This window comes from Dactylosporangium sp. NPDC000555 (assembly GCF_040300025.1).
In the GTDB taxonomy this organism is placed as follows: domain Bacteria; phylum Actinomycetota; class Actinomycetes; order Mycobacteriales; family Micromonosporaceae; genus Dactylosporangium.
Map to the genome: position 1 here is coordinate 57,210 of NZ_JBEPDB010000022.1, position 44,334 is coordinate 101,543.

A 44,334-nucleotide genomic window follows, 5' to 3' on the forward strand; every position below is an offset into this window, starting at 1 on the left:
AACAGGCCCGCCGACTCGTCGGCGAGGAGCTCTGGCAGCTACTGCACTACACGCCGTCCCGCGTGCCCAGCCCGCGGGACATAGCATCGATCGTCGCGAAGGTGGAGGCGCTATGAAGACGCTCGCACCGGCCGAGGTGGGCCGGATCGCCAAGGTGGTCCTGGACCAGGTCGGCACGGTGGTCGTCGGCAAGCGCGACTCGCTCGAGCTGGTCCTGGCCGGGATCCTGGCCGGCGGCCACGTGCTGCTGGAAGACCTGCCGGGCCTGGGCAAGACGCTGACCGCGCGCTCGTTCGCCCAGGCGCTCGGCATCAGCTTCCGCCGCCTGCAGTTCACCCCCGACCTGCTGCCCGCCGACGTGACCGGGTCGTTCCTCTACGACCAGCGCAACCACGAGTTCACGTTCCGGGCCGGCCCGGTCTTCACCAACCTGCTGCTCGCCGACGAGATCAACCGCACGCCGCCGAAGACGCAGTCGGCGCTGCTGGAGGCGATGCAGGAGCGCCAGGTGTCGGTCGAGGGCGCCACCTACCGGCTCGACTCGCCGTTCCACGTGCTCGCCACCGCCAACCCGATCGAGTACGAGGGCACGTATCCGCTGCCCGAGGCCCAGCTGGACCGCTTCCTGCTGCGCGTGTCGTTCGGCTACCCGGAGGCCGACGAGGAGTGGGACGTGCTGCGCCGGCGGATGGCTCGCCGGCAGGAGGAGGCCAACCTCGAGGCCGTCGTCGACTCCGAGACGCTGGTGGCCATGCAGAACGCGCTCGAGGACGTCATGGTCGAGGACTCGATCGGGCGGTACATCGTCTCGCTCACCGCCGCCACCCGTGTCCACCCGCACGTGCTGGTCGGCGCCTCGCCCCGCGGGTCGCTCGCGCTGTTGCTGCTCTCCCGGGCCTCCGCCGTGCTCAGCGGCCGCGACTACGTGGTGCCGGAGGACGTCAAGGCGGTCGCCGTCCCAGCCCTGGCGCACCGCATCTCGCTGCGCCCGGAGATGTGGCTCAAGCGCATCGACCCGCGCTCGGTCGTCGGTGAGGTGCTCGCCGAGACGCCCGCGCCGGCGAGCGGCGCGCTGCCGACCTACGGCGGAAGGCGTGGCTGAGCCCTATGGCTGAGCGCGGCGCACCCCGGTCCCACGCCCGGGCGTTCGAGCCGACCCGGGCGCTGGGCCGGGCCGTGCTGGTCGCCGGCGTGCTCGTCTTCGCCGCCGTGCTCACGGGCCGCTTCGACCTCGTCGTGCTCGCCGCGCCGTTCGCCATCGGGACCGCGGTCTCACTGGTGCGCCGGCCGCAGCGGGTGCCGACGATGGAGGTGACCGCGGCCGAGCCGTTCCTGGTCGAGGGCAACGACCTCGGCGTGACGATCAATCTGGGCAACCCCAACCCGTCCGGCTTCGACCTGGTCGTGGTCCGGGCGGTGGTACCACGATGGGTCCGCCTGGTGCACAGCGACCGCCCCTACGCGGTCAACGTCGAGGGCGGCACCATCGCCGGCGTCGAGCTCGAGGGCCGCGTGCTGCGCTGGGGCCGCCACCCGCTGGGCCCGATGACCGCGCACGCCGTCGCCGCCGACGGGCTGCTCGTCAGCCGCGCAGTGACGACACCGCCGCTGCCGCTCAAGGCCTACCCGGCGACCGAGCACTTCGACGCCGCCGAGGTGATGCCCCGCGCGGCCGGTCACGTCGGCGGTCACCGCTCCCGGCGCACCGGCGAGGGCGGCGAGCTCGCGGGCGTGCGCCGCTTCGGCCCCGGCGACCGGCTGCGCCGCATCGACTGGCGGGTGTCGCTGCGCACCCGCGAGATCCATGTGGTGAGCACGCTGTCCGATCGTGACGCCGAGGTCGTGGTGCTGCTCGACGCGCTGCACGAGGCCGGGCGCTCCGACGGCATCGACGGGAAGGCCTCGGTGCTCGACATCACTGTGCGCGCCGCGGCCGGCATCGCCGAGCACTACCTGCACCGGGGCGACCGGGTGGCGCTGCTGCAGTACGGCGGCACCGTGCGCCACCTGCGCGCCGCGAGCGGCCGGCGGCACTACATGACGGCGCTGGAGTTCCTGCTCGACGTCGCCGCGGGCGGGCACGACGACGAGCCGCCGCCGTCGTCGTTCGGGCCGCACATGGTCCAGGCCAACGCGCTGGTGATGGTGCTCACGCCGCTGCTGGACGTGCGGTCGGCGGCGATGCTGGCCAACCTGGCCCGCGCCGGAAGGTTCGTCGTCGCCGTCGACACCCTCGCCGATCCGGTACTGCGGATGCGCGCGACGGGCAAGTGGGGCGAGGTGGCGCAGCGCATGTGGCGGCTGGAGCGCGAGGCGATCATCGGCCAGCTGCGCGAGCACGGCGTCCCGGTCGTGGCCTGGGGCGGCGCGGGGAGCCTCGACGAGGTGCTGCGGGGCGTGGCCCGCGTGGCGATCGGGCGGACGGTGACGACGTAATGGGCGAGCTCCAGGAGTACCTCACCGGCCGGGTCGGCCGCGCACGGGACATGGCCGGGCGCGCCGCGGCCGGGCCGCTGCTGGTCCGCCTCGGCGTCGCCGTGTTCGCCACGCTGAGCATGGTGCTCGGGTTCCCGGGCGCGGTGACGCGGAACCTCGTCTCGATCGCGGTGGCCGGGGTCGTCGCGCTGCTGCCGGCCGTGTTCCCGCGCACCCGCATGGTCGGCCTGGCGATCTTCGCGTGCGCCTTCGGCTGGTTCATCTCGACCAGTGCGACGTCCTCGACGGACGGTCCGGCCTCGTTGATCGGCACCATCGCCTACGGCGAGCGGATCTCCGTGGTCCGGCTCGTCGCGCTGTCGGCCGCGCTGTATCTCATGCACTCCCTCGCCGCCCTGGCCGCGGTCCTGCCGTACGACGCCGTGCTCTCCCCGGGCGTGCTGGCCGGGTGGCTTGTGCGCGCCGGGGGCATCGTCGCGGTCAGCGCGATCGTGAGCGTGGCGCTCATGGTCGTGGTCAAGCTGACGATCGGTCCTGTGTTCCTCGTCGCATCGCTCGTGGGCATGCTCGCGGTCGCCTGGCTGGTGTACCTGATCGCCCGCCGGGCCTGATGCGTTACGCGTGGGTGACGGTCGGGTGACGGGTCAGATCGACCGGTGTCGGTTCGCTGTGGTGGCCGTTACAGCCCTGGTAATGCCGGTTACATGTCCGTGGCCCGGGCTGCTGCGGGGCCGTCGCGTCGCTAGCGTTGAGTCGTGGCTGCCAAGCGAATCCTGATCGTCGGTGCGGGGCACGTCGGGCTCTACGCCGCTCTGCGCCTGTCCAAGAAGCTCAACCTGCACGAGGCTGAGGTCACCGTGGTCGACCCTCAGCCGCACATGACCTACCAGCCGTTCCTGCCCGAGTCGGCGGCCGGCAACATCTCGCCCCGGCACAGCGTCGTCCCGCTGCGCCGCGAGCTCAAGCGCTGCCACGTGCTGTCCGGCACGGTGACCAGCATCGAGCACGCGCGGAAGGTGGCGATCGTCCAGCCGATCGTCGGGCCGGCGCGCGAGGTGCCGTACGACCACATCGTCGTGGCGCCCGGCTCGGTCTCGCGCACGCTGCCGATCCCGGGCCTGCGCGAGCAGGCCGTCGGCTTCAAGACCATCGGCGAGGCGGTGTTCCTGCGCAACAGCGTGCTCGACCGGCTCGACGTCGCGGCGACCACGACCGACCCGGCCACGCGCCGGCGGGCCCTGGCGTTCGTGTTCGTCGGCGGCGGCTACGCGGGTGTCGAGGCCCTGGCCGAGATGGAGGACATGGTCCGCGGCGCGCTGCGCTACTACCCGGAGATCCCGCAGGAGGAGGTCCGGTTCGTCCTCGTCGAGGCGGCCAACCGGATCCTGCCCGAGGTCGGCGCGGAGATGGGTGCCTACACCGCGGTCGAGCTGACCCGCCGCGGCATCGACATCCGGCTCGGCACGCGGCTCGATTCGTGCGTCGACGGGCTCGTCAAGCTCTCCGACGGCGAGGCCTTCGAGGCCGACACCATCGTGTGGACCGCCGGCGTCAAGCCGCACCCGATGCTCGAGGACACCGACCTGCCGCGCAACCCGCGTGGCGCGATCATCTGCAAGCCGACGCTGCAGGTCGTGGACGCCGAGGGCAACGTGGTCGAGGGCGCGTGGAGCGCGGGGGACTGCGCCGCGGTACCGGACCTGACCTCCGACGACCCCGGCACGCTGTGCTCGCCGAGCGCGCAGCACGCCGTACGGCAGGCGTCCCGGCTCGCCGACAACATCGCGGCGGTCGTGCGCGGGCGGCAGCCGGTCGACTACCGGCACAAGCACGTCGGTTCGGTGGCCGGGCTCGGGCTCTACAAGGGCGCCGCCCGGGTGTATGGCATCAAGGTGCGCGGGGTGCCGGCGTGGTTCATGCACCGCACGTACCACCTCAGCCGCATCCCCACGCTGAACCGCAAGATCCGGGTGCTCGTTGACTGGACGCTGCAGCTGGTGCTGCGCCGCGAGGTCGTCGCGCTCGGCTCGCTGCACGAGCCGCGCGAGGCGTTCACCGAGGTCGCGGTGCCGATCCCGCTGCCGGTCGGCCGCCAGGGCGGCTCGGACCGCAAGGCCGCCTAGGGCTCTCAGGCGCGGGCGCGCCAGACCCACACGTCGGCGACGTGCTCGCCCGGGCCGAGCAGGGCGTCGAGGGTGCTCCGCAGCGCCTCGGCGCCCGGCCGGCCGTCGGCGAGCACGAAGCAGGACGCGTGCCAGTAGGCGATGTCCCGGTGCAGCGCGACGCGGTCGTCGTCGGTGAGCGGCGGCGCGCTGTCGTTGGCCGCCGCCCGGTGAAGTAGCTGCGCCGTCGGCCGCGGGTAGATCCCGACCGCGGCGCGACCGTCGGGGCCGTACGGGCCGATGAACCAGCCCTGCGGCGTGGCGAACGCGACGCTGGTGGCCGCCGCCCAGCGCATCGCCTGCGGGTCGTGCGCGTCCGGCAGCGGCACGGGCACGATCGTCCCGTCGCGCGGCGCGAACCCCTGCCAGTAGCCCTCCGTGAAGAACCGCGGCACCGGTTCCCGCGGCGCGGTCGGCAGCGGCCCCGGCACCAGCGGGACGAGCGCGGCCACGACCGCGACCGGCACCAGCAGCCGCAGCGTCTCGGTCTGGGTCAGCGCGGTGTGCACGGCCTGCGCCAGCACGAACGCGAGCAGCGGTATCGCGGCCAGCGCGAACCGGGCCGGCAGCGCCCACTCGAACACCGGCAGTCGCGCCAGTAGCGCGTAGGGCCCCCACTGCTCGGTCCGCTGGTGCCCGACCACGATGCGGGGCCCGAGCGACAGCGCGAACAGCACGATCGACACCACCGTGCACGCCACTACGGCCGGGCGCCGCCACATCCACAGCGTCGCGCCGAGCACCACAATGAGCACCGGGGCGCCGAAGAAGGTGGTGTACTCGGCGGGCCCGCTCGCCAGCCGCGCCGCGCCTTCACCACCGGCCAGCGACAGCGGCGAGACGGACGCGAAGCTGTGCAGGTCCGCCGAGTAGAAGGCCGGGGCGAACACGCCGCCATGCGCGCTCTGGGGGCCGCGGAACTGCACCCACAGCGGGTAGGCCAGCAGCAGCCCGGCGACCCCGCCGGCGACGCCCAGGCCGATGCCGAGCGCCGGCAGCACCGCGCGCGGGCTGAACCCGGTCCGGCTCGATGCGGCTTCGCGGTCTCGACCCGGACCGGGCGCCGGCCGCGCGGTCGCGGCGAACGCCAGGCAGGACAGTCCCAGCGTCAGCGCGGTGAGGAACAGCACTTCCTCGCCGAGGAAGAACTGCGCGGTGGCCAGGGTGCCCAGCAGCAGCCCCAGGCGTGCCGCGCGGCGCCGCGCACCGCTGCCGGTCGTCCTGGCCAGCGACACGACGCACCACGCCATCGGGGGCACCAGCCAGGCCGCCGTCATGTGCGGGTGGGCGTTGGACTGGCTGACCATGCCCGGCGCGAAGCCGCAGAACGCGCCGCCGACGAGCGCCGCCAGCCGGTGCATGCGCAAGGCGCGGGCGAACAGGAAATACCACCCGGCGCCGTTGGCGGCCAGGTTGAACCCGGTCACCACGGCGAAGGTCACCGGCGCGCCCAGCGCGAGGGTCAGCGGCGCGAACAGCAGTCCGATCCCGACCAGCGAGGCGTTGGCCAGGACGTTGATGCCCTCGGGCGCGTTCAGCGCACCGGTCACGAGGGCGAAGTCGCCGCGATACGCTCGGGTGGCGTAGGCGAGGAACCACTCGTCGAGGGCCTGGTCGCCGGGGTTGAGCGACAGCATCCGCCCCGCCGGGTCCGGCCACAGCCCACGGGTCACCAGGGCCCCGGCCAGCGCCAGCGACAGGCACGCGGCCGCGTCCTTAGCCCATGGGCGCCGCGAGCGCATCGGCGGACCGGCCGGTGTTGCCTGCTCGACCGGCGCAGTCACCTCCTCGTCGGTCCGCCGGGCGCTGGTCACCCGGATGACAGTAACGGCCGTCCCCTTGTCGGTGTTGATGGTTCGTCGGACGGGCTACCGTGAGACGCGTTTCCACGCCCGGGTGGTGGAACGGCAGACACGGCCGCCTTAAAAGCGGCTGCCGCGAGGCGTGCGGGTTCGAACCCCGCCCCGGGCACGATTTTCGGCATTCTCGCGCCGACCGGCACGTTGCGCTGTACGGTCGGCGTTTCCAACACGCCCGCACGCGGTACCCTGGTCGTACACGTGAATGCGACGCCCATGGAGGCCGATCGTGCAGAGTTCCAACCCGGTGCTCACCCGCCTTGGCGAGGCGGCTCGGGCTTCCCGGTACGAGACCGGGTATGGCCCCGGCTACCCCGGCGAGCAGACCCCGTCGCGCGCCATGACCATGGACGACGTCGTCGTCCGCACAGTGGCGCTGCTTGCCATCACCGGCGTCGTCGGCGCCGCCGCCTGGGTGCTGCTGCCGGCCAGCAGCGGCGTGACCTTCTTCGCAGCCGCCATGGCCGGCATCGCCGGGCTCGTCCTCGGCCTGGTCATCTCATTCCGCCGGGTCACCAGCCCGGCCGTGATCATTCCCTACGCGGCTCTGCAGGGCATCGCGCTCGGCGTGATCAGCCGCGCCTTCGAGAGCTGGTATTCCGGCATCGTCATCCAGGCGGTGATCGGGACCTTCGGCATCTTCGCCATCATGGCGGTGCTCTACAAGCTCCGGGTGCTGCGGGCCACGCCCCGGTTCACGAAGTTCGTCATCGGCGCCCTGATCGGCGTCGTGGTGCTGAGCTTCGCCAACTGGCTGTTCTACCTGTTCGGGCTCAACCTGGGCCTGCGGGAGTACAGCGTCGACGGCAAGGTGAGCTGGCTGCCGATCGTGTTCAGCCTCGTGGTGATCGGCGTCGGCGCGCTGACGTTCATCCTCGACTTCGACGCCATCGAGCAGGGCACGCATTACGGGCTGCCGGAGAAATACGCGTGGTACTGCGCGTTCGGCATCCTGGTGGGCCTGATCTTCCTGTACTACGAGATCCTGCGCCTGCTGAGCTACCTACGACGCTGATGCCCGACGAAGATCAGCTCGGCGCCGCCGTGCGCAAGCTGGTCGGCCAGGTCTCGCACTGGACGCCGCCCCGATGGGCGGCGTCCAGCGTGCCGGGGGCGAGCCGGGCGGCACTCATGCACGACCTCGTCCAGTGGATGGCCGACCGGTGTGCCGAGGCGGAGGGGCGTCCGGTGCTATCGGTGCCCCGCCTCGACAACGACCTGGCCCTGCCCGACCAGCTTCAGGTGGTAGCGGCGGATCTGCGCCGCTACGCGCCGCCGGCGGTGCAAGCCGACGCCGCGGAGCGCGTCAACGCTCTCCGCGGCGCCTTCGCGTAGCCTCCCGCGCCTTCGCGCGCTGTCGCCCGGTCAGGTCAGATGCGTCAGCAGGTCCTGGCGGGTGAGGACGCCGGCCGGCTTGCCGTCGATCAGCACCACGGCGGCGTCGGCCTTCTCCAGGAGGGCCACCGCCTCGCTCACCGGCTGCCCGCCGCCGATCATCGGCAGCGGCGCCGACATGTGGCGCTCGACGATGTCGTGCAGGTGGGCCTGGCCGGAGAACAGCGCGTCGAGCAGGTCGCGCTCCGCGATCGAGCCCGCGACCTCGCCGGTGACGACGGGCGGCTCGGCCTTGAGCACCGGCAGCTGGGACACGCCGTATTCGCGCATGTAGTCGATCGCGTCGCGGACCGTCTCGTTCGGGTGGATGTGCACCATGCCCGGGATCTGACCGTCCTTGCCGATCAGCACGTCGGCGACGGTCGGCGTCTCGGCGGCGGTGCGCAGGAAGCCGTAGCGGGCCATCCAGGTGTCGTTGAAGATCTTGGAGAGGTATCCCCGGCCGCCGTCCGGCAGCAGGACCACCACGACGGCGTCGGGGCCGGCCTCGCGGGCCACCTGCAGCGCTGCGGCCACGGCCATGCCGCACGAGCCGCCGACGAGGAGCCCCTCCTCGCGCGCCAGGCGGCGGGTGAGCTCGAACGACTCCTTGTCGGAGACCTCGACGATCTCGTCGCAGATGTCCCGGTCGTACGTGGTCGGCCAGAAGTCCTCGCCCACGCCCTCGACGAGGTAGGGCCGGCCGGTGCCGCCCGAATACACCGATCCCTCCGGGTCCGCGCCGATGATGCGCACGCGGCCCTCGGAGGCCTCCTTGAGGTACTTCCCGACGCCGGAGATCGTGCCGCCGGTGCCGACGCCCGCCACGAAGTGGGTGACCTGACCCTCGGTCTGCTGCCACACCTCGGGGCCGGTGGTCTCGTAGTGGGAGCGCGGGTTCGCCGGGTTGGCGTACTGGTCGGGCTTCCAGGCGCCGGGGATCTCCCGGGCCAGGCGGTCGGAGACGTTGTAGTACGAGCGCGGGTCCTCCGGGGCGACGGAGGTCGGGCAGACCACGACCTCGGCGCCGTAGGCGCGCAGCACGTTCTGCTTGTCCTCGCTCACCTTGTCGGGGCACACGAAGACGCAGCGGTACCCCTTGAGCTGGGCGACCAGCGCCAGTCCCACGCCGGTGTTGCCGGAGGTCGGCTCGACGATCGTGCCGCCCGCCCGCAGCAGGCCGGCCTTCTCGGCCTCCTCGACCATGCGCAGCGCTATGCGGTCCTTCACGCTGCCGCCCGGGTTGAGATACTCCACCTTCGCCAGGACGGTGGCGGAGATGCCGGCGGTGACGTTGCGGAGCCGGACCAGGGGCGTGTTGCCCACCAACTCGACGACGTTGTCGTAGTAGCGCACGTCGCCAGCCTATCGGGAGCGGCCGGACTGCCCGACGACGTGTCCCTGGACGACGTTGTCGCGCAGCTTCTCCCACTCCAGGAAGCGCTCCAGTTCGTCCATGAGCGCGCCGGCGAAGTATCCGGCCATGGCCAGGTCGTCCACCAGGCCGAAGACCAGCAGGAACGCTTCGGGAACGGCGTCGATCGGGGAGATGATGTAGACACCGGCCGCGGCGAGCATCAGCAGGCGCGAGCCGCCGTCGTACTCGCGCTTCAGGGTCGCCTTGATCATGCGAGGCAGTGCGGCCAGTCGCCGGCCGAGGCCGGGTGTGTCGGGCCGGAACACCCGTAGCAGTGCAGTCCATGCCATCCGCCGTCGCAGCGCACTGTCCGCCATGGTGATCGCCCTCTCTCCCTTGGCTACGAATGTAACGGTGTCGGTCACCATGTGCCGGGGTAAGAATGACGACATGGATCTCGATGAGGCCCGGGCCGTGATCGCCGAGCAGCACCACGCCGTGCTGGCCACCCGGCGCGCTGACGGCGGCGTGCAGATGTCGCCGGTGCTGGCCGTGGTGGATGCCGACGGGCGGGTGGTGATCAGCAGCAGGGTGCCCGCCTTCAAGGTGCGCAACCTGCGGCGAGACCCGTGGGCGGCGCTGTGCGTGCTGCCGGACGGCTTCTTCGGCCGCTGGATCCAGGTCGAGGGCGAGGCCGAGATCGTTCCGCCGCCGCAGAGTGTGGAGGGTCTGGTCGACTACTACCGGAGGGCAACCGGCGGGGAGCATCCCGACTGGGACGACTACCGGGCGGCCATGTTGCGGGACCAGCGGGTGCTGATCCGTGTCGCGTTGACGCGGGCGGGCCCCGATCGGTCGGGATGAGGACCATCGGGATCAGGACGAATAGCGACGAATACTTGGAGGGCGGAGGTTAGCCTCGGGTTCGCGAGGGCCTAGGGCATGGAAGGGCGGGGGCGGTGAAACTGCAGTCGGAGCGGGCACGGCGGATTGCCACGGCGGCGGCGGTCGGTGGCGGGGGTGTCGCCGGTGCGAGCGCGTTGTTCTACGGGCTGGTGCTCGGGCAGGCGCTGATGGCTCGCAAGACGATTCCGCAAGTGGTCAGCCCGCCGCCGCGCGCGGACGGGCTCTACGGCGCTCACTTCGGCGGCGAGCCGATTCGCCTGGTGGTGCTCGGCGACTCCTCGGCCGCGGGATACGGCGCGGAGCACCCCAGCGAGACGTTCGCCGCGGCGGTCGCGGCTGGCCTCGCCGAGCAGCGGCAGCAGCCGGTCCGGATGCGCTGCGTGGCCGTCGTCGGCGCGGAGTCGAAGGGCCTTCCGCCGCAGGTCGAGGTGGCCTTGCGCCAGCAGCCCGACATCGCCGTCATCTGCGTCGGCGGCAACGACGTGACGCACCGCGTCCGTGTGCCGATCGCGGTGCAACATCTCGTCGACGCGGTGCGCGCGCTGCGCGCGGCCGGCGTCGAGGTGGTCGTCGGCACCTGCCCCGACCTGGGCACGATCCGGCCGATCCAGCCGCCGCTGCGCTGGCTGGCCCGGCGGTGGAGCCGGCAGATGGCGACCGCGCAGACGATCGCCGTGGTCGAGGCGGGCGGCCGCACGGTGTCGCTCGGAGACCTGCTGGGGGAGCTGTTCTACGCCGAGCCCGACCGCATGTTCAGTTTCGACCGGTTCCACCCCTCCGGCGCCGGCTACCTCGCCGCCGCCCAGGCCGTGCTGCCGACCGTCGTCGCCGCCCTGACCGAGCCCGCACAGGCCCCGATCGCGGCGCTGAGCGCCGGCGAGGGCGTGCGCGCGCTGCCGCAGGCCGCGGCGGAGGCCGCCCACCGGCCCGGCACCGAGGTCAGCGCCGTGCAGGTGGCGGGCCGCGACAGTGGTCCGGCGGGCCGCTGGGCGCAGCTGCGGCACCGGGTATGGCATCGCCTGCCGCAGCAGGACGCGCCTGGTCCGGATCGGTCGGCGCGAAGCCTCACCGAGCCAGACTTGGCGCAGCGCACCCCCGACCGCACGGCGGAGGCGGCATGACGGCTCCGACCTTTCCACGTCGGGCGCGGCCTGCGAATTCGCCCGTTACTCTCGTATTTCGTCCGGTCATGCCCCTGACTCGCCCGGAACGGAGGTGACGGCGTGCGCCTCGTCAAGCGCCTCGCCAAGGTCGCTACGGTGACCGTGATCGCCGGCACTGTAGGTGGGGCCGCGGTGCTCGCCGCACAGGCGGTCGCCGCACGCACCCGCAACTACGCCAAGCCCGATATGCGACTGGCGATGCGCTCGTCGATCGGCGCCGTCGGCAAGCCCCCCATGCGCCTGGTCCTGCTCGGCGACGCCTCCGCGCTCGGCGTCGGCGTCGACCGCGTGGCCGACACCGTCGGTGGCCAGCTCGCAGCCCTGCTGACGGAGGGCTCCGCGGGCCGCCGGGTGGAGCTGTCCAGCGTCGCCGTAGCCGGCTCCCGCTCCTCCGACCTGGCCGCGCAGGTGGCCCGGGCGCTGGTCGGCCCGGCCCCCGACGTCGCGCTCGTGCTCGTCGGGACCAACGACGTCACCCACCTGGGCCGGGCCGCCGATGCCGCCGATCACCTGGGCACGGCCTGCCGCCGGCTGGGCGACGCCGGCATCCCCGTGGTCGTCGGCACATGCCCCGACTTCGGCGCCCTGCGCGCCTTCGCCCTGCCGCTGCGCCAGTTGCTCGGCCTGCGCAGCCGCCGGATGGCTCGCCTGCAGGCCGCCGCCGCGGGCGCCGCCGGTGCGGTTGTCGTGGACCTTGGCGCGCGCACGGGCGCGGTGTTCCGGGCGGACGCGGGCACGCTGTGCGCCGACGGGTTCCATCCGTCGGCGGACGGATACCGCGTCTGGGCGCACGCGCTGCTGCCCGCCGTCGAGGAGGCCGGCGCGGTGCGTCGCGGCGTGTAGCCGCCGTAGCTCGCTGTGGCGCCGCTCGCACGTTTGGTCCGGGTCGGATTTTTCGCCGCGTGTGACAATTCTGGCCGGGCTCGCGCGGTTACCCTCCGGTAGATTCTGGGGTATGCCGGAAGCTGTCATCGTTTCCACCGCCCGGTCCCCGATCGGCCGTGCCGCAAAGGGATCGTTGCGCGACCTCCGCCCCGATGATCTCGCCGCCACCATCGTCCGCGCCGCGCTCGACAAGGTCCCCCAGCTCGACCCGCGCGAGATTGAGGACCTCTACCTGGGGTGCGGCCTTCCGGGTGGCGAGCAGGGCTTCAACATCGCCCGCGTGGTGAGCACCCTGCTCGGGTTCGACCACCTGCCGGGCGCGACGACCACGCGATACTGCGCCTCCTCGCTGCAGACCACCCGCATGGCCTTCCACGCCATCAAGGCCGGCGAGGGCGACGTCTTCATCTCGGCCGGCGTCGAGTGCGTCTCCCGATACGCCCGAGGCAACTCCGACGCCCTGCCCGCCGAGGCGCAGGCCGCGGTCGGCGGGGCGTGGCAGAATCCGGCCTTCGCCGGTGCGTACGCCCGCACCACCAAGCGCGCGGAGGGCGGCGCCGAGACGTGGCACGACCCGCGCGAGGACGGCGAGCTGCCGGACATCTACATCGCGATGGGTCAGACCGCCGAGAACCTCGCCGAGATCGAGGGCGTGACGCGGCAGGACATGGACGAGTTCGGCGTACGGTCGCAGAACCTGGCCCAGGGGGCCATCAAGAGCGGCTTCTGGGCCCGCGAGATCACCCCGGTCACCACCCCGTCGGGCGACGTGGTCTCGGCCGACGACGGTCCGCGCCCGGGTGTGACATACGAGGCGGTGGCCGGTCTCAAGCCGGTGTTCCGCCCCGACGGGCGGGTCACCGCCGGCAACTGCTGCCCGCTCAACGACGGCGCCGCCGCGGTCGTGATCATGAGCGACACCCGGGCCCGCGAGCTCGGCATCACCCCGCTGGCCCGCATCGTCTCCACCGGCGTCACCGCGATGTCCCCGGAGATCATGGGCATCGGCCCGGTCGAGGCGTCGCGCAGCGCGCTCGCGCGAGCCGGCATGACCATCGACGACGTGGACCTGGTCGAGATCAACGAGGCGTTCGCCGCACAGGTCATCCCGTCGTACCGCCGGCTGGGCGTGCCCCTGGAGAAGCTCAACGTCAACGGCGGCGCGATCGCGGTGGGCCACCCCTTCGGCATGACCGGCGCCCGCATCACCGGCACGCTGATCAACTCGCTGAGCTGGCACGACAAGTCGATCGGCCTCGAGACGATGTGCGTGGGCGGCGGCCAGGGCATGGCCATGGTCCTGGAACGCCTCTCCTGATCGACGAGCCGCGGGGGTCCGGACGCTCGCGCGTCCGGACCCTCTGCCGTCCGTGCCGCCCGCCGGCGCGGGTCAGTCCAGCGGGGCAGGGATCGCCACCACGTCGACGAGGGCGTCCTTGCGCAGCACCGTGATCGGCAGCCGCGTGCCGATCGCCGGGCCGAGCATCAGCCGGAGCACGTCCTGTACGCCCGTGATCGGCCAGCCGCCCGCGGACAGCACGACGTCGCCCACGTAGAGGCCGGCCTGGCCCGCCGGGCTGCCCGGGACCACCTCGGCCAGGCGCAGCCCCTTCGACTGCCCCAGGCGCTGCGCCAGTGGCTGGGGGAGCGGCACCGTCGCGCCCGCGACGCCGAGCCAGGCCCGGCGCACCCGGCCCGTCGACATGAGCTCCGACACGATGAGCCTGGTCGTGCTGTTGATCGGCACCGCGAGGCCCAGCCCGATGCCGGCCACCGCGGTGTTGACCCCCACCACCCGGCCGGCCGAGTCGGCGAGCGCCCCGCCGGAGTTGCCCGGGTTGAGCGCGGCGTCGGTCTGGATCACGTCGTCGATCAGGCGGGCGTGCCGGCCGTCGCGCACCGGCAGCGAGCGGCCCAGGGCACTGACCACGCCCGCGGTGACCGAGCCGGCCAGGCCAAGCGGGTTGCCCACGGCCACGACCAGCTGGCCGATGCGCAGGTCGTCGGCGTTGCCGAGGGGTGCGGGCGGCACGCCGGTCTCGCGGATGCGCAGCACCGCCAGGTCGGACAGCGGGTCGGCGCCGACCACGTCGAACCTGGACTGCGTGCCGTTGGTGAACTCGGCCACGCCGCCGTCGGCGCCGGCGACCACGTGGGCGGAGGTGAGGACGAAGCCGTCCGGGTTGTAGACGACGGCCGAGCCGGCACCCTCACCGCGCCGGCTGCGCACGGTCAGGCTGGCCACACTCGGCAGCAGGGAGGCCGCCACGGTGGAGACGACCCGGCTGTACGCGTCGAGCGCGTCGGTTTCTGGGTCCATGATCAGGAGAACGCGCCCCCGCCGGCGTCGCATGCCCGCACCATGCCCGCTCGGTTACGCCAACAGCGATACCGCCGGCAGATCGAACCACCGTAAAGCCTCGAAGTTGGGCGAAACGACGCCCTCGGGCTGTTCGTCGATCGGCAGACTCTCGAACAGCTCCCGTGCATACCGCAGGTAATCGGACAAATCCGACTCGGGGGCCCGTTCGTGCCTGGCCGGCCAGGTCAGCACCCCGTCGGCGTCGTAGCGAAGCTCCGACAGGCGCAGCGGCGGCTCGACCACCCCGTCGCGGTGGCGCCACAGGCCGGTGTAGGGGTCGAAGCGGTACTGCGGCAGCAGCGCCCACCCGTGGGTGGCCACGAGGTGTACCGCCTCGATGATGTACTCGAACACCGCGGCGGAGATGAAGTAGTTGAAGCTGACCCGCACCCAGCCCGGCTTGATGCCCTCGCAGCCGGCGATGATCTCCTGCTCGAAGCGGTGCGAGCGCTCGATGTCGATGCCCAGCAGCCGGTGCCCGTAGGGTCCCGCGCACGAGCAGCCGCCGCGCGACTGGATGCCGAACAGGTCGTTCAGCAGCGAGACGACGAAGTTGTGGTGGAGGTACCGGCCCCCGGGTCTTTTGATGACGAACGACACGATCGACAGGCGCGAGGCGTCCAGGTTGCCCAGAATCTCGATGCTGGGGTTGATCCGCCACGAGGCGATCGCCTCGCGCAGGAAGTGCTCCTCCAGGGCCCGGATGGTCGGCGTGCCGACGGCCTGCTTGAGCTGGAACACCAGGCCGGCGCGGATCGACTCGACGATGGCGGGGGTGCCGCCCTCCTCGCGGTGCGCGGGATCGGCGATGTAGTGGTGCTCGGTCGGGTTGACGTAGTCGACCGTGCCGCCGCCGGGCACCGTCGGCACCCGGTTGGTGAGCAGTTCGCGGCGTACCACGAGCACGCCCGGGGTGCCCGGCCCGCCGACGAACTTGTGCGGCGAGATGAACACCGCGTCCTTGTACTCGCCCGGCCCGGGCCCGTACATCGCGACATCGACGTACGGCGCGGCGGCCGCGAAGTCCCAGAACGACAGCGCGCCGTGCTCGTGCAGCAGCGCCGAGATCGCGTGCGTGTCGCTGACGATCCCGGTCACGTTGGAGGCCGCCGAGAACGATCCGATCTTCAGCGGCCGGTCGGCGTGCCGCGCGAGTTCAGCGCGCAGCCGCTCCAGGTCGATGTGGCCGTTGTGATCCTCGGGGATGACAACCACGTCCGCGATGGACTCGCGCCACGGCAACTCGTTGGAGTGATGCTCGAACGGCCCGATGAACACGACCGGGCGATCGGCCGGCGGGATGTGCGCGGACAGGTCGTAGCGGTCGTCGAGCCCGGCCGGCACCCGCAGGCCCAGGATGTGCACGATCTTGTCGATCGCCGCGGTCGAGCCCGAGCCGGTGAAGATCACGACCGTCTCCGCGTCGCCCCCGACGGCCCCGTTGACGATCTGCCGCGCGTCCTCGCGCAGGCGCGTTGTCTGCAGGCCGGTGCCGGACGACTCCGTGTGCGTGTTGGCGTACCGCGGCAGCACCTCGTCGCGGATGAACCGCTCGATGAAGTCCAGCGCCCGCCCCGAGGCGGTGTAGTCCGCATACGTGACGCGGCGAGCGCCGAACGGCCCCCACATCACCTGGTCGTCTCCGATGACGGCGGCACGGATCCGCTGCAAGAGGGGGCTCTCCATGGCGGTCATTATCCCGGCCGCCACGCCGACCTCTTTCGTGTGGTCGCGAGAATGTCGCACTGCTTGTCCGCTCCCACCTGCCCCCTGACTGTTTAACGTTTCGTCCGGAGGTGCTCAGGAAGCTTCATGGAGACTGGGGGTAGGGGAAAGTTGGTCGGTGTTGACCAGTCCGAGCCAACAGACGTCGTCGATCGACTGTTGTGGCGGGACGCCACGCAGATCCTGAGTCGGCACAGCGAGTCCGACACGGCGGGCCAGTGCCTCTGGTGCGGGCGCGAGTGGCCCTGCGCGCCGCGCCGCCTGGCGGAGAACGCCGCCGAGGCGTCTCGCCGGCCGTGGAACGAGGCCTGGACGGCTCGCCACGACCTGTACAGCCTCCGGACCATGCCCGACTGGCGCATCGACCTCGGCCGGCCGAGCGCCTCGCGGGGCGGTTGGCACCGCGCCGCGGGCAACCGGGGAACCTTCCTCTGACACGATCGTTGATTCAAGCGGAGACTTCGGCGCGCCCCGCCAGCGCAACGCAGTCCCGCGACACATAGACCCGCCTGGAAACGGTTGCCGGCATGCCTCCGCCGGCTCCGAACGCCTCCGGCCAGGCGTCCTCCCCAGGGAACGGGCGGGTCTACCCGGCAGGCGAGGGCACTTCTCGTGGTTCCCCCGCATATATCGCGATGTAGTGCCCTCGCCTGCCAAAACCCCAATGAGCTACCGGACGCCAGCCCATGGTCGGGTCAGTCGCCGGGGCGGGCATACCACCATCCGTCGCCCAGGTTGTCCGCACCGTTGAGTGAGGCCCGGGCGCCATAGAGGTCGAGCGTGAAGTCGGCGGGTAGAACGCCCTCGTAGAAGACATAGCCCGCCGCGTCGTCGGGGATACCGAGGTATTCGGGTAGGAACACGACCGGCCGGCCGCTGTACCGGCCGATCGCCGAGGCCCGGCCGTCGGTCGACAGATCGCGCAGAGTCCGGGGTAACAGCTCGCCGTAGTAGGCGTCGGACGCCCCGATCGTGCCGTGGCGAACCCCATCGGCGACGGCCGCGAAGGCCCACCGGTGGGACCAGTAGTACGAGCGCGGTTCGAAGACCGACCAGTTGTTGAACTGGATCGTCGCCGCCAGCAGTCCGGCCGCGGCGACCACCCGTACCACCGTCGAACCCTTGAACCCAGCGATCGCGACCACGGTCAGGGCGGCCGCGGCGAGCCACAACGCCAACTCGAACAGGGGGACGACGAACACGAGCAGGAATACATTCGGCACGTCGATTGCCTCGACGCACGCTACCGCCAGCCAGGCGATCGCGCCACCTCCTCCCAGGAGAGGAAGGAGGTGGCGGTTGAATCTCCGCGGCGTTTCGTCTGGCCTCGGCACGCAGCCAGGCTAGTGGGGGTCCGGTACCCGGGCCACCCCGATCGGGCAGGTCATGCCGTTGGGGCCGTGGTTGCAGTAGCCGTCCGGGTTCTTCGAGTCCGACAGGTACTGCTGGTGATAGTCCTCGGCGTAGTAGAACGGGCCCGCCGGCGCGATCTCCGTGGTGATCTCGCCGCGGCCCGTGGCGCGCACCACGGGGGCGAAGGCCTCGCGCGCCGCCGCGGCCGCCGTGGCCTGCGCCGGAGTGGTGGTGTAGATGGCCGAGCGGTACTGCGTGCCGATGTCGTTGCCCTGGCGCATGCCCTGCGTCGGGTCGTGGTTCTCCCAGAACGCCTTCAACAGTTGCTCGTACGACACCTTCGCCGGGTCGTAGACCACCTGCACCGCCTCGGTGTGGCCCGTCCGGCCGGAGCAGGTCTCCTCGTACGTCGGGTGCTTCGTGAAACCGCCCTGGTATCCGGCCGCGGTCGAGTACACGCCCGGGATGCGCCAGAAGATGCGCTCCGCGCCCCAGAAGCAACCCATGCCGAAGTAGGCGACCTCCAGCCCGGCCGGCCAGGGGCCGCGCAGCGGGGTGCCGAGGACGGTGTGCTTCGCGGCGACGGGCATCTCGGTGTCGCGTCCGGGGATGGCCGACTCGGCGGTCGGCAGGTCAAGCTGCTTGGTGTGGCGCAGGAACACGATCCGCTCCTCAGAAACTGGGCTGGCCTCAAAACTTGAGGTGCTTGGACTCAAGTTTGCCGCGAAATCGGCCCTGATGCCTTAAGAGGTCATTACGGCCGAGATCTTCTCCGCGAAGGACAACGCTTCCTGGTCGGACTCGTATTTCGTGCGCGGCCAGAAAAAGCCCTTCAGCCCGTCGCCCTTGGTGCGGGGCACGACGTGCGTGTGGAGGTGAGCGACGCTCTGCGACACGCGGTTGTTGATCGCCACGAACGAGCCGCCCGCCGACAGGCCCGTCTCGACCGCGCGGGCGATGCGCTGGACGAAGCCGAAGTACGCCGGGATCTCGGCCGGGTCGAGGTCGGTCAGCGTGACGACGTGCGTCTTCGGCACCACGAGCACGTGGCCCTTGAAGACGGGGCGGATGTCGAGGAACGCGGCGGCGTCCGGGGTCGACGCCACCACGAAGCCGGGCGTATCGCCCGACGCGATCGAGCAGAACAGGCAGTCCGACACGCTCGCCAGACTATCCGCCGTTAGGGTCGACATCATGACCCACGGCTTCGAGACGCTCGCCATCCACGCCGGCCAGGAGCCGGATCCGGCCACCGGCGCGGTCGTGCCGCCGATCTTCCAGACGAGCACTTACGCGCAGGACGCCGTCGGCAGCCCGCGGCGGGGGTACGAGTACAGCCGCACCGCCAATCCGACCCGCGACGCCCTGCAGGAGTGCCTCGCCGCGCTCGAGGGCGGTCGTCGCGCGCTGACCTTCGCCTCCGGCCTCGCCGCCGAGGACACCCTGCTGCGCGCCGTGTGCCGCCCCGGCGACCACGTCGTCATCCCGGACGATGCCTACGGCGGCACCTATCGGCTGTTTTCCAAGGTCGCCGAGCGCTGGGGCCTGACCTGGGCCGCCGCGTCGATCCACAGCGTCGACGCGGTGCGCGCCGCGATCACCGACCGCACCCGGATCGTGTGGGTCGAGACGCCCACCAACCCGCTGCTCGGCATCGCCGACATCGCCGCCCTGGCCCAGGTCGCGCACGACCGCGGCGCGCTGCTCGTGGTGGACAACACGTTCGCCTCGCCGTACCTGCAGCAGCCCCTGCACCTTGGCGCGGACCTGGTCGTGCACTCGACCACGAAGTACCTCGGCGGCCACTCCGACGTCGTCGGCGGCGCGCTCGTCGGCACCGACGAGCAGCTGCTCGGCGAGCTGGCGTACCACCAGAACGCGATGGGCGCGATCAACGGCCCGTTCGACGCCTGGCTCACCCTGCGCGGGATCAAGACGCTCGGCGTGCGCATGGACCGCCACTGCGACAACGCCGAGAAGGTGGTCGAGTTCCTGCAGCGCAGCAAGGCGGTGGCCCAGGTGCTGTACCCGGGCCTGCCGGAGCACCCGGGCCACGAGACCGCCGCCAAGCAGATGAAGCGGTTCGGCGGCATGGTCAGCTTCCGCGCGCACAGCGAGGCGCACGCGGTGGCGATCTGCGACCGGGCCCGGCTGTTCGTGCTGGGGGAGTCGCTCGGCGGCGTCGAGTCGCTGATCGAGCACCCGGGCCGGATGACCCACGCGAGCGCCGCCGGCAGCCCGCTGGAGGTGCCGGCCGACCTCGTCCGGCTGTCCGTCGGCATCGAGACGATCGACGATCTTCTGGCCGATCTGGAGTACGCGCTCGCTCGTTGACACACTTGACCGCACCGCCAATGGGTACGGAAGGGTGTTCGGCATGCTGCAGCGCTCCACGACCTGGGTAGGCGCCACGGCCAGGGAGATCGCCCGCGCGGTCCGGCGCGGCGACACCTCCGCGACCGCGGTTCTGGCCGACCATCTCGACTCCATCCGGGCGTACGACCGGATCCTCGGCGCGTTCCGCGAAGTGCGCGCCGGCGAGGCGATCGCCGAGGCGGAGATCGTCGACGACCAGCCCGGGCTGGGCAACCTGGCCCTCGCCGGCGTCCCGGTCGCGGTCAAGGAGAACGTCCAGGTCACCGGGGTGGCGACCTGGAACGGCTCGGCCGCGGCCCGGCGGCCGGTCGCCGACCGCGACCACGAGGTGGTGCGGCGGCTGCGCGGCGCCGGCGCGGTCGTGGTCGGCGTGACGCGGATGCCGGAGCTGGGCACCTGGGCGAGCACCGACGACGCAGGCGGCATCGCCCGCAACCCGTGGCGGACCGACCGCACGCCCGGTGGCTCGTCGGGCGGGTCGGCCGCCGCGGTCGCCGCCGGCCTCGTGCCGATCGCTCACGGCAACGACGGGCTCGGCTCGATCCGCATCCCCGCCGCCTGCTGCGGGCTCGTCGGGCTCAAGCCCGGCCTGGGCGCGGTGCCGGCCGGGATCGGCGCCAACGACTGGTACGGCATGGCCGAGAACGGCATCCTGGCCACCACCGTCGCCGACGCGCACCTCGGGTATGCGGTGCTCGCCGGGCATGCCCCCCGGGCCCTCACCCCGCCGGGCCCGCTGCGCGTGGCCGTCTCGCTGCGCAGCCCGGTCACCGGCGTGTTCCCGGACGCCGGCGCGCGCAGGGGGCTCAGCGACGCCGTGCGGCTGCTGCTGGCGCACGGGCACAGCGCGGTGCGGGCCGACCCGGTGTACCCGCCGGCGCTGGCCGCCCGGGTGCTCGCCACCTGGTTCGGCGGGGCGAGCCTCGACGCCGCCGGCCTCGATCGCGAGGCGCTGCAGCCGCGCACCCGGCGTCATGTGGCGCTCGGCGAGGCGGCGCTGCGCCGCGGCCTGGTCCGCGAGGGCGACCGGGCGGCCTGGCGGGAGCGGTGCCGTAACTGGTTCAGCGACGGCGGCTACGACGTGCTGGTGACCCCGGCGCTGGCCGGCCCGCCGCCGGTCGCGGACCGCTGGTCGGGCCGCTCGTGGGCGGCCAACATGGTGTCCAACATGCGTTACGCGCCGTATGCGGCGCCGTGGAACTTCGCCGGCTTTCCGGCCCTGGTGATCCCGGCCGGGGTGCGCGACGACGGGCTGCCGGTCGCCGTGCAACTGGTCGGCCAGCCGGGCTCGGAGCTGCTGCTGCTCGCCCTCGCCGGCCAGCTCGAACAGGCCGCGCCCTGGCGGCGGCACGCGCCGGGCTGGCCGAGGACGGCGGCCCGGCGCCGCTGATCGGGGCGATCGCTGCTGGTCGCCGGGTGACGAGCGCGCGGTACGACCGGGTGGCCCGGCCGCGGGACCCCGATCGAGAGCGGCGCTGCGATGCCGCCGGCGCCTCTGACGATTCCCGGGGATGGTGGCACGATCGGGGCATGACCGTCGCCGTCCCATCGGAGCTCGTGACGCTCGCCGATGTCGAAGCGGCAAGGCGACTGCTGGCAGGCGTGACCCGCCTGACCCCGGTGGAGCCCTGCCGGCCACTGACCGCCAAACTCGGCGGGCCGACGTGGCTCAAGTGTGAGAACCTGCAGCGCGCCGGGTCCTTCAAGGTGCGCGGCGCGTACGTGCGGCTGGCCCGCCTCGGCGCTGCGGAGCGCGAGCGTGGCGTCGTGGCCGCCAGCGCCGGCAACCACGCGCAGGGGGTCGCGCTCGCGGCCGCCCTGCTCGGCATCGCCAGCACCGTGTTCATGCCGGTCGGAGCGCCGCTGCCCAAGATCGCCGCGACGAAGGGGTACGGCGCGGCCGTCGAGTTCGCCGGCTCCACCGTCGACGAGGCCCTGGTCGCCGCGCACGAGTTCGCCGAGCGCACCGGCGCCGTGCTGATTCACCCCTTCGACCACCCCGACGTCATCGCCGGGCAGGGCACCATCGGCCTGGAGCTGCTGGAGCAGGTGCCCGAGGTCAAGACCGTGATCGCCGGGGTCGGCGGGGGCGGGCTCATCTCGGGGCTGGCCGTCGCGATCAAGGCGCTGCGCCCGGACGTGCGGGTCATCGGCGTGCAGGCGGCCGACGCCGCCGCGTTCCCGCCGTCGCTGCGCGAGGGCCGCCCGGTGCGGCTGGACACGTTCGGCACCATCGCCGACGGCATCGCGGTCGGCCGCCCCGGCGACCTCACCTTCGCCCACGTCGGCAAGCTCGTCGACGACATCGTCACGGTGAGTGAGGAGGACATCTCCCGGGCGCTGCTCATGCTGCTGGAGCGGGGGAAGATGGTCGTCGAGCCGGCCGGCAGCGTCGGGGCCGCCGCGCTGCTCGCCGGCGTCGTGAAGGTCGAGACGCCGGCCGTCGCGGTGCTCTCGGGCGGCAACATCGACCCGATGCTCATGGTCCGTGTCATCGAGCACGGCCTGGCCGCCGCAGGACGCTACCTCACGTTCACCGTCCGCTGCGGGGACCGCCCCGGCCACCTGGCGAAGCTGTTGACGTGCATCGCCGAGCAGGGCGCCAACGTGGTCGACGTCGCCCACCGCCGCCAGGATCCGCGCCTGGCGCTCGGCGAGGTCGAGCTCGGCCTGTCCGTGGAGACCCGCGGCGCCGAGCACTCCGATCGGCTGATCGGCGCCCTCCGTTCGGCCGGCTACACGGTGACCTTCGGCATCTAAGAGCGACCGTCACTTGGCTGGCAGTGGCAGTCCGCCGAGCAAAGTCTCCGTGGTCGTGCGTCCGGCGCCCACAGTGCACGGGGTTCTCCTTGATCACGGAGCGAACGTGCTGCTTTTTGTGCATTTTTACTCCGTGATCACGGCGAACATGATGGTCGGGCGACGCGGATCGCAGGCGCGGCCTGCGCCGCCCGGACTCGGCTTCTCGCGATGCCAAGCGCCCAATTGACGGTCACTCTAAGGCTGGCCGGGCGCGAGGCCTAGGCCTGGTGGCCGGTCGCCGGACGGCCGGTCGCCGGGGCCATCGCGAAACTGCGCGTGGACGCGCGGCCCACGATCGAGGGGCGGCGCGACGCCGGGCTGGACCGGGTGTCGCGGTGCGACTCGGACCCGCCGAGCGGGCCGCGCGGGTGATCGAGGCCGGTCGGGCGAGCCGGCCGCGGCCGTGGCGAGCGCGGGGACGGCGGTCCGTAGCGCACGATCGGCGCGCACCCTCAAGTCGATGTGAGGGGCGCGCCGACGGGCGTCGCGGTGCGGGGATCAGCCGGCGAACGGCTCGAAGTCGATGACCTTCACCTTGATCGCGGCGCCGCTCGGGGCCGTGTAGGTCACGGTGTCGCCGCGCTTCGCGCCGAGGATCGCCTGACCCAGCGCGGACTCCGGGCTGTAGACGGTCAGGTCGGTGGTCGCGGCGATCTCGCGCGAGCCGAGCAGGAACTTCTCCGTGTCGTCCTCGTCGTCGTCGAACTGGATCGTGACGACGGTGCCGGGGGCGACGGCGTCGGTGGTCGGGGCGTCGCCCACCACCGCCTTGCGGAGGAACTCCTTCAGATACAGGATGCGGCCCTCGGCCTTGCCCTGCTCCTCGCGCGCCGCGTGGTAGCCGCCGTTCTCACGCAGGTCGCCCTCTTCGCGGCGTGCGTTGATCTCGGCGGCGAGCGCCGGACGGTTGGCGATGAGCTCGTCGAGCTCGGCCTGCAACCGGTCATATGCGTCCTGCGACAGCCAGGTGGTGGCCTGGTTGCCGTCGGTGGTCGACACTGAAGATCTCCTTACGCACGCTTGGTCAAACCACCAAAGTACCAGTGACTCGCATCACCGCAGCCACTTGAATTCGCCGGGGCGTTACCGGCGGGTCATTTCATCTCGACTGAAGCGGCCCGCAGGCCGGGACCTCCGCCGTGACCGGCCGGTCGCTCGTGGCGAGCCGGTATGTGACGAACGCCTCGGCACCGGGCGGCACGTCGACCTGGGCCAGCCCGACCTCCTGGCCGCTGGCCGCGCGGGCCCGGACGCTGCAGGTCGCGCGCTTGTCCGGGTCCTTGCGCACCACGAACTCGATGGTGACGCCGTCGTCGGTCACGTTGTAGAAGTGCTGAACCTGCGGCTCGTAGTCCTGCGGCCCGTACTGCGTGTACAGCCGCCACGCGATGGCGAGCCCGGCCAGGGCGACGACCCCGGCCAGCGCGAACACCAGCCAGCGGCGGCGCGGCTGCGGCTCCCGGCGCCGGCCGTATCGGCCGGGCGGGTACTTGGATGTGGCGTGCGTCTCGTTGCGCGGGTCGGTCACGGGTGAGCGTCCTCGTCGTTTTGTCGGAGGTACCGACCACAATAGGGTCGTTACCCGGGGCGGTCCCGCGGCGGGGCAGCCACGGGGCCGAACAGACCGTGAGGGAGAGCTCGTGAGCGAGCAGCTGCGATTGATGGCGGTGCACGCACACCCGGACGACGAGTCGAGCAAGGGCGCGGCAGCCATGGCGAAATACGCGGCCGAAGGTGTCGACGTGCTCGTCGTCACCTGCACCGGCGGCGAGCGCGGCAGCGTGCTCAACCCGAAGCTGGACCAGCCGGAGATCTGGGAGAACATCGCCGAGATCCGCCGCGCCGAGATGGATCGCGCGCGGGAGATCCTGGGCGTCCGCCAGGAGTGGCTGGGCTTCGTCGACTCCGGCTTCCCGGAGGGCGACCCGCTGCCGCCGCTGCCCGAGGGCTGCTTCGGCCTGGTCGACCCCCAGGAGGCCGCGGCGCCGCTGGTCGAGCTGATCCGCAAGTTCCGCCCGCACGTGATCACCACCTACGACGAGCAGGGCGGTTACCCGCACCCCGACCACGTCATGACACACCGGATCAGCATGGTGGCGTTCGAGGCGGCCGGCGACGCGAGCCGCTTCCAGGACCGCGGAGAGCCGTGGCAGCCCCTGAAGCTGTACTACAACATGGGCTGGTCGCGCACCCGCATCCAGCTGCTGCACGAGGCGATGATCGAGGCGACGGGCGAGTCGCCCTATGCGGAGTGGATGAAGAACTGGGACGAGCCGGACCGGCGGGACCCCGCCGAGCGGGTCACCACGCGGGTGCCCTGCGGCGAGTTCTTCGAGGTCCGCGACGACGCCCTGCGTGCGCACGCCACTCAGGTCGACCCCGACGGGTTCTGGTTCGCCATACCGCTGCCGATCCAGCAGAAGATCTGGCCGACGGAGGACTACGAGCTGGTCAAGTCATACGTCGAGGCGAGCGGGCCCGAAGACGATCTCTTCGCCGGCGTAAGGTGAAGGGCATGGGCGCGTTGGACATACTTGCCGAGAACAACTTCGGCGACACCAGGTCCGGGGGACTGGCCGGTCCCATGGGCCTGTTCATCATCGTGATCCTGGGCATTGTGACGGTTTTCCTGATCCGCAACATGAGCGCGCGGATCCGCCGCCTGCCGGTCGAATTCCCCGATCCGGACGCCGACCGCAGGAGCGGTGGCGCGGACCCCGCGGAATCCGGTGATCGCGCCGACTCCGGCGCCGATCGGCTGGACAAATCGACGCCAGCTTGAGTATCGCCGGTCGATGATCTGAGTTAGAAACACATCGCTGACCTCTGTTGCCCCTTTCCGTCGTGGCTTAGCCTTCTCGGGGTGCGCGTTCCATTTCGTCGATCGCGCATCCCTGTGGGCCAGGGAAGGGGGCGAATGTGAGCGTCCCGACGCGCGCCCGACCGGCCGCCCGGCACCCGGCGCACCGGCGCCGCCACCCAGGGTCATTGTCCCCGGCCGATGCATTGTCCCCGGCCGATTCGGCCCGGCGATGAGGCCGCTGCCGCTCCGCCTGGTAGCCCCGCTGGTCCTCGCCGCCGCCCTGGCGGTATCGGCCGCTCTCGTGATCGCCTCCGGCCTGCCTGAGGGCACCGTCGGCGCCGCGTCGCATCGGTTCGGCCTCGACGGACCGCTGGCCCTGCCGGTCGCCCTGCTCGCCGGCGCCGCCGTGGCGATGGTGTCGCAGCTGGCCCGCCTGCGGTTGCGGGCCGGTGGCGGGCTGGCCAGGCCGGCGTGGGGCGAGGCCGCCGTCGTGGTGCTGTGCGCGAGCCTGCCGCCCGCGCTCGTGCCACCGGTCGCCCTCGCCGGGTTCGCCGCGGCGCACGCCGTCCTGCACGCCGTCGACCGGCGCGCCGGTCAGGCCCGCCCGGCCCGGGAGGTCGTCTACGGCGTCGCCGCGCTCACGGTCGCCGCGGCGCTCGGCGCGCTCGTGGAGGGGACCGCGATGGGTCGCGACCCCGGCGACGGGCTGTCACCGGGGCTGATCGGCGCGCTGGTGGCCGCGGCGGCCGTCCACTACCTGGTCACGCTCGCCCTAATCACCGCCCGCCTCGTGGTGACCGGCGGCGGCACCGTGCGCGCCGTCGCCGGCTCGATGCTCGGCAGCACCGCGCTGATGCTCGTCGGCAACGTCGCGGCCGGCCTGGTGATCGTCTGGGCCTGCGCCACCAGCGGCTTTCTGCTGCTGCTCCTGCCGCCGGTGCTGTGGCTGATGCACCAGTTCTACGCCAACCGGCTCGGCGAGGACGACGAGCGCCGCACCTGGGCCGAGTTCGCCGAGGTGGCCCGCGACCTCAACCGACTCGACGAGCGCGACGCCGCGCTGGCCGGCGTCGCGGGCGCCGCGCGCCTGTTCCGTGTACCGGCCGCCCGGATCGTGCTCGCCGGCGGCCGCGCATACGGCGAGCTGCCGCCGGGCCCGGTCACCACCCGTCCGCTGACCGTCGGCATGGTCGCGGTCGGCGAACTGCACCTGGCCGGTCCCGAGCCGCGGCGAACCCGGGACCGCCTGATGCTCGCCACGTTCGGCGAAGCGCTCGCGGCCGCCCTGCACGACGCGATCACCCAGGACGCGCTGCGGGCGATGAGCGAGCGGACCACGTATGACGCGGTGCGCGACCCGCTCACCGGCCTGCTCAACCGCGTCGCCTTGCTCGCCCGCGGCGACCTGCGGCTCGGAACCCGCGCTCCCGGCGCCCCGGTGGCCCTGCTGCTGCTCGACGTCAACGACTTCAAGGAGGTCAACAACGCCCTCGGGCACACCGCCGGCGACGATGTGCTCAAGGTGATCGCCGGCCGGGTCCTGGACTCGGGCAACGCCGGGGACCTGCACGCCCGCCTCGGCGGCGACGAGTTCGCGATCCTCATCACCGACCTGGCCGCCGGCGAGGCCGACCTGGCCCTCGCCGCCGCCGTCGAGCGCGCCCGCAAGCTCGGCGCGCAGATCGCCGCCCCGATGTGTATCGACGGCGTCGCGCTGTCCAAGGAGGCGTCGATCGGCGTCGTGGTCGCCGCGGCCGGCTCGGCCGACCTCAGCGAACTGCTGCGCCGGGCCGACATCGCGATGTACCAGGCCAAGGACGGCGCCCAGCCGGTGGCCTGGTACGACCCGACGCGCGACGACGCCAGCACCGACCGCCTGGCCCTGCTGGCCGAGCTGCGCGAGGCCCTCGCCGCCAACGCGCCCGGCCTGGAGCAGCTCACGCTCGAGCTGCAGCCCGCGGTCGCGCTCGCCGGGCCGGCCGGCGCCTCCACCACCAGCGGCCGGATCACCGGCGTCGAGGCGCTGATCCGCTGGCGGCACCCGCGCCGCGGCAAGCTCTCGCCCGCCCAGTTCCTGCCGGTCGTCGAGGCGAGCGAGCTCATCGGCCCGCTCACGCACTGGGTGCTGGAGCGCGCGATCATCCTGGCCTCGGGCTGGCGCCGGGCCGGCCTGGCAGTCCCGGTGGCCGTCAACATCTCGGCGCGCAGCCTGGTCGAGCGGCAGCTGCCCGAGACCGTCGGCGAGCTGCTCGGCCGCCACCGCCTCCCCGCCGAGCTGCTGGTCCTCGAGATCACCGAGACCGTCATGCTCTCCAGTTCCCCGGTCGTCGACGACGTGCTGGCCCGCCTGCGCCGCCTCGGCGTCCAGCTCGCGGTCGACGACTTCGGCACCGGCTACTCGGCGTTCACCGTCCTCACCCGGGTGCCGGTCCAGGAAGTCAAGATCGACCGCGAGTTCGTGGCCCAGATGCTGGACGCGCCGAAGCCGGGCGCGATCGTGCAGACCACGGTCGACCTGGCGCGCCGGCTGGGCCTGCGGGTGGTCGCGGAGGGCGTGGAGAATCCGGAGCAGCGGGCCCGGCTGACCGAGCTCGGCTGCTCGGCCGCGCAGGGCTTCCTCTTCTATCCGCCGATGTCCCCGGACGCCCTGCTGGCCGTGCTGCGCGAACGCCGCCAGATGCGACGCCGCCACCTCCGCGCCGAGGGCGCCGGCTGATCGTCACTCGGCGAGGCGGAGAACAACCCGGAAAGTCCGACACACCGGCGGCGTGCGCCGGCGGGGCATCGTGTTGCCCTACCGTCACCCCTTGTGAGCAGGCGGGGGTTCACCGGCGCGATCGGCTTCGCCGTGGCCGCGGTCGCGGCGTTCGTGGTGCTGGATCACTTCGGCGGGAGCGAGCGCTTCGCCGACCTGCCCGGCGGGGCCGACGTGCGGCTCGTCGGGCGTTTCACGCCCGAGCAGATCGAGCGGCTCTCCGCGCTGCCGCAGGCCGCCGCGGTCGAGTGTGACCAGGCGCTGTACGGCGTCGGGGTCGCCACGGTCGGGGTGACGCTGGCGCACGCGACGGTGGCGACCGCGGTGCGCAGCCCGGCGCTGCGCAGCGCCGCGCTCCTGGAAGGGCGGGCCCCCGACAAGGATGCCGAACTGCTCGCCGTCGACGGGCGCGGGCTGCGCCTCGGTGACCATGTCGCGCTGACCCGCGGCGGGCACGGCCTGGTCGGCGCCGTCGTCGGGGTGGTCGCCAAGCCGCCCGGGCGGCCGGACGCGGTGGCGCTGCTGCCGGCCGGCGCGATCGCGCGGCTCGACGGGGGAGCGCCCTGCGGCGAGGTCGCCGTCCAGCTGCGCAAGCGCAGCGAGGCGACGGCGTTCCAGCGGGCCGCCAAGGACGTGCTCGGCGGCGACCCCGCCGTCACGTACGACAAGTCATTGCGCGGTCACGTCTGACCCGGCTGAATCCGGTGCCGAGTCGGCTCGCGCGGCACCGGACCACGTCATCGACAGGCCCGTCGCGGCCCGCTCGGCGCGGATCTCCATCGCGTCGCCGAGGATCACCGCGCGGTCGGCGACCACCGCGGTGCCGTCCAGCGCGTACGTCACCCGCTCGCTCACGAACACCGGCGTGCCGGCGGGCCTGTGCAGGTACACCTGCGAAACCGGATCGAGCGGCGCGGGCCGCACGGTCTCGGAGGCGCGCGCCACCGCCACGCCGGCGTCGGCGAGCGCGGCATAGAGGGCGACCGCGGTGAAATCGACGCCGAGGAGCCGCTCGCCGTGCGGGGCCGGGACCCAGGAGATCTGGTGTACCGAGGGCCGGCCCCCGAACTCCCGCACGCGCTCGAGCCGCAGCGCCCGCGGCCCGAGCTCCGCCGACGCGGCGAGCCCGGCCGCCACGACCACGGTCCGCACCGCGTGCCCCTGCTCGCGCAGGTCGTCGGCGAGGCTGCGCAGCGAGCCCAGCCGATACGCGAGGTGGGGCGGCGACACGAACGTGCCCCGCCCCGCCTGCTGCACGATCAGCCCCTCGTCGCTGAGCTGCCGCAGCGCCTGGCGGAGCGTCATGAGCGTCACGCCGTACGCGCTGCTGAGCTCCCGCTGCGCGGGCAGCGCGGAGCCGGCCGGGTAGTCGCCGGCGTGAATCTTCGCGGCCAGGTCGGCGGCGATGGCGCGGTAGCGGGGCTCGCCGCCGTCACGGACCAAGGGTCATCCTCCTGACATCGCTGCCCTCAGCTCGGCCACGTATGCCCCGACCTCGGCCGGGCCAGCCCCGTCGAGCACGCGGCGCATGACGGCGGCCCCGACCACGACGCCGTCGGCAAGGCCGGCCGCCTCCGCCGCCTGCGCGGGCGTGGAGATGCCGAATCCTAACAAGACCGGCAGTTCGGTCCGGGGCTTGATGCGGGCGGTCAGCGCGGCCGCGGAGGCTGCGAGCTCGTCGCGCTCGCCGGTGGTGCCCATGACCGTCACCGCGTAGACGAACCGCCGGCTGCGCCGCCCGATCTCGGCGAGCCGGCGGTCCGGCGTGGCGGGGGAGGCGAGCAGGACGAGGTCGATGTGGTCGGCCACCTCGGCGCACTCCTCAAGCGGCAGGTCGGGGACGATGAGCGCGCTGACGCCGGCCTCCCTCAGGCGGCGGCAGAACTTCGGGGCGCCCTCGCGGATCACGAGATTCGCGTAGGTGCTGGCGATCAGCGGTACCGAAACCGAGATCTCCGATATTTCGTGAAGAATCCGGTCGAGGGTCGCACCCCGGGCCAGCGCCGCGGCCGTCGCCTCCTGGATCGTCGGCCCGTCGAGCGTCGGATCGGAGAACGGCAGCCCGATCTCGATCATGTCCGCGCCGGCGGCGGCGAACGCGCGCACATATTGCGTCCAGTCCGCCGTCACACCGGCCGTGACGTACGGCATCAGCAGCTTCACAGCGCCTCCCGCAGCGTCGCCAGGTCCTTGTCCCCGCGTCCGGACAGCGTGATCAGGACCGTCGAGCCGGACGGCAGCTCCCCGCGCAGCACCCACGCGAGCGCGTGCGCCGACTCGAGCGCGGCGATGATGCCCTCGGTGCGCGCCAGCCGTACCGCCGCCTCGACCACCTCGTCGTCGGTGACCGTGACGTACCGCGCCCGCCCGAGGTCGCGCAGGTGCACGTGCTCCGGCCCGATGCCCGGGTAGTCGAGCCCGGCCGCGATCGAGTGCGCCTCGCTGATCTGCCCGTCGTCGTCCTGCAGGAACATCGAGCGCACGCCGTGCAGCACCCCCAGCCGCCCCCTGCTCGCGCCGGCCCCGCCGTCGGCCTCGACCCCGACCAGCCGCGCCGGGGTGTCGACGAACCCGGCGAACGTGCCGGCCGCGTTCGACCCGCCGCCGACGCACGCGACCACGTAGTCCGGCACCGCGGCGGGCAGTTCGGCCGCGCACTGCCGGCGCGCCTCGTCGCCGATGACGCGCTGGAACTCGCGGACCATCCACGGGTACGGCGCGGGCCCGAGTACCGAACCCATGCAGTAGTGCGCCTCGTCGACGGCCCCGACCCAGTGCCGCATCGCCTCGCTGGTGGCGTCCTTGAGCGTCTGCCCGCCGCCGCGCACGGGCACGACCTCGGCCCCGAGCATGCGCATCCGGAAGACGTTGAGCTCCTGCCGCTCGATGTCCCGCTCGCCCATGAACACGGTGGCCCCGAGCCCGAACAGCGCCGCCGCCGTCGCGGTGGCGACCCCGTGCTGCCCGGCCCCGGTCTCCGCGATCAACCGCCGCCGCCCCATCCGCTTGGCCAGCAGCGCCTGCCCGAGCACATTGTTGATCTTGTGTGACCCGGTGTGTATGAGATCCTCGCGCTTGAGTAGCACGGTGAGCCCGAGCTCCGCGGAGAGCCGCACCGCGGGCGTCAGCGGCGTCGGCCGGCCCGCGTAGGTGGCGAGCAGCCGGTCGAGCTGCCCGTGAAACGCCGGATCGGCCCAGGCCTCGCGAAACGCCTCCTCGACCTCGCGGCAGGCCCCGATGAGCGACTCGGGCACGTACCGCCCGCCGTACTCCCCGAACCGCCCGAGCGCCCCAGGATCCCCCATGACCGGCCCTCGTACGACGCCCCGCCGCGGCCGGATGAGTACCTCACCCACGAGTCCCTCCACAGTTCTAGAACAGTCAACAGTTCTAGAACTGTTGCACGAATGGGGCTGCTTGTCGAGGACCGTCGTGGGATAGTAATGTGGCCCTATGGCTAACAGGGCCCTGCAAGCTGCCCGTAGCACTGCCTCTCCGGTGTGCCGACCAGATAAACTGCCTGCCATGAGCGCAGAGGCGGTCGGTCGGTTCATGCCGGCATATGCGTCGCTCGAGGACCTCACCGCGATGATGGCCGCGGATCCGCACGGGCACCGATATGAGACCAGTCCCGAAGGGGTTCTCTCGGTCATGCCGCCGCCGGATTCCGAGCATGCCGTAATCGCAACACGCCTTATGTTCTGGCTGGCCGCCGCCGGCTGGTCCGCTGAGCAGGTCATGCAGGCCATGGGGCTTCGTATTCCCGGGCCCGACGGTGGGGTGGGCGGGCGCATTCCGGATCTCGCGGTGTGGAGCAAGCCTCAGCCGCGCGCGGTCTGGTTGCCGGTCGTCGATCTGCTCCTGGTTGTCGAAATCGTGTCGCCGGGTTCAGAAGTGGCGGATCATGCGACCAAGCGACGCGAGTACGCGGCGGCGGGCATTCCGCGGTACTGGATCGTGGATCGGGACTCCGGGCAGACCGTGACCATGTACGAACTGGCCGAGAACGGCTACCAGGTTCAGGGCAAGAACCCGCTGAATTGGCTTCTCAACACCGATCCGGCCGATCACCTGGCCTGAGTACGCCGAGGCATGTTGCATTCGACGCCGCTGGACAGCGACGACGAGCGAGTCCTGGCCCAGATCGACGACTTCCACGCCAACTTTGCCCGCGCGACCGGCGCCAACGCCGCCCGGAAGTGGGTCGGTGGGCTGCGGAAACGCCAGCTGGCCGGGGCAATCATGGGGTCGAACAGCATCGAGGGCTACACCGTCGAGTTGAGCACCGCCGCGGCCATCGTGGAGCGTGCCGCAGTGCCGGCGAGCGTGCCCGAGGACTCGCGGGAGGCCGTGGCCGGGTATCGCGACGCGCTGACCTGGGTGCTGCAGACGCCGGAGATGGACTTCTTCACGCACGGCGAGATGGTGCTGTCTGCGCTGCACTTCATGATGCTGCGGTTCTGGAAGAACAAGTCGCCGGGGCGCTATCGCCGCGGTGGCATCGTGGTCACCGGCTCCGACCCCCTGGCGCCGGCCTATGTGGGGCCTCCAGCCGAGGAGGTGCCCGCGTTGATGCGCGAGTTCGTCGAGTGGTTGGAGATGGGCGACCCCGGTGCCCATTCGCTCGTCTGGGCGGCCATGGCCCACCTCAACCTCGTGGCGATCCACCCGTGGCGCGACGGCAACGGCCGCATGGCACGCTGCCTGCAGACGCTCGTCATCGCCCGCGACGGCCGGACGTTTCCAGAGTTCTGCTCGATCGAGGAGTGGCTCGGCTTCGACGTCAACACCTACGAGTACTACCGCGCCTTGCGGGAGACGGGCCGAGGGTCGTATCAGCCGAGCCGGAGTGCGCACGGCTGGGTACGGTTCTGCCTTCGCGCGCATCACCAGCAGGCCCAGGTTGTGGACCGCCGGCTGAAGCTCAGCGCCGCGGTCTGGCACCAAGCCGAGGTCATCGCCGGGCACGCGGGTCTCGCCGACCGTACTGTCGCCGCGCTCTACGCGGCGGCGAGCGGCGGGTTACGCCGGGAGACCTACCAGGGGGAGGAAGGCATCTCGCGCGACCAGGCGATCCGCGACATCCGCCGGCTCGAACGGGCCGGCCTCGTCGCCCCGACCGGGTACGGCCAGACGCTGGCCTACATCGCGGCGGGCGAGCTCAAAGAGGCCGCCGACGCGGAGGCGTCCGCGCTGACGGCCCCGCTGGCCGAACCCTACTGACGGCCTCCTGGCGGTTGGTGGCAGTGGTCGCCCGAGGCGTTCGAGGAAGCGCGCCGCTCGACGTGCCGGTGCTCATCTCCGTGGGGATACGCGGCCTGTCGCGGGCAGGCTATGCGGCGGCGATCCAATCGCGTTCCCGGAGTGCCGTCCAGGCGGCCGTGACGTGATCTGGCGTGAACATGCGTTCTTTTCGCCGGCTCCATGCGCGGACCGCGGACACTGCGGCTGTGGCGTCCGAGGCTGCTTGTGGGTCGCGCTCGCTGACCCAATGCACGGTCGCGAGCAACTCTATGCCATAAGGAGACTCGAAACCTTCGACAAGCTCGAGCACGCGAGCGATTCGTTCCAGCGTTGTTGGATGACTGACGAGGAACTCCACTGCTTCGGTTTCGGCGCCGGGAAGCGGACGGATCGGCTCTGCTTCGCGGACCAGGGCATTTCCATCGCCGAAACCGACTAGGTAGTGACCTTCGAGTGCTTGTAGCGCGTGCCGAAGGTTGTCTGCGTACGGGCCATAGAGACCCTTCGTGTACTGCAACTTGAGGGGTTCTCCGGAGACCTGCAGGAAGTACAGCAGCTTCTGGATCTCGATCGGCGACGCCTCAAGCGTGCGCTCCAGATACCGAGACAACAGGTCGATGAGGCTGGCCCGAGCGAGCGTCAACGGCGGCCGGACGGTCGCAGTCTTCATCTGCTGTGCAGCCGGCGCTGGTCCGGGTGGATACAGAACTACGTCGACGTGGGGTAAAGCGGCCAGTGCGGTCCTGATCATCGGCTCAACGTCGGTCCACTCCAGACCGCCGTTGCCGCAGCCGAGGGGCGGAATGGCCACCGACTTGATGTCGAGTTCTTGCAACACTCGAACGAGGTCCGCCAAGCCATTGTCGATGTCGGCAAGGCTGGAGCGCGTTCGCCAGTGCCCCTTGGTCGGGAAGTTGATGACGAAGCGCGGACCGGCGAGTAGCCCAGTTCGCCAGACGTGCATGTGTCCCAGCGTGACCTCGCCAGACTTGGCCGCTCGCGCGTAGTCGCGGAACATGGCCGGGTAGGCTCGCTTGAACTGCAGTGCGATGCCCTTGCCCATCACGCCAGCACAGTTGACCGTGTTGACGAGAGCTTCGACGTCGGCATCAAGCAGGTTGCCGTGTGCCTGCGTGATCATGTTCGCCGCCTCATGCCCTAGAAGTACCACGTAGGTCTGACATAAACGTGTGTCGTTGCTCCCGCAGCCGTGAGTGCCGCCGTCGCCTGCTGAGCACATGCTTCGTTGCGAGTCACCACTGCGCTGAAGGCTGACCACGGTACCCCACCATGGACAAGACACTCAGCCATCCGGCGCTCGCGCCGGTCAGGTTCCGCTTCCGTGTTGTTCCAGTATGTCGCCCTCATGAGCGGCCAGTCGATCATCGACGCTAGTTCTGACACATCCGTGCTGAACCTCGCGACCTGGAGCGCTGCGTTCCTGTCGGTGAAAACTGTGGTGAGCCCTAGGTCGATCATCCGTTGGACCTTGCTAACCAGGTAGACCAGTTCGTCACATGTGCCCTGATAGGTAGGAACCCGGCCTTTGAAGATCGCGAACATCATGGGACTACGGGGAGCGAAGTAGAAGGGGGCGTAGTCCGCAACCACACCGCCAGGAGCCACGGGCACCACGCGCCGCCGCCGCTGTTCCTTGATGCCGGTGTTACCAACCTCGACCTTGAACGACGAAGCACCCTGCGCGGCTGAGTCGCTGAGCAGTCCAGCGGCTGCGATTGCGGTCAGGTGGCTCACGTGGGTGAAATGCATGATCCACACAGGCTCAGGCGATACCACCCGACGCATCGTACGGTGAGGGTAGGCCAGGCGTCGCGGCCTGTCGCTTCCCGTCCGCCGCCGCGACGAGGAGTACCAGCGCGGCCTAGCCCGCCTGCACGCCGCCGACCAGACCCGTGGATGGACCACCTCGACCTGCTGGTGCTGCGCCGGGGGTGAGTGCCGGACCGCCGTGAGAGGGTTGGGGTATGGCCAACCGTCTCGCCGGGGCTACCTCGCCCTACCTGCAGCAGCACAAGGACAACCCGGTCGACTGGTGGCAGTGGTCGCCCGAGGCGTTCGAGGAGGCGCGCCGGCGCGACGTGCCGGTGCTCATCTCCGTGGGGTATGCAGCCTGTCACTGGTGTCACGTGATGGCGCACGAGTCGTTCGAGCACGAGGGTGTCGCGGCCGCCGTCAACGAGCTTACCGTGCCGATCAAGGTCGACCGCGAGGAGCGGCCGGACGTCGACGCGGTCTACATGACGGCCACGCAGGCCATGACCGGGCAGGGCGGGTGGCCGATGACCGTCTTCGCCACGCCCGACGGCGAGCCGTTCTACTGTGGCACCTACTTCCCCCGCGACGCGTTCCTGCGACTGGTCCACGCCGTCTCCGACGCCTGGCGTGAGCAGCGCGAGGCGGTGGTCCGGCAGAGCGCCGCCGTGGTCGAGGCCATCCGCAAGGTCGCGGAGCGACCCCCGGCAAACCCCATGGACGATTCGGTACTGCGGTCCGCCGCCGCCACGCTGATGAAGACCTACGACGGCGAGCACGGCGGCTTCGGCGGGGCGCCCAAGTTCCCGCCGCACATGGCGCTGCTGTTCCTGCTGCGCCACTATCAGCGCACGCGCGACGACGCCGTGCTCGACGCGGTCCGGCACACCTGCGAGCGGATGGCCCGCGGCGGCATGTACGACCAGCTTGCGGGCGGCTTCGCGCGGTACGCGGTGGACGGCACCTGGACCGTGCCGCACTTCGAGAAGATGCTGTACGACAACGCGCTGCTGCTGCGCGTGTACACCCACCTCGACCGCATCGCCGGCAGCGGCACCGGGCGGCGGGTGGCCCAGGAGACCGCCGCGTTCCTGGCCCGGGACCTGCACGACGGGCACGGCTTCATCTCGGCGCTCGACGCCGACGCCGGCGGCGAGGAGGGACTGACCTACGTCTGGACCCCCGAGCAGGTCGACGAGGTGCTCGGCGAGGTCGACGGGGCCTGGGCGCGCCACCTGCTCGAGGTGACCCGCGAGGGCACGTTCGAGCACGGCAGCTCGGTGCTGCAGCTGCCCGAGGACCCGGCGAACGCCGAGCGCTGGCAGGACATCCGGGCCAAGCTGCTGTGGGCGCGCGGGGGGCGGCCGCAGCCGGCGCGGGACGGGAAGGTCGTCGCGGCCTGGAACGGGCTGGCGATCACCGCACTGGTCGAGTACGGCAAGGCGTACGACGACGGCGAAGCGATCGGCCTCGCGGTCCGCACCGCCGAGTTTCTGGCCGGCACTCACCTGGTCGGCGGGAGGCTGCGCCGGGTGTCCCGCGACGGCGTGGCCGGCGAGCCGGCGGGTGTGCTGGAGGACTACGGCGCGGTCGCCGAGGCGTTCTGCGCGGTACACCAGGCCACCGGCGACGGCCGCTGGCTCGCGCTCGCCAAGGAGTTGCTCGACGTGGCCCTCGAGCGGTTCCGCGACGCCGGCAGCGGCGGCTTCTTCGACACCGCCGACGACGCCGAGGCGCTCGTCGCCCGGCCGGCCGACGTCACCGACAACGCCACCCCGGCGGGGCTCTCGGCGATCGCGGCGGCGCTGGTCACGTACTCGGCGCTGACCGCCGACACCGCCTACCGCGAGGCGGCCGAGCGCGCGCTCGGCACTGTCGCGGCCGTGGCGGCGACCCATGGGCGGTTCACCGGATACGCCTGCGCGGCGGGGGAGGCGCTCCTCTCCGGCCCGTACGAGATCGCCATCGCCACCGCCGACGCGGCCGACCCGCTCGTCGCGGCCGCCTGGTGGCACGCGCCCCCGGGCGCCGTCGTCGTCGCCGGCGAGCCGGACCGCGCCGGGGTGCCCCTTCTCGAGGGGCGTCCGCTGCGGGACGGGCGGCCCACGGCGTACGTCTGCCGGGGTTTTGTCTGCGACGCGCCCGTCACGGCGCTCGAGGACCTCGTCGCCAAGCTGGCCTGAATCGGTCGTACCCAGGGTGCGTTCACCGCAGGCGAACGCACCCGGCCTTGGCGTCGCCTTGTAACGGTGTAATCGTGTAATCAGAGTTGCTCAAGCAAGGGAGTAATGATGATTCGACGAGGAGACGTGCCCTGGGGACGCGGCGGCGGCCCGCGCAGCGAGCCCCCGCCGGCCGACGACGCGACCGCCTGGATCGGCGGCGCGCTGCCGGAGACCTGGTTCCAGGGCCCGGCCGAGGTGACCATCGACCGCGACGAGATCCTGATCGTCGGCCGGCTGAGCGAGCCCGCGCTGCCGGACGACGCCACCGACGCCGACCGGGCCGCGGCCGCGCAGGGCCGCATCGCCGGGTTCCGGGGGACCACCCGCGACCAGCGGATCGGCATCGCGCAGCAACTGGAGCGGCGATACCGGCGCAAGGTCTCCTGGGGCGTGCGGGTCGGCGAGGCACACGAGCTGTTCACCACCCACTCGGCCCCGGTGATGACCCGCCTGCGCCAGACCGAGCGGCAGGTGCTCGACACCCTGGTCGACTCGGGCGTGGCGCGGTCGCGCTCCGAGGCGCTGGCGTGGTGCGTGGCTCTGGTCGGGCAGCACGCCGACGCCTGGCTGACCGAGCTGCGGCAGGCCATGGAGTCGGTCGACGAGCTGCGTCGCCGCGGTCCAGCGGTGTGATCCGCGCGGCCCCCTGAGGGCCGTAGGCCGGCTGGGCGCCGGGGTATCGCCGGATAAGTCGGACATATCCGGATGCCCTGGCGCCTGGCCCGTGCCATCGGCGCGAGCCGAAACGTTAGGCTGGCCAGCCTATGGACACCCGAACCGGACTCCCCGTCGTCGGCATGGTGGGCGGTGGGCAGCTGGCCCGGATGACCCACCAGGCGGCCATCGCCCTCGGCCAGTCCCTGCGAGTGCTCGCCGTCTCGCCCGACGACGGCGCCGCCCTCGTCGCCGCCGACGTGCGGATCGGGCGCCACGACGACCTCGCCGCGCTGCGCGACTTCGCCAAGGGCTGCGACGTGGTGACATTCGACCACGAGCACGTGCCCGGCGAGATCATCCGGGCACTCGCCGCCGAGGGCCACACGCTGCTGCCGGGGGCGGACGCCCTGCGGTACGCGCAGAACAAGCGGATGATGCGCGAGCACCTCGGGGCGCTCGGATTCCCCATGCCGCGCTGGACGGCGGGCGACGCGCGCGCGTTTGGCGACGAGGTCGGCTGGCCGGTGATCGTGAAGACGGCGACCGGCGGGTACGACGGGCGCGGGGTGTTCGTGGCCGAGTCGCCCGCCGACATCCCGGCGGACGTGGAGATCATCGCCGAGGAGCTGGTGCCGCTGCGGCGCGAGCTGGCCGCGGTGGTGGCGCGGTCGCCGCTCGGGCAGGTCGCGGCGTACCCGGTCGTGGAGACCGTCCAGGAGAGCGGCATCTGCGTCGAGGTGCTCGCCCCCGCGCCGGGCCTCGACGAGGAGCATGCGGTGCGTGCTCAGAGCCTGGCCATCGACATCGCCACGAGTCTCGGCGTCGTGGGCGTGCTCGCGGTCGAGCTGTTCGAGACGACCGACGGGCGACTGCTCATCAACGAGCTCGCGATGCGCCCGCACAACTCCGCCCACTGGACGATCGAGGGCGCCCGGACCTCGCAGTTCGAGCAGCACCTGCGCGCCGTGCTGGACTACCCGATGGGCGACACCCGGATGACCGCCCCCGCCGTCGTCATGGCGAACGTCCTGGGCGGCGAGCCGGGTGGCATGTCGATCGACGAGCGCCTGCACCACCTGTTCGCCGAGGAGCCGGGCGCCAAGGTCCACCTGTACGGCAAGCAGGTCCGCCCGGGCCGCAAGATCGGCCACGTGACGGTGCTCGGCGACGATCTGGAAGACTGCCGCAGGCGCGCCCGCCGGGCCGCCAGCATTCTCGAGGAGGGGTACCAGCATTGACCGACGTCGGCATCATCATGGGCAGCGACTCCGACTGGCCGGTCATGCGCCTGGCGGCCGAGGCGCTGGACGAGTTCGGCGTTTCCCATGAGGTACGGGTCGTATCCGCGCACCGGACCCCCCACCTCATGCTCGACTACGCCGGCGAGGCCGTGGCCCGTGGCCTGAAGGTCATCATCGCCGGGGCCGGCGGCGCCGCCCACCTGCCCGGCATGGTCGCCTCGGCCACCCCGCTGCCGGTCATCGGCGTGCCGGTACCGCTGAAGTACCTCGACGGCATGGACTCGCTCATGTCGATCGTCCAGATGCCGGCCGGCATCCCGGTCGCCACGGTGTCGATCGCGGGCGCACGCAACGCGGGCCTGCTCGCCGTGCGCATCCTGGCCGCAGCCGATCCCGCGCTGCTGGCGAAGGTCCGCGACTTCCAGGAGTCGCTGCGCGCGATGGTGGCCGAGAAGGACGCCGCCCTCTCGGCGTCTCTCGCCGGGCAGCCGACCCCCACGGAATAGTTCCCTGCCGCGCCGCTTGCCGCGACGTACCGCTGCAGGACCTGCAGCAGGCAAACGCCGAGCACGGAGCCTCCCCCGCGGGCCTGTCGATGGCCGGGTTACTCTGCGCCGGTGAGTTCGCTGAGCCTGCCGCAGCTCGATGCACTGCTCGCGGAGGCGACTGTTGACTGCTATGACGAGGACGAGCAGTTGACGGGCCGCCGGATCCGCCGCCCGACGGCGCACAGTGGATCGAGGCGTACCGGCACTGGGGCGGATGACGCGTGAGCGAGTACCAGTACTACGAGTTCGTGGCGATCGACCGGCCGTTGACGACAGCCGAGCAGCGCGAGCTGCGGGCGGTGTCGACACGTGGCCGGATCAGCGCGTCGAGCTTCGTCAACGACTACCAGTGGGGTGACCTGAAGGCCGACCCGCGCAGGTGGATGGAGCGATACTTCGACGCCCACCTCTACCTGGCGAACTGGGGTACCCGCCGGATCGCACTGCGGCTGCCGGTACAACTGCTGGATCCGGATCTCGCGGCAACGCACTGCGTGGGTCACTCGGCTTCCTCGTGGGCCACGGACGAGCACGTGATCCTCGACCTGTACAGCAGGGACGAGGACGGCGAGGAAGAGTGGTGGGACGACCAAGCCGCGCTCGCGTCGATCGTCCCGGTCCGTGCGGAGCTGGCCGCCGGCGACAACCGGCTGCTCTATCTGGCGTGGCTGTTGTGCGTGCAGGACCAGGAGCTGGACGAGGACGAGTTGGAACCACCGGTCCCGCCCGGCCTGGCCGAGCTTTCCGGGCCGCTGCGCAGCCTCGTCGACTTTCTGCGCCTGGACGAGGATCTCCTCGACGCGGCGGCTCAGGCCAGCGCGCCCCTGACCACGAAGGCGCCTTCGGCGGCAGCGTTGGCCAAGTGGGTGCAACGGCTGCCGGTGGCGGACAAGGACAAGGTCATCGTGCGGCTGCTGCGCGGCGACAACACGCACCTCCGCGCCGAGTTGCTGCGCCAGTACGGCGGCGGGGCGGCGGCGGAGGCCGTCGGTGGCGGCCGGACGGTGGGCGAGTTGCTGGCCAGCGCCGAGGCGCGCTGGGCGGGCCGGCAGCGGCAGGCCGAGGAGCGTAAGGCGGCCGAACAGGCGCGCCGGGAGGCGGCGGCCGCGGCCGCCCGCGACCGGCGCCTCGCCGAACTGGCCACTGATCCGGAACAGGCGTGGCAGCGGGTGGCGGAGCTGATCGCGACCAAGAAGCCGAAGGAGTACGACGCGGCGGTCGCGCTGCTGGCCGACCTGAAGGCGCTCGGCGAACGCGACGGCCAGAGCAGGGCCTTCCGCGGGCGGCTCCACCAGCTGCGCCAGGAACACGCCCGCAAGCCGAGCCTGCTGGACCGCCTCGAACGCGCCGGCCTCATCGCGAGCGCCGCCAGCGAGATGCCGACATGAGCGCTGTTCGCCGCGGCCGGGTGGCGACCGTCCAGCGGGAGACGGGCCGGGCGGCGGTCGTGGACGCCGACCAGCCTCGAAACAGAGCACCACGACCCGTTCTCGTCGACTGGCGTCGGCCAGTGGGGTCGCCGCCGTTCACCTCCAGGCCAGTAGCCATAGGTCAAGCAGCGAGGCGGCAAGCGAATGCTGTCAGTGCGCCAGCTCACCAGCTAGCGAATGCGTCGCTACTCGATGTCTACGGTTCTCGGCTTCGGTAGGCGGCCTACTCAGGCCACGTTGAGCTGGATGTTGCCGATACGGGCGACGATATCGAGTTGGCCGCCGAGCCCGACCACATAAGCCCTCAACGTCTCCAGGCCGACGGCGTCGCCGTTCTCGATCTGGCTGATGCGCGCCTGAGTCAGGCCGGTCGCTTTAGCCAGCTGGGCCTGAGTCAGGCCGAGCTGCTTACGGATGTCAGCCAGCTGAGCGCCGCTGACGGAGGCCAGCATCTGCTCTCGCATCTCCCGGCGCCGGGTAACTCGCTCGCTGCTGTCCCAGGTCGGGTCGGCGGCACGAGCCTTGGCCTTGACGTCCCGCCAGTTCGAAGCTTCGGTCATGACCGGCCCTCCTCTTTCAGTGCTGCGAGATGGTCGGCGTACCGAGAGTCCGCGAGCGGGATCGCTTTGCGGTACCACGTCTCCCGCCGCCCGGACTTGTCCCCTGCCATCAGGAAAATCGCCTCACGTGCAGGATCGAACGCGAAGACCATCCGAACCTCGGAACGGCCGGCAGAGCCTGGCCGCAGCTCCTTCATGTTCTGGTACAGGCTGTCTTCAGTCGGTCGACCAGCGGCCGACCGAGTGCCGGCCACTGCTCGGCCAGAACGTCGATCGCCTCCGCCACGAGGTCTGCTGTCACCACGTCGGTGCGACACAGTTCCAGGAACCATTCCTCGACCTCGGGATGCAGCCTGACCTCCCACATACCAGTATGTATAAGCCGGACTTATATTCTCGCTCCAGCAGCCACGCACCAACTCGACGAGTGATCGGCGAAGCGAGCCAGCTCGGGTCACGGCGAACCAACCGGGCATACCGGACGGGCCTCGCCCATCGCAAACGCCGATTGTGTGATCGGCCCCCGCTCCCACCAGCCCGAACGAAGCCAGGTCAAGCCGGGGGCGGGATATGCCAACGCAGGTCAGCCCAGGCGTCGGTACACTGTGCACCGCGCCCTCGTAGCTCAGGGGATAGAGCAACGGTCTCCTAAACTCACGGCCCATGGACCGACTGCTCAACGTGATCGATGTCGAGGCGACCTGCTGGGACGGGCCGCCGCCGCTCGGTCAGGTCAACGAGATCATCGAGATCGGCGTCTGCGTGGTGGATCTCGACGCCCGGGAGCGGGTGGGGCGAGACCGGATCATGGTGCGGCCCGCGCGATCGACCGTGAGCGGGTTCTGCACCGAGCTGACCGGGATCACGCCCGAGGAGGCGGCGGCCGGCGTGCCGTTCGAGGAGGCGTGCCGGCAGCTCGTACGGCGCCACCGATCGGACTCCCGGCCCTGGGCGAGCTGGGGTGACTACGACCGCAAGCAGTTCGCTCGGCAGTGTGACGGCACCCGGTGGTACCCCTTCGGATCGGTCCACGTCAACGCGAAGGCCGTCTTCGCCGATGCCCGCGGGGCCCGGCGGCAGGGCATGGCCGGCGCCCTGGAGAGCGTCGGCCTGCCGCTGGAGGGGCGGCACCACAACGGTGCCGATGACGCTTGGAACATCGCGGCGCTCGTGCTGTACCTGGTCGAGCGTGGCCGGTGGCCGGCCGGAGACGACGGCGTCTGACGCCGTTACTCGTGGGGCGGGGCGGCGGACGACGATCGTCTAGCGATGAACGGGCGATTCGGGCAGAATTCCGGCAGACGACACGGTCGGCCCCGGGAGCGGCGACGATGACGGCACCATGGCGCGACGGCAGCGCGACCCCATCGACCCAGGCGCCGGTCATCGACACGACCGTGCCACACCCCGCCCGGCGGTACAACTACTGGCTCGGCGGCAAGGACAACTTCGTCGCGGACCGTGAGTCGGGCGACAAGATCGCCGCGGTGTATCCGCCGATCCGCACCGCCGCGATCGCCAACCGCCGCTTCCTCGAGCGGTCGGTCGCGTTTCTCGCCGAGGCCGGCGTTCGGCAGTTCCTCGACATCGGCACCGGCATTCCGGTCTCGCCGAACACCCATGAGATCGCGCAGGCGATCGTGCCCGACGCCCGCGTCGTGTATGTCGACAACGACCCGATCGTGCTCAGCCACGCCCGCGCGCTGCTGACCAGCGCGCCCGGCGGCATGACCGCGTACATCGACGCCGACATGCGCGACCCGGAGGCGCTCCTGCGCGACGAGTCGCTGCGGGGCGTGCTCGACCTGACCAGGCCGGTCGCGATCCTGCTCGTCTCGGTGCTGCACTTCGTGCCCGACGCCGAGGTCATCGTCCGGCCGCTGCTGGACGTCGTGCCCGAGGGCAGCTACATCGCGCTGACCCATCTGTCGAAGGACCTGTTGACGCCGGAGGTGGCGGCCCAGACCGACGCCGTCAACCAGCGCGCCGGCGTCGACATGTGGTTTCGCGGCCGCGGCGAGATCGAACGCCTCGTCGACGGCCTCGAGATCGTGCCGCCGGGCATCGTGCCGGTCGCGGAGTGGCACCCCATCGACGACCCGGCCGAGCGCCCCTCGCCGGTCGAGGCGTCGCTGTTCGCCGTCATCGCCCGCAAGTAAACGACATTCGGCTCACGCACGCGATCGTTCGCGCTGAGAGCCCTGCCACGTGGCAGGGCAAAGTGCTCGAGAGAGGGACTGTAAATTGCTCCTCTGTCAAGCCGTGCGGGTGTCTGCAGTGCGCGCGTCGTCGGTGCGCAGGGCTTGGTAGACAACGTCGGAGATGCGTCGCTTGAGGA

At 71.7% G+C, this 44,334-nt stretch carries 47 protein-coding genes and 1 tRNA gene (1 of these 48 cut by a window edge); 30 read left to right on the top strand and 18 right to left on the bottom strand.

All coding sequences use genetic code 11. The features are described 5' to 3' along the window. The 5 genes from ABT297_RS16365 to ABT297_RS16385 form a co-directional block, all read left to right on the top strand. Positions 1-116, top strand: the 3' end of a protein-coding gene (locus tag ABT297_RS16365; protein ID WP_350549640.1) for a hypothetical protein. The gene continues 538 nt to the left of window position 1, outside the view; only the last 116 of its 654 coding nucleotides appear in the window; the start codon falls outside the window, past its left edge; it ends in the stop codon at positions 114-116. Next, the gene (locus tag ABT297_RS16370) at positions 113-1,102 is read left to right on the top strand and encodes an AAA family ATPase (RefSeq protein ID WP_350549643.1); all 990 of its coding nucleotides are present in this window, start codon (positions 113-115) and stop codon (positions 1,100-1,102) included. The genes ABT297_RS16365 and ABT297_RS16370 overlap by 4 nt, the downstream gene beginning before the upstream one ends. Positions 1,103-1,107: 5 nt before the next feature. Then, positions 1,108-2,436 carry a DUF58 domain-containing protein gene (locus ABT297_RS16375; RefSeq protein WP_350549646.1) on the top strand — a complete coding sequence of 443 codons (1,329 nt, stop codon included), beginning with the start codon at positions 1,108-1,110 and terminating at the stop codon, positions 2,434-2,436. Next, positions 2,436-3,047 (top strand): hypothetical protein, encoded by a 612-nt coding sequence (locus ABT297_RS16380; RefSeq protein ID WP_350549648.1) that lies wholly within the window; start codon positions 2,436-2,438, stop codon positions 3,045-3,047. Before ABT297_RS16375 ends, ABT297_RS16380 begins: the two co-directional genes overlap by 1 nt. A gap of 144 nt (positions 3,048-3,191) precedes the next feature. After that, positions 3,192-4,559, top strand: a complete 1,368-nt coding sequence (locus ABT297_RS16385; RefSeq protein WP_350549651.1) for an NAD(P)/FAD-dependent oxidoreductase — start codon at positions 3,192-3,194, stop codon at positions 4,557-4,559. A 5-nt stretch (positions 4,560-4,564) separates the two neighbouring features. Here ABT297_RS16385 and ABT297_RS16390 read toward each other — a convergent pair whose 3' ends face one another. Further along, on the bottom strand, positions 4,565-6,412 hold the full coding sequence (locus ABT297_RS16390) for a hypothetical protein (RefSeq protein ID WP_350549653.1): 1,848 nt from the start codon (positions 6,410-6,412) through the stop codon (positions 4,565-4,567). Between the two features lie 76 nt (positions 6,413-6,488). On the opposite strand from ABT297_RS16390, the gene ABT297_RS16395 reads away from it, so the two are divergent. The 3 genes from ABT297_RS16395 to ABT297_RS16405 all read left to right on the top strand — a co-directional run bounded on the left by ABT297_RS16395 (position 6,489) and on the right by ABT297_RS16405 (position 7,792). Then, positions 6,489-6,569 (top strand) — tRNA-Leu (locus ABT297_RS16395). Between the two features lie 117 nt (positions 6,570-6,686). Next, positions 6,687-7,472 carry a Bax inhibitor-1/YccA family protein gene (locus ABT297_RS16400; protein ID WP_350549655.1) on the top strand — a complete coding sequence of 262 codons (786 nt, stop codon included), beginning with the start codon at positions 6,687-6,689 and terminating at the stop codon, positions 7,470-7,472. Continuing rightward, positions 7,472-7,792 (top strand): hypothetical protein, encoded by a 321-nt coding sequence (locus tag ABT297_RS16405; RefSeq protein ID WP_350549658.1) that lies wholly within the window; start codon positions 7,472-7,474, stop codon positions 7,790-7,792. Before ABT297_RS16400 ends, ABT297_RS16405 begins: the two co-directional genes overlap by 1 nt. A 30-nt stretch (positions 7,793-7,822) precedes the next feature. Here ABT297_RS16405 and ABT297_RS16410 read toward each other — a convergent pair whose 3' ends face one another. After that, positions 7,823-9,187, bottom strand: coding sequence for a cystathionine beta-synthase (locus tag ABT297_RS16410; protein WP_350549661.1), 1,365 nt, complete (start codon positions 9,185-9,187; stop codon positions 7,823-7,825). A gap of 9 nt (positions 9,188-9,196) precedes the next feature. Then, positions 9,197-9,538 carry a YkvA family protein gene (locus ABT297_RS16415; RefSeq protein WP_350549664.1) on the bottom strand — a complete coding sequence of 114 codons (342 nt, stop codon included), beginning with the start codon at positions 9,536-9,538 and terminating at the stop codon, positions 9,197-9,199. A gap of 100 nt (positions 9,539-9,638) precedes the next feature. On the opposite strand from ABT297_RS16415, the gene ABT297_RS16420 reads away from it, so the two are divergent. The 4 genes from ABT297_RS16420 (at position 9,639) to ABT297_RS16435 (ending at position 13,460) form a co-directional block, all read left to right on the top strand. Next, positions 9,639-10,052 (top strand): PPOX class F420-dependent oxidoreductase, encoded by a 414-nt coding sequence (locus tag ABT297_RS16420; protein ID WP_350549666.1) that lies wholly within the window; start codon positions 9,639-9,641, stop codon positions 10,050-10,052. 95 nt (positions 10,053-10,147) lie between these two features. Continuing rightward, positions 10,148-11,215 (top strand): SGNH/GDSL hydrolase family protein, encoded by a 1,068-nt coding sequence (locus ABT297_RS16425; RefSeq protein WP_502885578.1) that lies wholly within the window; start codon positions 10,148-10,150, stop codon positions 11,213-11,215. Positions 11,216-11,317: 102 nt separating this feature from the next. Continuing rightward, positions 11,318-12,100, top strand: coding sequence for an SGNH/GDSL hydrolase family protein (locus tag ABT297_RS16430; RefSeq protein ID WP_350549669.1), 783 nt, complete (start codon positions 11,318-11,320; stop codon positions 12,098-12,100). A 112-nt stretch (positions 12,101-12,212) separates the two neighbouring features. Continuing rightward, positions 12,213-13,460: an acetyl-CoA C-acetyltransferase gene (locus ABT297_RS16435; protein ID WP_350549672.1), complete on the top strand. Its 1,248-nt coding sequence runs from the start codon at positions 12,213-12,215 to the stop codon at positions 13,458-13,460. A 72-nt stretch (positions 13,461-13,532) separates the two neighbouring features. Here ABT297_RS16435 and ABT297_RS16440 read toward each other — a convergent pair whose 3' ends face one another. Next, entirely contained in the window at positions 13,533-14,462 is a 930-nt protein-coding gene (locus ABT297_RS16440; RefSeq protein ID WP_350549675.1) for a S1C family serine protease, read from the bottom strand. Between the two features lie 54 nt (positions 14,463-14,516). Continuing rightward, positions 14,517-16,190 (bottom strand): aminotransferase class V-fold PLP-dependent enzyme, encoded by a 1,674-nt coding sequence (locus ABT297_RS16445; protein WP_350549677.1) that lies wholly within the window; start codon positions 16,188-16,190, stop codon positions 14,517-14,519. Positions 16,191-16,388: 198 nt separating this feature from the next. On the opposite strand from ABT297_RS16445, the gene ABT297_RS16450 reads away from it, so the two are divergent. Beyond that, positions 16,389-16,664, top strand: a complete 276-nt coding sequence (locus tag ABT297_RS16450) for a hypothetical protein (RefSeq protein ID WP_350549679.1) — start codon at positions 16,389-16,391, stop codon at positions 16,662-16,664. 260 nt (positions 16,665-16,924) lie between these two features. On the opposite strand, the gene ABT297_RS16455 is transcribed toward ABT297_RS16450, so the two are convergent. The 3 genes from ABT297_RS16455 to ABT297_RS16465 all read right to left on the bottom strand — a co-directional run bounded on the left by ABT297_RS16455 (position 16,925) and on the right by ABT297_RS16465 (position 18,742). Beyond that, positions 16,925-17,452, bottom strand: a complete 528-nt coding sequence (locus ABT297_RS16455; RefSeq protein ID WP_350549682.1) for a hypothetical protein — start codon at positions 17,450-17,452, stop codon at positions 16,925-16,927. A gap of 120 nt (positions 17,453-17,572) precedes the next feature. Then, positions 17,573-18,244: a peptide-methionine (S)-S-oxide reductase MsrA gene (msrA, locus tag ABT297_RS16460; protein ID WP_350549685.1), complete on the bottom strand. Its 672-nt coding sequence runs from the start codon at positions 18,242-18,244 to the stop codon at positions 17,573-17,575. Between the two features lie 81 nt (positions 18,245-18,325). After that, positions 18,326-18,742 carry an HIT family protein gene (locus ABT297_RS16465; RefSeq protein WP_350549687.1) on the bottom strand — a complete coding sequence of 139 codons (417 nt, stop codon included), beginning with the start codon at positions 18,740-18,742 and terminating at the stop codon, positions 18,326-18,328. A 34-nt stretch (positions 18,743-18,776) separates the two neighbouring features. Here ABT297_RS16465 and ABT297_RS16470 point away from each other — a divergent pair, with 34 nt between their 5' ends. The 3 genes from ABT297_RS16470 to ilvA all read left to right on the top strand — a co-directional run bounded on the left by ABT297_RS16470 (position 18,777) and on the right by ilvA (position 22,718). Beyond that, a complete protein-coding gene (locus ABT297_RS16470; RefSeq protein WP_350549690.1) occupies positions 18,777-19,916 on the top strand; it encodes a cystathionine gamma-synthase in 1,140 nt (379 codons plus the stop codon). Between the two features lie 43 nt (positions 19,917-19,959). Further along, positions 19,960-21,348, top strand: coding sequence for an amidase (locus tag ABT297_RS16475; protein ID WP_350549693.1), 1,389 nt, complete (start codon positions 19,960-19,962; stop codon positions 21,346-21,348). A 140-nt stretch (positions 21,349-21,488) separates the two neighbouring features. Continuing rightward, positions 21,489-22,718, top strand: a complete 1,230-nt coding sequence (gene ilvA / locus ABT297_RS16480) for a threonine ammonia-lyase (RefSeq protein WP_350549696.1) — start codon at positions 21,489-21,491, stop codon at positions 22,716-22,718. Between the two features lie 540 nt (positions 22,719-23,258). Here the strand turns inward: ilvA and greA are convergent. Together greA and ABT297_RS16490 are read right to left on the bottom strand one after the other, a co-directional pair. Then, complete coding sequence (gene greA, locus ABT297_RS16485; protein WP_350549698.1) at positions 23,259-23,759, bottom strand: transcription elongation factor GreA; 501 nt, start codon at positions 23,757-23,759, stop codon at positions 23,259-23,261. A gap of 100 nt (positions 23,760-23,859) precedes the next feature. Further along, complete coding sequence (locus tag ABT297_RS16490; RefSeq protein ID WP_350549701.1) at positions 23,860-24,288, bottom strand: DUF4307 domain-containing protein; 429 nt, start codon at positions 24,286-24,288, stop codon at positions 23,860-23,862. 112 nt (positions 24,289-24,400) lie between these two features. Between ABT297_RS16490 and mca the strand changes: the two genes are divergently transcribed. From mca to ABT297_RS16510, 4 genes are all read left to right on the top strand, one after another. Next, the gene (mca, locus tag ABT297_RS16495; protein WP_350549704.1) at positions 24,401-25,270 is read left to right on the top strand and encodes a mycothiol conjugate amidase Mca; all 870 of its coding nucleotides are present in this window, start codon (positions 24,401-24,403) and stop codon (positions 25,268-25,270) included. 5 nt (positions 25,271-25,275) lie between these two features. After that, positions 25,276-25,542 (top strand): hypothetical protein, encoded by a 267-nt coding sequence (locus tag ABT297_RS16500; RefSeq protein WP_350549707.1) that lies wholly within the window; start codon positions 25,276-25,278, stop codon positions 25,540-25,542. A 250-nt stretch (positions 25,543-25,792) separates the two neighbouring features. Then, positions 25,793-28,279 carry a putative bifunctional diguanylate cyclase/phosphodiesterase gene (locus ABT297_RS16505; protein WP_350549710.1) on the top strand — a complete coding sequence of 829 codons (2,487 nt, stop codon included), beginning with the start codon at positions 25,793-25,795 and terminating at the stop codon, positions 28,277-28,279. A gap of 93 nt (positions 28,280-28,372) precedes the next feature. Continuing rightward, entirely contained in the window at positions 28,373-29,008 is a 636-nt protein-coding gene (locus tag ABT297_RS16510) for a hypothetical protein (RefSeq protein ID WP_350549713.1), read from the top strand. Here the strand turns inward: ABT297_RS16510 and ABT297_RS16515 are convergent. From ABT297_RS16515 to trpB, 3 genes are read right to left on the bottom strand one after another with little or no spacing between them, the layout of a single operon-like run. Beyond that, entirely contained in the window at positions 28,988-29,761 is a 774-nt protein-coding gene (locus tag ABT297_RS16515) for a GntR family transcriptional regulator (RefSeq protein ID WP_350549715.1), read from the bottom strand. The two genes, ABT297_RS16510 and ABT297_RS16515, sit on opposite strands and share 21 nt — an antisense overlap. A gap of 3 nt (positions 29,762-29,764) precedes the next feature. Further along, positions 29,765-30,481 (bottom strand): tryptophan synthase subunit alpha, encoded by a 717-nt coding sequence (gene trpA / locus ABT297_RS16520; protein ID WP_350549717.1) that lies wholly within the window; start codon positions 30,479-30,481, stop codon positions 29,765-29,767. Further along, a complete protein-coding gene (gene trpB / locus ABT297_RS16525; RefSeq protein WP_350549763.1) occupies positions 30,478-31,623 on the bottom strand; it encodes a tryptophan synthase subunit beta in 1,146 nt (381 codons plus the stop codon). The genes trpA and trpB overlap by 4 nt, the downstream gene beginning before the upstream one ends. A 220-nt stretch (positions 31,624-31,843) precedes the next feature. Between trpB and ABT297_RS16530 the strand changes: the two genes are divergently transcribed. Beyond that, a complete protein-coding gene (locus ABT297_RS16530; RefSeq protein ID WP_350549719.1) occupies positions 31,844-32,398 on the top strand; it encodes a Uma2 family endonuclease in 555 nt (184 codons plus the stop codon). Between the two features lie 12 nt (positions 32,399-32,410). Continuing rightward, positions 32,411-33,541 (top strand): Fic family protein, encoded by a 1,131-nt coding sequence (locus ABT297_RS16535; RefSeq protein ID WP_350549720.1) that lies wholly within the window; start codon positions 32,411-32,413, stop codon positions 33,539-33,541. 109 nt (positions 33,542-33,650) lie between these two features. Here ABT297_RS16535 and darG read toward each other — a convergent pair whose 3' ends face one another. After that, the gene (darG, locus tag ABT297_RS16540; RefSeq protein ID WP_350549722.1) at positions 33,651-34,703 is read right to left on the bottom strand and encodes a type II toxin-antitoxin system antitoxin DNA ADP-ribosyl glycohydrolase DarG; all 1,053 of its coding nucleotides are present in this window, start codon (positions 34,701-34,703) and stop codon (positions 33,651-33,653) included. A gap of 17 nt (positions 34,704-34,720) precedes the next feature. Continuing rightward, a complete protein-coding gene (darT, locus tag ABT297_RS16545) occupies positions 34,721-35,359 on the bottom strand; it encodes a type II toxin-antitoxin system toxin DNA ADP-ribosyl transferase DarT (RefSeq protein WP_350549724.1) in 639 nt (212 codons plus the stop codon). 188 nt (positions 35,360-35,547) lie between these two features. Between darT and ABT297_RS16550 the strand changes: the two genes are divergently transcribed. From ABT297_RS16550 to ABT297_RS16575, 6 genes are all read left to right on the top strand, one after another. Continuing rightward, a complete protein-coding gene (locus ABT297_RS16550) occupies positions 35,548-37,518 on the top strand; it encodes a thioredoxin domain-containing protein (RefSeq protein ID WP_350549726.1) in 1,971 nt (656 codons plus the stop codon). A gap of 126 nt (positions 37,519-37,644) precedes the next feature. After that, a complete protein-coding gene (gene abmR / locus ABT297_RS16555; RefSeq protein WP_350549729.1) occupies positions 37,645-38,193 on the top strand; it encodes an ATP-binding transcription factor AbmR in 549 nt (182 codons plus the stop codon). A gap of 131 nt (positions 38,194-38,324) precedes the next feature. After that, a complete protein-coding gene (locus tag ABT297_RS16560; protein WP_350549732.1) occupies positions 38,325-39,455 on the top strand; it encodes a 5-(carboxyamino)imidazole ribonucleotide synthase in 1,131 nt (376 codons plus the stop codon). Further along, entirely contained in the window at positions 39,452-39,964 is a 513-nt protein-coding gene (purE, locus tag ABT297_RS16565) for a 5-(carboxyamino)imidazole ribonucleotide mutase (protein WP_350549735.1), read from the top strand. Before ABT297_RS16560 ends, purE begins: the two co-directional genes overlap by 4 nt. Before the next feature lie 111 nt (positions 39,965-40,075). After that, entirely contained in the window at positions 40,076-40,231 is a 156-nt protein-coding gene (locus ABT297_RS16570; protein ID WP_350549738.1) for a hypothetical protein, read from the top strand. After that, positions 40,228-41,394 carry a hypothetical protein gene (locus tag ABT297_RS16575; protein WP_350549741.1) on the top strand — a complete coding sequence of 389 codons (1,167 nt, stop codon included), beginning with the start codon at positions 40,228-40,230 and terminating at the stop codon, positions 41,392-41,394. The genes ABT297_RS16570 and ABT297_RS16575 overlap by 4 nt, the downstream gene beginning before the upstream one ends. Before the next feature lie 269 nt (positions 41,395-41,663). On the opposite strand, the gene ABT297_RS16580 is transcribed toward ABT297_RS16575, so the two are convergent. The 3 genes from ABT297_RS16580 to ABT297_RS16590 are packed head-to-tail and all read right to left on the bottom strand — an operon-like array spanning position 41,664 to position 42,363. Beyond that, positions 41,664-41,996 (bottom strand): helix-turn-helix domain-containing protein, encoded by a 333-nt coding sequence (locus tag ABT297_RS16580; RefSeq protein WP_350549743.1) that lies wholly within the window; start codon positions 41,994-41,996, stop codon positions 41,664-41,666. Beyond that, positions 41,993-42,193 (bottom strand): type II toxin-antitoxin system RelE/ParE family toxin, encoded by a 201-nt coding sequence (locus ABT297_RS16585; protein ID WP_350549746.1) that lies wholly within the window; start codon positions 42,191-42,193, stop codon positions 41,993-41,995. The genes ABT297_RS16580 and ABT297_RS16585 overlap by 4 nt, the downstream gene beginning before the upstream one ends. Then, positions 42,190-42,363 (bottom strand): hypothetical protein, encoded by a 174-nt coding sequence (locus ABT297_RS16590; protein ID WP_350549749.1) that lies wholly within the window; start codon positions 42,361-42,363, stop codon positions 42,190-42,192. Before ABT297_RS16590 ends, ABT297_RS16585 begins: the two co-directional genes overlap by 4 nt. Positions 42,364-42,659: 296 nt before the next feature. On the opposite strand from ABT297_RS16590, the gene ABT297_RS16595 reads away from it, so the two are divergent. Then, entirely contained in the window at positions 42,660-43,220 is a 561-nt protein-coding gene (locus ABT297_RS16595) for a 3'-5' exonuclease (RefSeq protein WP_350549752.1), read from the top strand. A gap of 107 nt (positions 43,221-43,327) precedes the next feature. Then, positions 43,328-44,155: an SAM-dependent methyltransferase gene (locus ABT297_RS16600; RefSeq protein WP_350549755.1), complete on the top strand. Its 828-nt coding sequence runs from the start codon at positions 43,328-43,330 to the stop codon at positions 44,153-44,155. The last annotated feature ends 179 nt before the right edge of the window (positions 44,156-44,334 follow it).

What these genes read in the sequence shown, in the direction of transcription:
- ABT297_RS16370 (WP_350549643.1), top strand. Translation starts at nt 113, where the DNA reads ATGAAGACGCTCGCACCGGCCGAGGTGGGCCGGATCGCCAAGGTGGTC.
- ABT297_RS16375 (WP_350549646.1), top strand. Translation starts at nt 1,108, where the DNA reads ATGGCTGAGCGCGGCGCACCCCGGTCCCACGCCCGGGCGTTCGAGCCG.
- ABT297_RS16380 (WP_350549648.1), top strand. Translation starts at nt 2,436, where the DNA reads ATGGGCGAGCTCCAGGAGTACCTCACCGGCCGGGTCGGCCGCGCACGG.
- ABT297_RS16405 (WP_350549658.1), top strand. Translation starts at nt 7,472, where the DNA reads ATGCCCGACGAAGATCAGCTCGGCGCCGCCGTGCGCAAGCTGGTCGGC.
- ABT297_RS16415 (WP_350549664.1), bottom strand. Translation starts at nt 9,538, where the DNA reads ATGGCATGGACTGCACTGCTACGGGTGTTCCGGCCCGACACACCCGGC.
- ABT297_RS16420 (WP_350549666.1), top strand. Translation starts at nt 9,639, where the DNA reads ATGGATCTCGATGAGGCCCGGGCCGTGATCGCCGAGCAGCACCACGCC.
- ABT297_RS16435 (WP_350549672.1), top strand. Translation starts at nt 12,213, where the DNA reads ATGCCGGAAGCTGTCATCGTTTCCACCGCCCGGTCCCCGATCGGCCGT.
- ABT297_RS16440 (WP_350549675.1), bottom strand. Translation starts at nt 14,462, where the DNA reads ATGGACCCAGAAACCGACGCGCTCGACGCGTACAGCCGGGTCGTCTCC.
- ABT297_RS16445 (WP_350549677.1), bottom strand. Translation starts at nt 16,190, where the DNA reads ATGGAGAGCCCCCTCTTGCAGCGGATCCGTGCCGCCGTCATCGGAGAC.
- ABT297_RS16470 (WP_350549690.1), top strand. Translation starts at nt 18,777, where the DNA reads ATGACCCACGGCTTCGAGACGCTCGCCATCCACGCCGGCCAGGAGCCG.
- ABT297_RS16475 (WP_350549693.1), top strand. Translation starts at nt 19,960, where the DNA reads ATGCTGCAGCGCTCCACGACCTGGGTAGGCGCCACGGCCAGGGAGATC.
- ilvA (WP_350549696.1), top strand. Translation starts at nt 21,489, where the DNA reads ATGACCGTCGCCGTCCCATCGGAGCTCGTGACGCTCGCCGATGTCGAA.
- ABT297_RS16500 (WP_350549707.1), top strand. Translation starts at nt 25,276, where the DNA reads ATGGGCGCGTTGGACATACTTGCCGAGAACAACTTCGGCGACACCAGG.
- ABT297_RS16505 (WP_350549710.1), top strand. Translation starts at nt 25,793, where the DNA reads ATGAGGCCGCTGCCGCTCCGCCTGGTAGCCCCGCTGGTCCTCGCCGCC.
- trpB (WP_350549763.1), bottom strand. Translation starts at nt 31,623, where the DNA reads ATGGGGGATCCTGGGGCGCTCGGGCGGTTCGGGGAGTACGGCGGGCGG.
- ABT297_RS16530 (WP_350549719.1), top strand. Translation starts at nt 31,844, where the DNA reads ATGAGCGCAGAGGCGGTCGGTCGGTTCATGCCGGCATATGCGTCGCTC.
- ABT297_RS16535 (WP_350549720.1), top strand. Translation starts at nt 32,411, where the DNA reads ATGTTGCATTCGACGCCGCTGGACAGCGACGACGAGCGAGTCCTGGCC.
- darG (WP_350549722.1), bottom strand. Translation starts at nt 34,703, where the DNA reads ATGATCACGCAGGCACACGGCAACCTGCTTGATGCCGACGTCGAAGCT.
- ABT297_RS16550 (WP_350549726.1), top strand. Translation starts at nt 35,548, where the DNA reads ATGGCCAACCGTCTCGCCGGGGCTACCTCGCCCTACCTGCAGCAGCAC.
- ABT297_RS16560 (WP_350549732.1), top strand. Translation starts at nt 38,325, where the DNA reads ATGGACACCCGAACCGGACTCCCCGTCGTCGGCATGGTGGGCGGTGGG.
- ABT297_RS16580 (WP_350549743.1), bottom strand. Translation starts at nt 41,996, where the DNA reads ATGACCGAAGCTTCGAACTGGCGGGACGTCAAGGCCAAGGCTCGTGCC.
- ABT297_RS16585 (WP_350549746.1), bottom strand. Translation starts at nt 42,193, where the DNA reads ATGAAGGAGCTGCGGCCAGGCTCTGCCGGCCGTTCCGAGGTTCGGATG.
- ABT297_RS16590 (WP_350549749.1), bottom strand. Translation starts at nt 42,363, where the DNA reads ATGTGGGAGGTCAGGCTGCATCCCGAGGTCGAGGAATGGTTCCTGGAA.
- ABT297_RS16595 (WP_350549752.1), top strand. Translation starts at nt 42,660, where the DNA reads ATGGACCGACTGCTCAACGTGATCGATGTCGAGGCGACCTGCTGGGAC.
- ABT297_RS16600 (WP_350549755.1), top strand. Translation starts at nt 43,328, where the DNA reads ATGACGGCACCATGGCGCGACGGCAGCGCGACCCCATCGACCCAGGCG.